At 70.5% G+C, this 56,350-nt stretch carries 49 protein-coding genes and 3 pseudogenes (1 of these 52 cut by a window edge); 27 read left to right on the plus strand and 25 right to left on the minus strand.

Features of this window, described 5'->3' with window-relative positions; genetic code table 11:
• Positions 1-100 precede the first annotated feature (100 nt).
• A pseudogene (locus ACIPK3_RS30135) lies at positions 101-262 on the minus strand (FUSC family protein); the annotation flags it as partial.
• Positions 263-333: 71 nt separating this feature from the next.
• Here ACIPK3_RS30135 and ACIPK3_RS30140 point away from each other — a divergent pair.
• Positions 334-816 carry an Lrp/AsnC family transcriptional regulator gene (locus ACIPK3_RS30140; protein WP_402574759.1) on the plus strand — a complete coding sequence of 161 codons (483 nt, stop codon included), beginning with the start codon at positions 334-336 and terminating at the stop codon, positions 814-816.
• A 304-nt stretch (positions 817-1,120) separates the two neighbouring features.
• Complete coding sequence (locus ACIPK3_RS30145) at positions 1,121-2,638, plus strand: MFS transporter (protein WP_402574760.1); 1,518 nt, start codon at positions 1,121-1,123, stop codon at positions 2,636-2,638.
• Between the two features lie 20 nt (positions 2,639-2,658).
• Here the strand turns inward: ACIPK3_RS30145 and ACIPK3_RS30150 are convergent, their stop codons facing one another.
• Complete coding sequence (locus tag ACIPK3_RS30150; protein ID WP_402574762.1) at positions 2,659-3,426, minus strand: LysR family transcriptional regulator substrate-binding protein; 768 nt, start codon at positions 3,424-3,426, stop codon at positions 2,659-2,661.
• A gap of 58 nt (positions 3,427-3,484) precedes the next feature.
• Here ACIPK3_RS30150 and ACIPK3_RS30155 point away from each other — a divergent pair, with 58 nt between their 5' ends.
• Positions 3,485-3,877 (plus strand): DUF5997 family protein, encoded by a 393-nt coding sequence (locus tag ACIPK3_RS30155; protein WP_402574764.1) that lies wholly within the window; start codon positions 3,485-3,487, stop codon positions 3,875-3,877.
• A 42-nt stretch (positions 3,878-3,919) separates the two neighbouring features.
• Here the strand turns inward: ACIPK3_RS30155 and ACIPK3_RS30160 are convergent, their stop codons facing one another.
• Positions 3,920-4,966 carry a PP2C family protein-serine/threonine phosphatase gene (locus tag ACIPK3_RS30160; protein WP_402574766.1) on the minus strand — a complete coding sequence of 349 codons (1,047 nt, stop codon included), beginning with the start codon at positions 4,964-4,966 and terminating at the stop codon, positions 3,920-3,922.
• A gap of 184 nt (positions 4,967-5,150) precedes the next feature.
• Here ACIPK3_RS30160 and ACIPK3_RS30165 point away from each other — a divergent pair, with 184 nt between their 5' ends.
• Positions 5,151-7,850 carry a SpoIIE family protein phosphatase gene (locus tag ACIPK3_RS30165; protein WP_402574768.1) on the plus strand — a complete coding sequence of 900 codons (2,700 nt, stop codon included), beginning with the start codon at positions 5,151-5,153 and terminating at the stop codon, positions 7,848-7,850.
• Between the two features lie 38 nt (positions 7,851-7,888).
• Here the strand turns inward: ACIPK3_RS30165 and ACIPK3_RS30170 are convergent, their stop codons facing one another.
• From ACIPK3_RS30170 to ACIPK3_RS30180, 3 genes are read right to left on the minus strand one after another with little or no spacing between them, the layout of a single operon-like run.
• The gene (locus ACIPK3_RS30170) at positions 7,889-10,522 is read right to left on the minus strand and encodes a DUF6493 family protein (protein ID WP_402574770.1); all 2,634 of its coding nucleotides are present in this window, start codon (positions 10,520-10,522) and stop codon (positions 7,889-7,891) included.
• Positions 10,519-11,958, minus strand: a complete 1,440-nt coding sequence (locus ACIPK3_RS30175) for an SWIM zinc finger family protein (protein WP_402574772.1) — start codon at positions 11,956-11,958, stop codon at positions 10,519-10,521. The genes ACIPK3_RS30170 and ACIPK3_RS30175 overlap by 4 nt, the downstream gene beginning before the upstream one ends.
• Before the next feature lie 53 nt (positions 11,959-12,011).
• A complete protein-coding gene (locus ACIPK3_RS30180) occupies positions 12,012-13,508 on the minus strand; it encodes an amidase (RefSeq protein ID WP_402574774.1) in 1,497 nt (498 codons plus the stop codon).
• 142 nt (positions 13,509-13,650) lie between these two features.
• Here ACIPK3_RS30180 and ACIPK3_RS30185 point away from each other — a divergent pair, with 142 nt between their 5' ends.
• From ACIPK3_RS30185 to ACIPK3_RS30195, 3 genes are all read left to right on the plus strand, one after another.
• Positions 13,651-14,697, plus strand: a complete 1,047-nt coding sequence (locus ACIPK3_RS30185) for a DUF2804 domain-containing protein (protein ID WP_402574776.1) — start codon at positions 13,651-13,653, stop codon at positions 14,695-14,697.
• A 591-nt stretch (positions 14,698-15,288) separates the two neighbouring features.
• Entirely contained in the window at positions 15,289-17,397 is a 2,109-nt protein-coding gene (locus ACIPK3_RS30190) for a bifunctional polysaccharide deacetylase/glycosyltransferase family 2 protein (RefSeq protein ID WP_402574778.1), read from the plus strand.
• A complete protein-coding gene (locus ACIPK3_RS30195) occupies positions 17,394-18,566 on the plus strand; it encodes an LCP family protein (RefSeq protein WP_402574780.1) in 1,173 nt (390 codons plus the stop codon). The genes ACIPK3_RS30190 and ACIPK3_RS30195 overlap by 4 nt, the downstream gene beginning before the upstream one ends.
• 83 nt (positions 18,567-18,649) lie before the next feature.
• Here the strand turns inward: ACIPK3_RS30195 and ACIPK3_RS30200 are convergent, their stop codons facing one another.
• The 4 genes from ACIPK3_RS30200 to ACIPK3_RS30215 form a co-directional block, all read right to left on the minus strand.
• Positions 18,650-20,152 carry a DEAD/DEAH box helicase gene (locus ACIPK3_RS30200; RefSeq protein ID WP_402574782.1) on the minus strand — a complete coding sequence of 501 codons (1,503 nt, stop codon included), beginning with the start codon at positions 20,150-20,152 and terminating at the stop codon, positions 18,650-18,652.
• 172 nt (positions 20,153-20,324) lie between these two features.
• The gene (locus tag ACIPK3_RS30205; protein WP_210586179.1) at positions 20,325-20,528 is read right to left on the minus strand and encodes a cold-shock protein; all 204 of its coding nucleotides are present in this window, start codon (positions 20,526-20,528) and stop codon (positions 20,325-20,327) included.
• Between the two features lie 252 nt (positions 20,529-20,780).
• Positions 20,781-23,126 (minus strand): ATP-binding protein, encoded by a 2,346-nt coding sequence (locus ACIPK3_RS30210; protein WP_402574785.1) that lies wholly within the window; start codon positions 23,124-23,126, stop codon positions 20,781-20,783.
• A gap of 107 nt (positions 23,127-23,233) precedes the next feature.
• The gene (locus tag ACIPK3_RS30215; protein WP_402574787.1) at positions 23,234-24,025 is read right to left on the minus strand and encodes an alpha/beta fold hydrolase; all 792 of its coding nucleotides are present in this window, start codon (positions 24,023-24,025) and stop codon (positions 23,234-23,236) included.
• A 285-nt stretch (positions 24,026-24,310) separates the two neighbouring features.
• Between ACIPK3_RS30215 and ACIPK3_RS30220 the strand changes: the two genes are divergently transcribed.
• Positions 24,311-24,772, plus strand: a complete 462-nt coding sequence (locus tag ACIPK3_RS30220) for an ATP-binding protein (RefSeq protein WP_402574789.1) — start codon at positions 24,311-24,313, stop codon at positions 24,770-24,772.
• Positions 24,773-24,792: 20 nt separating this feature from the next.
• Here ACIPK3_RS30220 and ACIPK3_RS30225 read toward each other — a convergent pair whose 3' ends face one another.
• A complete protein-coding gene (locus tag ACIPK3_RS30225; protein ID WP_402574791.1) occupies positions 24,793-25,215 on the minus strand; it encodes a YjbQ family protein in 423 nt (140 codons plus the stop codon).
• A gap of 59 nt (positions 25,216-25,274) precedes the next feature.
• Between ACIPK3_RS30225 and ACIPK3_RS30230 the strand changes: the two genes are divergently transcribed.
• Positions 25,275-26,351: an NAD(P)-binding domain-containing protein gene (locus tag ACIPK3_RS30230; protein WP_402574792.1), complete on the plus strand. Its 1,077-nt coding sequence runs from the start codon at positions 25,275-25,277 to the stop codon at positions 26,349-26,351.
• A gap of 321 nt (positions 26,352-26,672) precedes the next feature.
• On the opposite strand, the pseudogene mltG reads toward ACIPK3_RS30230, so the two are convergent.
• Together mltG and ACIPK3_RS30240 are read right to left on the minus strand one after the other, a co-directional pair.
• Positions 26,673-27,521, minus strand: a pseudogene (mltG, locus tag ACIPK3_RS30235) (endolytic transglycosylase MltG); the annotation flags it as partial.
• Between the two features lie 43 nt (positions 27,522-27,564).
• The gene (locus ACIPK3_RS30240) at positions 27,565-29,373 is read right to left on the minus strand and encodes an ABC transporter ATP-binding protein (RefSeq protein WP_402574794.1); all 1,809 of its coding nucleotides are present in this window, start codon (positions 29,371-29,373) and stop codon (positions 27,565-27,567) included.
• A gap of 115 nt (positions 29,374-29,488) precedes the next feature.
• On the opposite strand from ACIPK3_RS30240, the gene ACIPK3_RS30245 reads away from it, so the two are divergent.
• Positions 29,489-29,938 carry a MarR family winged helix-turn-helix transcriptional regulator gene (locus ACIPK3_RS30245; protein WP_402574796.1) on the plus strand — a complete coding sequence of 150 codons (450 nt, stop codon included), beginning with the start codon at positions 29,489-29,491 and terminating at the stop codon, positions 29,936-29,938.
• Between the two features lie 225 nt (positions 29,939-30,163).
• The gene (locus ACIPK3_RS30250) at positions 30,164-30,634 is read left to right on the plus strand and encodes a DUF5709 domain-containing protein (protein WP_402574798.1); all 471 of its coding nucleotides are present in this window, start codon (positions 30,164-30,166) and stop codon (positions 30,632-30,634) included.
• Positions 30,635-30,683: 49 nt separating this feature from the next.
• On the opposite strand, the gene ACIPK3_RS30255 is transcribed toward ACIPK3_RS30250, so the two are convergent.
• Positions 30,684-31,478: a metal-dependent hydrolase gene (locus tag ACIPK3_RS30255; protein WP_402574800.1), complete on the minus strand. Its 795-nt coding sequence runs from the start codon at positions 31,476-31,478 to the stop codon at positions 30,684-30,686.
• Positions 31,479-31,623: 145 nt separating this feature from the next.
• Here ACIPK3_RS30255 and ACIPK3_RS30260 point away from each other — a divergent pair, with 145 nt between their 5' ends.
• Together ACIPK3_RS30260 and ACIPK3_RS30265 are read left to right on the plus strand one after the other, a co-directional pair.
• Positions 31,624-34,137, plus strand: coding sequence for a DUF3516 domain-containing protein (locus ACIPK3_RS30260; RefSeq protein WP_402574802.1), 2,514 nt, complete (start codon positions 31,624-31,626; stop codon positions 34,135-34,137).
• A 19-nt stretch (positions 34,138-34,156) separates the two neighbouring features.
• Positions 34,157-35,026 (plus strand): acyl-CoA thioesterase, encoded by an 870-nt coding sequence (locus tag ACIPK3_RS30265; RefSeq protein WP_402574804.1) that lies wholly within the window; start codon positions 34,157-34,159, stop codon positions 35,024-35,026.
• A 542-nt stretch (positions 35,027-35,568) separates the two neighbouring features.
• On the opposite strand, the gene ACIPK3_RS30270 is transcribed toward ACIPK3_RS30265, so the two are convergent.
• Positions 35,569-36,537, minus strand: a complete 969-nt coding sequence (locus ACIPK3_RS30270) for a Rieske 2Fe-2S domain-containing protein (RefSeq protein WP_402574806.1) — start codon at positions 36,535-36,537, stop codon at positions 35,569-35,571.
• Between the two features lie 613 nt (positions 36,538-37,150).
• Here ACIPK3_RS30270 and ACIPK3_RS30275 point away from each other — a divergent pair.
• Together ACIPK3_RS30275 and ACIPK3_RS30280 are read left to right on the plus strand one after the other, a co-directional pair.
• Positions 37,151-37,609: a cyclic nucleotide-binding domain-containing protein gene (locus tag ACIPK3_RS30275; RefSeq protein ID WP_402574808.1), complete on the plus strand. Its 459-nt coding sequence runs from the start codon at positions 37,151-37,153 to the stop codon at positions 37,607-37,609.
• 40 nt (positions 37,610-37,649) lie between these two features.
• Positions 37,650-38,309: a CBS domain-containing protein gene (locus ACIPK3_RS30280; protein ID WP_402574810.1), complete on the plus strand. Its 660-nt coding sequence runs from the start codon at positions 37,650-37,652 to the stop codon at positions 38,307-38,309.
• A 175-nt stretch (positions 38,310-38,484) separates the two neighbouring features.
• Here ACIPK3_RS30280 and ACIPK3_RS30285 read toward each other — a convergent pair whose 3' ends face one another.
• The gene (locus tag ACIPK3_RS30285; protein ID WP_402574812.1) at positions 38,485-39,087 is read right to left on the minus strand and encodes a hypothetical protein; all 603 of its coding nucleotides are present in this window, start codon (positions 39,085-39,087) and stop codon (positions 38,485-38,487) included.
• 61 nt (positions 39,088-39,148) lie between these two features.
• Entirely contained in the window at positions 39,149-39,850 is a 702-nt protein-coding gene (locus tag ACIPK3_RS30290) for a CBS domain-containing protein (RefSeq protein WP_402574813.1), read from the minus strand.
• Between the two features lie 482 nt (positions 39,851-40,332).
• On the opposite strand from ACIPK3_RS30290, the pseudogene ACIPK3_RS30295 reads away from it, so the two are divergent.
• A pseudogene (locus ACIPK3_RS30295) lies at positions 40,333-40,491 on the plus strand (putative PEP-binding protein); the annotation flags it as partial.
• Between the two features lie 56 nt (positions 40,492-40,547).
• Positions 40,548-40,925: a pyridoxamine 5'-phosphate oxidase family protein gene (locus ACIPK3_RS30300; RefSeq protein WP_402574815.1), complete on the plus strand. Its 378-nt coding sequence runs from the start codon at positions 40,548-40,550 to the stop codon at positions 40,923-40,925.
• 311 nt (positions 40,926-41,236) lie between these two features.
• On the opposite strand, the gene ACIPK3_RS30305 is transcribed toward ACIPK3_RS30300, so the two are convergent.
• Complete coding sequence (locus ACIPK3_RS30305; protein WP_402574817.1) at positions 41,237-41,740, minus strand: DUF2231 domain-containing protein; 504 nt, start codon at positions 41,738-41,740, stop codon at positions 41,237-41,239.
• 606 nt (positions 41,741-42,346) lie between these two features.
• Here ACIPK3_RS30305 and ACIPK3_RS30310 point away from each other — a divergent pair.
• The 4 genes from ACIPK3_RS30310 to ACIPK3_RS30325 all read left to right on the plus strand — a co-directional run bounded on the left by ACIPK3_RS30310 (position 42,347) and on the right by ACIPK3_RS30325 (position 45,599).
• Positions 42,347-43,081: a response regulator transcription factor gene (locus ACIPK3_RS30310; protein ID WP_402574818.1), complete on the plus strand. Its 735-nt coding sequence runs from the start codon at positions 42,347-42,349 to the stop codon at positions 43,079-43,081.
• On the plus strand, positions 43,078-44,502 hold the full coding sequence (locus tag ACIPK3_RS30315; RefSeq protein WP_402574820.1) for a sensor histidine kinase: 1,425 nt from the start codon (positions 43,078-43,080) through the stop codon (positions 44,500-44,502). Before ACIPK3_RS30310 ends, ACIPK3_RS30315 begins: the two co-directional genes overlap by 4 nt.
• A gap of 219 nt (positions 44,503-44,721) precedes the next feature.
• A complete protein-coding gene (locus ACIPK3_RS30320) occupies positions 44,722-45,000 on the plus strand; it encodes an SHOCT domain-containing protein (RefSeq protein WP_402574913.1) in 279 nt (92 codons plus the stop codon).
• On the plus strand, positions 44,997-45,599 hold the full coding sequence (locus ACIPK3_RS30325; RefSeq protein WP_402574822.1) for a sulfocyanin-like copper-binding protein: 603 nt from the start codon (positions 44,997-44,999) through the stop codon (positions 45,597-45,599). Before ACIPK3_RS30320 ends, ACIPK3_RS30325 begins: the two co-directional genes overlap by 4 nt.
• A 40-nt stretch (positions 45,600-45,639) precedes the next feature.
• Here ACIPK3_RS30325 and ACIPK3_RS30330 read toward each other — a convergent pair whose 3' ends face one another.
• The 7 genes from ACIPK3_RS30330 to ACIPK3_RS30360 form a co-directional block, all read right to left on the minus strand.
• Complete coding sequence (locus tag ACIPK3_RS30330; protein WP_402574824.1) at positions 45,640-46,548, minus strand: universal stress protein; 909 nt, start codon at positions 46,546-46,548, stop codon at positions 45,640-45,642.
• Between the two features lie 24 nt (positions 46,549-46,572).
• A complete protein-coding gene (locus ACIPK3_RS30335) occupies positions 46,573-47,475 on the minus strand; it encodes a universal stress protein (protein WP_402574826.1) in 903 nt (300 codons plus the stop codon).
• 437 nt (positions 47,476-47,912) lie between these two features.
• Positions 47,913-49,178, minus strand: a complete 1,266-nt coding sequence (locus tag ACIPK3_RS30340) for an APC family permease (protein WP_402574828.1) — start codon at positions 49,176-49,178, stop codon at positions 47,913-47,915.
• A 96-nt stretch (positions 49,179-49,274) separates the two neighbouring features.
• The gene (locus tag ACIPK3_RS30345) at positions 49,275-49,748 is read right to left on the minus strand and encodes a GNAT family N-acetyltransferase (protein ID WP_402574915.1); all 474 of its coding nucleotides are present in this window, start codon (positions 49,746-49,748) and stop codon (positions 49,275-49,277) included.
• A 20-nt stretch (positions 49,749-49,768) separates the two neighbouring features.
• Positions 49,769-50,191, minus strand: a complete 423-nt coding sequence (locus ACIPK3_RS30350) for an arsenate reductase ArsC (protein WP_402574830.1) — start codon at positions 50,189-50,191, stop codon at positions 49,769-49,771.
• 40 nt (positions 50,192-50,231) lie between these two features.
• Complete coding sequence (locus tag ACIPK3_RS30355) at positions 50,232-50,981, minus strand: aquaporin (RefSeq protein WP_402574832.1); 750 nt, start codon at positions 50,979-50,981, stop codon at positions 50,232-50,234.
• Positions 50,978-51,370, minus strand: coding sequence for an ArsR/SmtB family transcription factor (locus ACIPK3_RS30360; RefSeq protein WP_402574834.1), 393 nt, complete (start codon positions 51,368-51,370; stop codon positions 50,978-50,980). The genes ACIPK3_RS30355 and ACIPK3_RS30360 overlap by 4 nt, the downstream gene beginning before the upstream one ends.
• Before the next feature lie 89 nt (positions 51,371-51,459).
• Here ACIPK3_RS30360 and ACIPK3_RS30365 point away from each other — a divergent pair, with 89 nt between their 5' ends.
• The 6 genes from ACIPK3_RS30365 to ACIPK3_RS30390 all read left to right on the plus strand — a co-directional run.
• On the plus strand, positions 51,460-51,972 hold the full coding sequence (locus ACIPK3_RS30365; RefSeq protein ID WP_402574836.1) for an ArsI/CadI family heavy metal resistance metalloenzyme: 513 nt from the start codon (positions 51,460-51,462) through the stop codon (positions 51,970-51,972).
• A gap of 423 nt (positions 51,973-52,395) precedes the next feature.
• On the plus strand, positions 52,396-52,686 hold the full coding sequence (locus ACIPK3_RS30370) for a DUF1918 domain-containing protein (protein WP_402574838.1): 291 nt from the start codon (positions 52,396-52,398) through the stop codon (positions 52,684-52,686).
• Positions 52,670-53,548, plus strand: coding sequence for a universal stress protein (locus ACIPK3_RS30375; protein ID WP_402574840.1), 879 nt, complete (start codon positions 52,670-52,672; stop codon positions 53,546-53,548). Before ACIPK3_RS30370 ends, ACIPK3_RS30375 begins: the two co-directional genes overlap by 17 nt.
• 30 nt (positions 53,549-53,578) lie before the next feature.
• Complete coding sequence (locus ACIPK3_RS30380; RefSeq protein ID WP_402574842.1) at positions 53,579-54,568, plus strand: Acg family FMN-binding oxidoreductase; 990 nt, start codon at positions 53,579-53,581, stop codon at positions 54,566-54,568.
• A 32-nt stretch (positions 54,569-54,600) separates the two neighbouring features.
• A complete protein-coding gene (locus tag ACIPK3_RS30385) occupies positions 54,601-55,056 on the plus strand; it encodes a CBS domain-containing protein (RefSeq protein ID WP_402574844.1) in 456 nt (151 codons plus the stop codon).
• A gap of 109 nt (positions 55,057-55,165) precedes the next feature.
• On the plus strand, positions 55,166-56,350 hold the start of the coding sequence (locus tag ACIPK3_RS30390; RefSeq protein ID WP_402574846.1) for a cation-translocating P-type ATPase. 1,539 nt of this gene lie beyond the right edge of the window; 1,185 of the gene's 2,724 nt are visible here — the first part of the coding sequence; the start codon lies at positions 55,166-55,168; its stop codon lies beyond the right edge, outside the window.

Here is a 56,350-nt window from a genome sequence, read left to right on the forward strand (position 1 = left end):
CCCGGCAGCATTTCGATGAACAGCATGCCTTCGCACCGCTCCTGTCACCTCCGGCCGAGCAAGCAGCTTGACTTCTTGGCTCCCTGAGATGTCTTGACGGCACGAAGAACATCATCCAGGTGTAAGAGTGGGCGGGCGTGTGGAAGAAGCCGAAGACGGCTACGGCGACCAGCGGGCCGAGGCCGATACCGAGGATCCTGCCGAGCACACGGCGGAAGCCGCAGACCAGCGTCTCGCCGCGCGAGGCGGTGTTCACGAAGATCCGCCCGCAGTGAGCCGGGGCAGGGCGTAGTCGGCGATGATGATCCGAGGCACGAGGAGGCGGCGGACGCCATGTCCGTGGACGAGCTCGACACCCGCATCCTGCGGCTGCTTCTCGAGCAGCCGCGCACCAGCGTGCGCGAGTACGCCCGCGTTCTAGGGGTCGCCCGCGGCACTCTCCAGGCGCGACTCGACCGCCTGGAGCGGGACGGCGTGATCACCGGCACGGGCCCTTCGCTGTCCCCCGCCGCGCTGGGTCATCCGGTGCTGGCCTTCGTGCACATCGAGGTGACCCAGGGCCATCTCGACGACGTGGGCGACGCGCTGGCCGCCGTGCCGGAGATCGTCGAGGCGTTCTCGATCACGGGCGGCGGGGATCTGCTGACCCGGGTCGTGGCGCGGGACAACGCACACCTGGAGGACGTGATCCAGAAGCTGATCAGCCTGCCGGGCGTGGTGCGCACCCGTACGGAGGTGGCCCTGCGCGAGCGCGTCCCGCACCGCCTGCTGCCGCTCGTCGAGTCGATCGGCCGGTCGGCGGCCCGCCGACGCTGACCTCCGGCGCCCCCCTTGAGCCGGAGCTCTTGGGCGCCGCCTCGACCCTCGTCCCGGCGGGGCTCACCCGCTCGGCGCATTCTGGGCGGAAGTCGCCGTTCGGACGCGTCATCCGCCGCTCAACCAGCAGCCGCACCGGCCCTACGGCCCTGGGGCGACCGGCGACGGCATGCGGTGGCGCCGTTACGGCGCGCGCGGTGCGGCGCCTGTTCCTAGCGTGATCGCAGGACATACAGGAAGGCACGCGCATGCCCACCGATCCCATACACGGCGAGCCCGCCGGTTCGCTCCGTGCGGAGGCCTCATGACCACGGTGCAGGTGCGCTCGCCGGGCCCGGTCGCAGACGAACGGCGCTGGAAGGCGCTCGCGGTGTGTCTTACTGCGGGTTTCATGACCCTCCTGGACACCTCGATCGTGAACGTGGCCCTGCCCTCCATGGAGCGGGGGCTGCACGCACCGCAGGCCGACCTGTCCTGGGTGGCGTCCGGATACGCGCTGACCTACGGCCTCTTCCTCGTCCCCTCCGGCCGGCTGGGTGACCTGCGCGGCCGCCGGGAGACGTTCCTGACCGGCGTCGCCCTGTTCACGCTGACCTCGGCGGCCTGCGGACTGGCCCCCACCTCGGGATGGCTGGTGGTGTTCCGGCTGCTCCAGGGCGTGGCGGGAGGCATGATCGCGCCTCAGGGTTCGGGACTGATCCAGCAGATGTTCAGGGGCGCGGAACGCGCGCGGGCCTTCGGCATGTTCGGCAGCGTCGTGGCCATCTCCACGGCGGTCGGCCCGCTGGCCGGAGGACTGCTGATCGAGGCCTCCGGCAGCTGGCGGTGGGTGTTCTTCGTCAACCTGCCGATCGGTGTGGCGGTGTTCGTCACGGCACTCCGCCTGCTGCCCGGGTCCCCGCCGAAGGACTCCCGCGAGGGCTACGACGTACCGGGTGTACTGCTGCTGGGCTTCGGCGCGATGGCGCTGATGCTGCCCCTCGTCCAGGAGCAGGCCTGGCACGGCCGGAGCAAGTGGGCGCTGGTCCCGTTGGCCGTCGTACTGCTGCTGGCGTTCTGGGCGTGGGAGCGGCGCCAGGGACTGCGCGGGCGGGCTCCACTGGTGGACCTGCGGCTGTTCAACCGGCGGTCGTTCACCTGTGGCTCCCTGCTGAGCCTCGTGTACTTCGCCGGGTTCACCTCGCTGTTCTTCGTGTACACGCTCTTCCTGCAGAACACACTCGACTACAGCGCGCTGGAGGCGGGGCTGGCCGCGATGCCGTTCGCGGTCGGATCCGCGGTGGCGGCGCTGGTCGGCGGGCGTCTGGTCGTCCGGTACGGCCGCAAGCTGGTGGTGTGGGGGTTGAGCGCGGTGACGGTCGGTCTGCTCGGTGCCGCGGTCGCGGTGAGGCTGGTGCCGGGCGTGGGCGTGGGGTGGGCGGCGGCACTGCCGCTGCTCCTGGCCGGGGTCGGCTCGGGTCTGACCACGTCCCCCAACACCACCCTCACCCTGGCGCGCGTGCCGGTACGCCGTGCCGGCGCGGCGGGAGGGGTGCTTCAGATGGGGCAGCGGGTCGGGTCGGCCGCGGGTATCGCGGCCGTGGGCTCGGTGTACTTCGCGCACCTGGCGAACCACGGCAGTGCCGCGGGCGCACTCCAGCTGGGTCTGCTGGCGGCTCTTCTGTTCGTCCTGGCGGGTCTGGCCCTGGCCGTCGCCGACCTGCGCGAACCGGCCACGGAACGGTCCCCCGAGCACCGGGAGGACCCTCGGACGGGGCACGTGAATCCCGAGGGGCACGACGGACGAGCCGCCGACGAACCGCGGTCGCCGTCGCGTCCCTGACCGGTGGCTACGACCGGTGGCTACGACCGGCGCCGGGGTTTGCCGCGCTTGGCGCCCTGGGTCCCGCCGGAACGCCCCTTCGCACCGCGCCCGGCGGTCCGGCCCTGCGCCGGCTTCTGCCGGGCGGCGGGCTTGTCGGTCCGGGCGCGCCCCCGTTCCGGCTCGGGCGGGGCGGACGTGCGGCCACGGGTGCTGTTGACCGTGCGGCCGCGGACGATGCCGATGAAGTCCTCGACGAGGTCGGTGGTGGCCTCCTCGGGCCAGGACAGGGCGACGCTGGACTGGGGGGCGTCCACCACCGGGCGGTACTCCAGGTCCCTGCGGTGGTGCAGGCGGGCCAGCGACTGGGGGACGACCAGCAGCCCCACACCGGCCGCGACGAGTTCGACGGCGTCGGCGGTGGTGGCCGGACACTCGAAGGCGGGCTCCCCCGGCGGACTGTCCCAGTCGAAGACGTCGTCGAGGGGGTGGAAGAGGACCTCGTCGGCGAGGTCCTCGACGGTGACCTCCTCGGCCGCGGTGATCAGATGGTCCTTGGGGACCACCACGACCGTGGTCTCCGTGTAGAGGGGGATCGCGCTGAAGTACGTACGGTCGACCGGCAGACGCACGAGTCCCGCGTCGGCCCCTCCGTCGCGCAGCACACCGGAAACGTCGGCGGCCGCCACCTGGAGCAGGTCGAGGGAGACCCCGGGCCGGCGTTCCTGCCAGATCCGCACCCACTTGGCGGGCATCACGCCGGGGACGTACGCGAGCCGGAACGACGGTGTTTCCTCGGAGCCTGTCACCAGGCCAGGGTATCGGCCGTGGTCGGGCGTCCCGCATTCGGCCGATACCCTTGACCTCATGAGTTCGCAGCAGACCGGCCAGACGATGAAGCCCGCCACGGCGGCGAAGAAGCTGGGTGTATATCTCCCCGCCACCCCCGCCGAGTTCCAGGAGGGCGTCGTCTCGCGAGCCGAGCTGAACGAGCTCCAGGCCAATCCCCCCGAGTGGCTGACCGAGCTGCGGCGCACCGGCCCGCATCCGCGTCCCGTGGTGGCGGCGAAGCTGGGTGTCTCCATCTCCGGCCTGGCGCGCGGTGGGGTGACCGAGGCCCTCACCACCGACGAGATCGAGGCGCTCAAGCAGGAGCAGCCCGAGTGGCTGGAGCGTGAGCGGACCACGCAGGCGGAGGTCCGCCGGGAGACGGTGCGGCTCAAGAACCAGCAGCGCGAGCAGGCCGACGAGCAGGGCTGAGTACGAACAGGGCTGCTGAGTAGGGACCCGGTTGCTGGTCCCTCAGTCCGTGTTCGGGTAGCGCACGGCGAGGGCGGCGATGTCGTCCTCCAGCCTTCCGCCGCTGTAGCGCAGGAGATCCCGGTGCAGCCGGTCGAGCAGTTCGCCGGACGGTTCCTGGTCCTGCTGCCGCATCCAGTCCGGCAGCGGGAAGAACCCGCCCGTGCGGTTCCGGGTCTCCGACACACCGTCGGTGTAGAGCAGCAGGCGGTCGCCGGGGCCGAAGGTGACGGTGTCGATGTAGTAGCGGTCCCCGATGAGTGCCGCGAGGTTGAGGGGCGGCGAGGGCGCCGTGGGCTCCAGGACGAGGAGCTCGCCCCCGTGCACGAGCAGTGGCGGGGGATGCCCGCAGTTGAGCAGCCTCACGTGCCGGCCCCCGTAAGGGATCTCGGCGATGAGGGCCGTGGCGAAGCGCTCCGGCAGGTCCTGGCCCGGGATCGCGGCACTGTACCGGGCGATGCTGGTCTCCAGACGGTGGACGATGCCCGTCAGGTCGGGCTCGTCGTAGGCGGCCTCCCTGAAGCAGCTGATCACCGCGGCGGCGGCGCCGACCGCGGAGAGTCCCTTGCCCCGGACGTCACCGATGAGCAGCCGGACCCCGTACGGCGTTCCCGCCGCCTCGTAGAAGTCGCCGCCGATGCGAGCCTGCTCCTGGGCCGCCAGGTAGAGCGACTCGATCTCGATGTCGTCGATACGGCAGGGCAGGGGGCGTAGCAGCACCCGCTGGGCGACATCGGCGACGAGCCGGACCTGGACCAGCACCTCCTCCCGCTGGAGGCGGATGTGGCTCGCGTAGGCGGCCGCCAGCGTGACCGCGATGATCGCGGCCGCCGTGTACGGGGTGCCCAGGTCGCTGTAGACCACCCCGAGGCTCAGCATCACGACCAGGCACACCGCCCCGAGCAGGATCGTGGGGATGACGGGCCACATCGCCGCGGCGAGGGCGGGTGCCGCGGGCAGCAGACGGCTGATGGCGATCTCCCTCGGCGTGGCGAACGCCAGCACACCGACCACGACGGTGAGGATCACCGGGGACAGGCGGGCCAGCATCCACCGCCCGTGGTGAGGTGGACGACGGAATCGCAGTCGGCCGAACATGACCACAAAGTGCATCATATCGGCTAAATATCGACTCAATGCGATCGGCGGGATGGCGGCCGGCGGCGGCCCGCCCATCGGGCACGGGGCGGATTCAGGCAGTGCCACAAGGGTTGACCAGTGCTACAAAGGGCGTATGGCGAATCGTTTCGCCGCTTTTCGACATCTATGGCTCAAGCCGCTGGCCGACCGGAGTCCGCGAAGCGTGGCCGGGCAGGTCTTCCTGCTCCAGGTGGTCGTGGTGGTGCTGCTCGTGACCTGCAGCGTGTTCGCCCTGGCGTTGCAGTCGAAGCGGGACACCACCTCCGAGGCCGTGCGCCGCTCCACGGCCGTGGCGGAGACGTTCGCCCACTCGCCCGGCGTTCTGGCGGCGCTGAAGACGCCCGACCCTTCGAAGGTGCTACAGCCGCTCACCGAGGCCGGACGCAGGGCCGCCGGTGTCGACTTCATCGTGGTCATGGACACCAAGGGCATCCGCTACACCCACCCCATGCCGAGCCGGATCGGCCAGCGGTTCGTCGGCCGGATCGAACCCTCCCTGGCCGGAAAGGTCTACACCGAGAGCGTCCACGGCCCGCTCGGGCACGAGGTGCAGGCCACCGTGCCCGTCGAGGACGACCAGGGCAAGGTGACCGCCCTGGTGTCCGCGGGGATGAAGGTCAAGAACGTGTCCAGCCAGGTGAACCGGCAGCTGCCGATCATCCTGGCCGCCGGGGGCGGAGCCCTCGTCGTCGCGACCGGCGGGACGGCACTGGTGGGACGGCGGCTGCGGCGCCAGACGCACAGCCTCGCCCCGGACGAGCTGTCCCGCATGTACGAACATCACGACACGGTGCTCCACTCGGTGCGAGAAGGAGTGCTGATCGTCGGCGAGGACGGCAGGCTGCTGCTCGCCAACGACGAGGCGCGCCGCCTGCTGGAACTACCGCCCGACGCGGAGGGCCACTCCGTCTCGGAGCTGTCCGGCCTGGCCCCAGAGACGGTGGCCCTGCTGGCCTCCGGGCGTGAGGCCACGGACGAGGTGCACCTGGCCGGGGAACGGGCGCTGGCCATCAACCAGCGCCGTCTGGACCCCGACGAGGGCCGCATGGGAACGGTGATGACCCTGCGGGACTCGACGGAGTTGCAGGCGGTGTCGGGGCGCGCGGAGCTGGCCCGAGAGCGACTGAAGCTGCTGTACGACGCCGGACTGCGGATCGGCAGCACCCTGGACGTGGAGCGGACGGCGGAGGAACTGGCGCAGGTCGCGGTCCCCAGGTTCGCGGACTTCGTGACCGTGGACCTGGCGGGCGCCGTCCTGCGCGGGGAGGAACCGGCGCCCACCGCCACCGGGATGCGTCGCGTCGGCGTGAGCGGGATCCGCGACGACGCCCCGCTGTACCCCAAGGACTGGCTGATCGACTTCCTGCCGTCCACCCCGCAGGCCCGCGGCTACGGCACCGGCCGCTCGGAACTCGTCCCCGACCTGTCCAAGGCCGCGCACTGGCAGGCCCAGGACCCGCCGCGCACCCTCGCGATCATCGAGTACGGCATCCACTCGCTGATCGCCGCACCCGTCCTGGCCCGTGGCCAGGTCCTGGGCATGGCCAACTTCTGGCGCGACCAGCACCATGCCCCGTTCGACGAGGAGGAGCTGTCGCTCGCCGAGGAACTGGTCGCACGGGCCGCGGTCAGCATCGACAACGCCCGCCGGTACACACGCGAGCACGCCCTCGCCGTCACACTCCAGCGCAGCCTGCTGCCCCGGGCCCTGCCCGAGCACACCGCGCTGGACGTCGCCTACCGCTACCTGCCCGCCCACTCCGGCGTCAGCGGCGACTGGTTCGACGTCATCCCGCTGCCCGGCAGCCGGGTCGCCCTCGCCGTCGGCGACGTCGTCGGCCACGGCCTGCACGCCGCCGCCACCATGGGCCGGCTGCGCACCGCCGTACACAACTTCGCCACCCTCGACCTTCCCCCCGACGAACTCCTCGTCCACCTCGACGACCTCGTCGCCCGCATCGACCAGGACGAGACCACCGCCGACTCCAGCCCGGAGATCATCGGCGCCACCTGCCTCTACGCCGTCTACGACCCCACCACCCAGACCTGCACCGTCGCCCGCGCCGGGCACCCCGCTCCCGCGCTCGTCCACCCCGACGGCACCACCACCTACCCGGACATCCCCACCGGTCCGCCCCTCGGCCTCGGCGGCCTGCCCTTCCAGACCACCACCCTCCACCTCACTCCGGGCACCCAGCTCGTCCTCTACACCGACGGCCTCATCGAGGACCGCAACCGCGACCTCGACGACAGCATGGAACTCCTCCGGCAGGCCCTCCACGGCCACCCCCACCGGACCCCCGAGGACACCTGCCAGGCCGTCCTCGACCAGCTCCTGCCCACCCGCCCCAAGGACGACGTCGCCCTCCTCATCGCCCGCACCCACGCCCTGCCCCCCGACCACATCGCGGAATGGGACCTGCCTGCCGACCCCGCCGCCGTGTCCCGCATGCGAAGCGACATCACCCGCCGACTCCACGCATGGGACCTCTCCCACCTCGACTTCTCCACCGAACTGGTCCTCACCGAACTCGCCACCAACGCCATTCGCCACGGCACCCCGCCCATCCACGTCCGCCTCATCCTGGACCGCACCCTGACCTGCGAAGTCACCGACAGCAGCAGCACCTCACCCCACCTGCGCTACGCCGCCACCACCGACGAAGGCGGCCGCGGCCTCTTCCTCGTCTCCCAGATGACCGAACGCTGGGGCACCCGCTACACCCCCCAGGGCAAGGTCATCTGGGCCGAACTCTCCCTGGCGGAGGAGGACGAGGAAGCAGACCGGGACTGAGACCGGGACCGGGACCGGCCTCAGGCGCGAGGTTCGGCTCAGGGAGCAGCGTTCACCGGTACCCCGGTCGCGGTCATGATGCGCCGCGCCTGTTTGATCATCTGTGACGATCCGGAACGTGCCGCCAGCTCCTTGATCTCCGGTATCGCTTCACGGATTCCGCCCCGCTCCGCGCAGTCGGCGGCGATCGTGAGCATCGCGGGGAGCCCGTGCGTCGCCCCGTCCGCCAGCAGGAGAGGGAGAGCGGCCGAGAGCACCGCCCACACCGTGGCGTACGTGCCCGTGCGCTCCGCCTCCCGCAACGCCGCCACGACTCGCTGGAGCTTGAGCCGGCGCAGCCCCGTCAGCTCGGCGATGTCCCGGCCGAGCCGAGCCGCGTCGAGCTGTCCGCGAGCGGCCAGGACGAGCATCGCGTCCACGGCGAACAGCTGCTCCTCCATACGCCGTGCCCCCAGGCCGTACGCCACGAGGAGATGGGTCGCGGGCCCGGCCGGTCCGTTCGACTCGGCGAGGGTGGGCAGCACGGGAGCGCACACGCCGACGGAATCGGACTCGGCCAGGCTCCCGAAGACCACCAGCATCCGCGCCGCGACGACCTCCCGGTGCTCGGGCAGGATGGCCAAGGTGTGCGGGGAACACTCCCAGCCGCTCCCGCACCTGCACGGGCTCCCGATGGGGTCGTAGGCGCCGAGCAGGGAGCGGAACGGCTCGGGGTGGTCCTCGTGCCCGGGCAGGGCACCGGTGCGGACCAGCACTCCGGGACGAGGAGTCCTCAATCTCAGTGGCTCGGTGTCGCGGGAGAGGACGGGATCGGACAGCCCTTCCGAGCCGAGCCAGGCGGCGAGCCGCCGCCCCGCCGGGGACGTGAGCTCCGCGGCGGCCGCTCGTGCCTCGGGCGGCACCTCCCGGTCGAGTCGCAGCAGGGCCTGGCAGAGGTCCGCCCGGCCGGGCTCGATGCCGGAGTTCTCATATGCGGCGAGCCTCGCCACCAGCTCCGACGCGTCGACGGTCCCCGTCGTCCAGGTGGGCGTGGCCAGCAGGAACGGCAAGGGGGCATCGACCAGCCGGGTCCCGATCTCGGCCGCGCGGATGAGGGGAACGGACCGGAGAGCCAGGTGCGGACACTGCTGCCCGAAGTGGTCGCGGGCAACGCTCACGTTCCCCAAGGACATGCCCATGATGGACATGACGACGATCGCGAGCCCCTGTTTCAGGTAGTCGACCTGCCAGTCCAGGGTCCGCTGCGCCACGACCGGTTCCAGGGCGGCACGGAGGGCCTCCGGGTCGGCGTGGGCGTGCACCACGAGCCCGTTCAGCACCCGCTCCCACTGAGCCGGGGTCCCGTCCCTGCGCAGCAGCGCGCCGGTCTCCTCGGCGAGTTCAGCGGCGGTGGGCGGTACCGGCTCGATGCGCTCGGCGTTCGGCACGGGCGGCAGCGTGTCACCCTCGGCGGCCGGGACGTCGGCGTCTTCGCCGGTGACGGCGTCGCCGAATACCTCGGCCGCGCGTTTACGCAGGTCGGGGCTGAGCTGCGCGGCGCCCACCGCGAGCTCGGCCAGGACGGCCCCGCTCGCGTGTTTGCGGTGCCGGACGACCAGGGCGAGCGCCCGCTCCTGGAGGCTGTGCTCCTCGTGGCCGAAGGCTTCGGCGGCCACGGGAAGCAGTTCGTCCGTGCGGGAGCGCTCACGCCTCATCGCCTTGTCGAGCATGCCGAGCTGGGCTCGCACGATCTTCTTCTCGGGCCGGAACAGGGCTGCCCGGGAGATCTCGACCAGGTGCTCGCTCTCCAGACGGCCCGCCTCGTCGAGCCCGGCCAGCACCTCCTGGGCACGCGCCGCCACCAGCGCGTGGCCGTCGGGCAGCATCCGCACCCAGGTGAGCGTGTGCGCCGCCTGCTCGTCCACGGTCAGGTCCAGGGCCGTCAGCAGCGCGAGGAAGCCCTTCACAAGGCCGAGCCGGCCCCCGCGCGGCAACCGCGAAAGACAGCCGTCGATCAGCATCTCGCGGCTGAGCCGTCCCTCCTCGGCGAGCCCGACGAGCGCGTCCGGCCATCCGGGGTCGTCCTCCCGGCTGAACTGGAAGTCCGAGCCGGCCTCCGGCACCTCGAAGAGCCGGGGGACCATCACCGCCAGGAACGGGTCGTCCCGGAGCCTGTCCTTGACCGTGCTGCCGCTGACCAGCATGCTCTGCTCCCAGCCGATGACGAAGCCGTCCGTCGTGGGAGGCTCGCAGCTCGCGGCTTGCACCAGCTGTGCGATCAACCCGTACTCCTCCTCCGCGACGGTGCGGCGTTCCGCCAGCCGGTGGGCCACCTGCGCCAGCCATTCGGGGTCGCGGTCACCCAGCGCCCTGAGGACCAGTGAGGGATCGTCGTTGACCCGCCGCAGCTCGCCGCTCGCGAGCCACTGCGTCGTGGCCGCCGCGCCGGTGCAGCACCCCGCCCCGGCGAGCCGCAGTGCCGCGCGTACGGCCCAGTGCTCGTGGCTCCAGTGGTTCCGCGCGATCGCGCGCCACGACTTGAGCGCCGGCAGGCACGCGCGCCGCTCGGCGTCGGTGAGCGTGCCGACGAGCTCGGGGACCGCCCCCTCTCGGCCCTCGCGCACGGCGTGCAACAGGTCGCGCACGCCCTCGGTGACCCCGTCGGGGATTTCGTAGGGAGTGGTCTCGCTCATCGGTCTGCTCCGGTGGAAGTGACGGTCGTGTTCCGGGCGGCGCCGGTCGTGGGGTGTGCTGTCGTACGGTGTGACTCCGCCCGGCGGACGATGCGGACGGCGAGGGCGTGCTTGCACGGTCCGCGGCCGCCGCGGTATTCCGCCCACCAGCGGCAGGTGCAGCTCAGACGCCCTTCGTCGGACCTGACCCGGTGGACGTGGTCGTCGACGTTGACCGTGGCCAACTCTCCGTCGAGGCGCACCGCGCCCGCCTCCACGAGTGCGTGGGCGGCGCGCAGCCGGGGGTTGTGGCGGTCTGCCAGCCCGGTGTCGTACGGGAGTTCCCGGTGGAAGTAGGCCGTCTCCGCCACGTCGTAGCCGATGCGTCCGGCGGTGCCGAGGCGGGTGAGCGCGGCCCGTACACGCTGTGGGGTGAGCCCGGACTGTGCGGCCAGGTCGGCGATGTCGACGGCGGGGTCCCAGGCGAGCAGCACCGACACCAGCTCGGCGTCCTCGGCCGACTCCTGTGCCGCCAGGGCGTTCAGGACTCCGCCCTCGCCGGAGAAGCCCCGCGACACGTCCGGGGACAGGGTGAGTGTGAGGCGCATCCCGGGGAGCCGCACCTCCCAGGCGCTCGCCGAGAGGTCGCTGCCGGTGGTGACGGCCGGCCCGTGGATCCGCAGGCCTGTCGCATGGCGCAGCACCCGGGCCAGCGCGCCGAGCCGTTCGGGACCCGGCAGGCACACCGCTCCGGGGACGGGCCGGGCGGTCGCGCGCAGCGACCGGCCCGCCGGGACGACCCAGCGCGCTCCCCGTGACGCGCCGCGGGAGGATCCGGGACGCGGCAGCGACCGGAGGAAGTGCACGGCCTCGGCCGCGGAGAGCTCCGCGCGCAGGTCGAACCCGGAGGCGATCACCTGTGTCTCGGCGAAGCCGCGCAGCCAGCGATCGGGGAGCGGCACCTGCTTCTCGGTCACCGGCCCGTCGAAGGTGGTGACGGTCAGTTCGTCGGGCCCGACCTCCACGAACAGCGGGTCGTTCGGACCCACGCGGGTGAGCGCCTCCCGGAGCGGGATGTTCACATCGACATTGGTCGTGCCGTGTCCGATGTCGTCACCGTCGAGGGCGTCGCCCAGCATGTCGAGCCGCGCGTACACCCCGCAGCAGCCGGAGAACGACTCGAACCGCAGCCGGTCCCCGTTCCCGGTGACCACCGGGTCGAGCGATATGGGACGCAGCGGTTGGTAGTAGTGAGCGGCCGCGACGTCCGCGACGCACAGCAGTCCGGCCGCGGCGACCTGAGGCCGGGTCAGGAAGCCGTGGAAGAAGCTCGGATGAGCTGCCCGCCCCGCCGGTGTGACGCCTCCGGAGGTCTGGAGACTGAGCGTGGAGCCCTCCGCGGTCCGGTGCACCGCGGAGGGGCGGAGATAGGCGTACGTCTGTGAGGCCTGCGTCATGCCCCAAACGCTAGACGCCACCTCTGACAACGCCCCAGCCGCCTGTGCTGTCGTCAGACCCCGTACTCCGCCCTCCCCTTCGGACCGGAGCGGCCGCGCTGCCTCGGCGCCTGGAAGCCACCGATCCGCTGCTCCAGCAGTTCGGCCAGCCGCAGCGGGGTGCGGTCCTCGAACATCGGACCGATCAACTGCACTCCCACCGGCAGGCCCTCCGGGGACCGGCCCGCTGGTACGGCGGTGGCGGGCAGGCCGGGCATGGTGGCAAGGCTGGCCCAGACGAGCTGGTCGAAGTACGGGTGCTCGACGCCGTCGATGGCGATCCGGCGTTCCCTCGGATCGGGGTGGTGGTCGTGCGGGAACGCGGGAGTGGGCGTGATCGGACACACCACGGCGTCCCACTCGGCGAAGAACTGCCGCCAGCCGTGGCGGTGGAGCTCGCGACTGCTGTTCGCCTCGATCCAGTCACGGTGGCTGAACACCATGCCGCGCAGCCGCGCCGCATCAAGACTCCGGTCGTCCGCGCCCAGTGCGGCGGCGCGGGTCCGCAACCGCTCGTACGACTCGACGGGAAATCGGGCGACGGAGCCCGAGAACAACAAGTGCGTGTAGAGTACCGCGGCTTCGGTCAGATCGGGCAGCAGCGGACTGCGCCGTTCGACACGGGCGCCACCGTCGACAAGGGCGTCGGCCACGCGGTTCACGGCCGCCCGCACGGCGGACCCGGTCGGAATGAGCGGATGCCTGTCGAGGACCAGGACCCTGAAGTCGCCGAGCCGCTCGTGGCGCGCGGGAGGCAGCGTCAGGTCGTGCGCCACCCCGAGCGTCAGCGGGTCCGGTCCGGCCATCACGTCGAGCAGGAGCGCGAGATCACGTGCAGTGCGCGCCATCGGACCGACGACGGCGAGGTCGCCTTCGGCCGGCAGGGCCGGTGCGGACGGCGGGACCATGCCGCGGGCCGCCACCAGCCCGAGTGTCGGCTTGTGTGCGTAGACACCGCAGAAATGTGCCGGGGTGCGCAACGAACCGGCGATGTCGGAGCCGATGGAAAGCGCACCGAACCCGGACGCCAGGGCCGCCGCCGATCCGCCGGAGGATCCACCGGACGTGCGGTCGTGATCCCACGGGTTGTTGGTGGTGCCGTAGATCTCGTTGAAGCTCTGCACGTCTTGCAGCCCCAAGGGCACATTGGTCTTCCCGAGCACCACCGCGCCTGCGGCCTTGAGCCGTGAGACCTGCACCGCGTCCTCGGCCGGCATGTAGTCACGGTGTGCCGGCATGCCCCAGGTCGTGGGCAGTCCGGCGATGTTGTAGGACTCCTTGACCGTCACCGGTACGCCGAGCAGCGGCCGGTCCTCACCGCGGGCGCGCGCCTGGTCGGCATCGCGCGCGGCGGCGCGTGCACGGTCGAAGTCCGGCACACAGATCGCGTTGATCGCCTTGTCGTCACACTCGACACGGGCGATCGCCTCGTCGGTCAGTTCCGCCGAGGTCACCTCGCCTGCACGCAAGGCGGTCACGAGTTTTTCGGCCGACTGAAAATTCCACTCCATGAATCCGACCGTACCGACCTCCGGAACAGGTCATGAAATACCGTTTCTCGCAACGGTATCAACGCCCCCATACTCGTCATGTCCCCTTCGGCTACGGACAATTCGCCCCACCGGTGAGTGGCGCTTTCGATAGGGTCCGGCCATGGCGACGCATGAACGCGAGATCACCGCTCCCGTCGACCTGTGCCGTGGCGACGGGACGCTCGAACCATCCGCGATCGGCTGGTCGCGCCGACCGCTGCACCGCTGCCGGATTCCCGGCTGGGGCCGGACGAAGCGCTGGGAGTACTGGTGCGTGACCACGCCGACCCACCTCGTGGCCCTCACCGTGAGCGATCTCGACTACCTGGCCCTGAACTCGGTCTACGTCCTGGAATACGGGGCCGTGCAGCGGGAGTTCGAGCGTACCGTGATCGTGCCCGGCGGGTTCGGCGTCCGACTCCCCGACACCGTCGCCGGAGCGGCGGGCTCCCCCGCGCTCGTGGTCGGACCACGGCGGCCGGCCAGGGGGCAGGTGCGGATCGAGATCCACAACGAGGGCGCCGCCACCCGGCTGCGGGCGCGCTGTCTGAGCCCACAGCACCTCCCGGTGGAGGTGGACCTCCTCGTCGCGCTGCCCGCCGGGCACGAGACGCTCTCCGTGGTCGTCCCCTGGGACGAACGCCGCTTCCAGTACACCTCCAAGCACACGGCCCGGCCCGCTTCCGGCACCGTGCGCATCGGCAGTGACGTGCTGGAGTTCGGAGATGACGCCTGGGGCACTCTCGACCACGGACGGGGCCGGTGGCCCCGCTCGGTGGCATGGAACTGGGGCGCGGCGTCCGGGCGCACGGACGGCCGTACCGTCGGCCTGCAGTTCGGCGGGCGCTGGACGCGTGGCACCGGCGCGACGGAGAACGCGGTGTGCGTCGACGGCCGGATCAGCAAGCTCGGCCAGGAGCTGGCCTGGCACTGGTCCCCCGACGACCACCTGGCGCCATGGTCGATCCGCAGCCGTGAATCAGCCCGGGTGGACCTGGTGTTCACACCGTTCCACAACAGGTCCACCCGCACCGACGTGGGTCTCGTCGCCAACCGTACCGACCAGTGCTTCGGCCACTACACCGGTTCGATCCACACCGACGACGGCGAGCGGATCGCGGTGAACCGGCTGCTGGGGTGGGCCGAGGACGTGCGCATGCGATGGTGATCCGCCGCTGTTTCCGGGATGTTGCCGGACCGTGCCCGGAACTCGAAAAGGGGGGAGGGCGTGATCGGGTTCTGTGCAGATTCTCGGGAAGTTCCGTGCGCTGATTCCGCCCGTCGTCCACCTCGACAGGTCAGCCGTTCCCGTGCCCGCCCCGGATTCGGCTTGTCAAGGTCCGTCTTCAGCCGGTGAAGTGCCGCTGCTGACAAAACGATGAACCTAATTAGACTCACCCGTCATGTATCTCACCCCCCACGGTAAGACGCAGACCGAACAGACCAACCGCCCCATATTCATGGAAGGTTCAGGCAGGCGAAGGCAGGTGCTGCGGTACACCGCAGTGGCCCTCAGCAGCGCCTGCGGGGCCTACCTGGTGTTCGCTGCGATCGTCATGGCCGGACTCTGGCAGTCCGTCGGAGACCGTCCCCCCGGCACCGGCGCCCCGATCCCCGTGGCCCCGGCGGGCCACCGGGCCGAACCGGGAGCGACGGAGCGCTCCGCGAACAGCCGACAACCATCCCCTCCACCGACGGACGGTCCGTCCCGGCCACAGAGCGGCAGGACCTCGCCCGATCCGCACGAGGTCACCCGCGGATGACGCCCCGGCACGCATTGCGCCGTCCCCCACGCGGGCACTGGGTGCTGTTGATCCTCATTCTCACCGTAGTCGTGGTCACTCTCCTCTTCGAGGGGTGGACCACACATGAGGTCGACGCCGCGCGTATCAAACGTCCCTGCGCCGAACCCATCCCGCGCAGCGCGGACACCGGACGCCCGGTCCTGAGATTCACCGATGGCGGTGTCGTGACGGCTGCCATGCCCCCGGGCACGGCGGCCCTCACCTTCGACGGCGGACCTGATCCGGTGTGGACACCACGTCTGCTGGACCTGCTGGCCGAGCACAAGGCACACGCCACGTTCTTCGTGTACGGCAAACAGGCCGCGCGGTACCCGGAGCTGGTCCGCCGTATCCGAGCCGAGGGTCACGAGATCGGTTCCTACACCTACACCGGTGGCGATCTCGGAGCGGCTTCCCGTCCCCGCGCCCGTATGGAACTGGGCTTCACCCAGACGGTACTGGCGGGCGTGGCGGGTGAGCACACCTGGTTGCTGCGCCTGCCCCACACCACCACGGCGGACACCCTGTGCGGCGCCGAGTGGCAGGCCGCCCGCCGCGCTGCCGGCGAAGGCTATCTCATCGTCGCCGCGGACCGGACGTCCCGGAAGTCCGCCGAGGGCGTGGTACGCCAGTACAGCCACACCGAACTCGGCTTCCGGGAGGCGCGGTCGCTGCTGCGCAACCCGCGGGTGCGACGGTTCACCACGGTCTCGGCCGGCCTCGGACAGCCCGAGTCCACCAGCCGGGCTTCACTCGCCGAGCGGCTGAAGGGCAGGGGTCTCATGCAGGCCCAGGACCTTGGTCGGGGCTTCTCCCGCGCCATGGCCTGGGCGCTGGTCGTGGCGGGAGTGCTGGGTCTGCTGCGCCTGGCGATGCTCGTCTGGTTCGCGCGGATCCATGTGCGCCGACGCGGCAGACTGCGGCCGGGCAGCCCCCTGTTGCGTGCCGTGACCGGTCCGGTGACCGTCCTGGTTCCCGCGCACAACGAGGAGGCGGGCATCATCGCCACCGTCCACTCGCTGCTCGCCTCCACCTACGCGGACCTCGAGATCGTGGTGATCGACGACGGTTCGACGGACGGCACTGCGGCGGCGGTCGCCGGCATCGACGATCCGCGGGTGACGCTGGTGCGCCAGCCCAACACCGGAAAGCCGGGAGCCCTGAACACCGGACTCGCGCACGCGTCGCACGACATCGTGGTGATGGTCGACGCGGACACCGTGCTGGAACCGGATGCCATCCACCACCTCGTCCAGCCACTGGCCCATGCCGCGATCGGGGCGGTCAGCGGGAACACGAAGGTGGGCAACCGCCGGCATCTGCTGGGCAAGTGGCAGCACCTGGAGTACGTGCTCGGATTCAATCTCGACCGGCGCATGTTCGAGGTGCTGGAATGCATGCCGACCGTGCCCGGCGCCATCGGCGCCTTCCGCCGGGACGCGCTGCTGGGCGTCGGCGGTGTGAGCGACGAGACGCTCGCCGAGGACACCGACCTGACCATGGCCCTGTGGCGCGCCGGTTGGCGGGTCGTCTACGAGGAATCGGCCGTCGCGTGGACCGAGGTCCCGCACACGATGAGGCAGTTGTGGCGGCAGCGCTACCGCTGGTGCTACGGCACCCTCCAGTCGATGTGGAAGCACCGCCGGGCCGTCACCGAGCTCGGCACCGCGGGACGGTTCGGCCGACGCGGGCTCAGCTATCTGGCGCTCTTCCAGGTCGCCCTGCCGCTCTTCGCGCCCGCCGTGGACGTCTTCGCCCTGTACGGCGTGTGCTTCCGTGACCCGTCCGAGGCGATCATCGTCTGGCTGGCGTTCCTCGTCGTCCAGATGGCCACGGCGGGGTACGCGCTCCGGCTGGACGGCGAGAAGCTGCGCGCTCTGTGGTCACTGCCGCTGCAGCTCTTCGTCTACCGGCAGATGTTGTATCTGGTCGTCTTCCACTCGGTGATGACGGCACTGCTCGGCAGCCGTCTCAAGTGGCACCGCATGCACCGTACCGGCAGCGCCGATCCGTACCGGCTCGACGACCTGTCGCCGGTAGACGTCGGCCTGACGCTCGAGAACTCGAAGGGAGAGCTGCGATGACCCACCCGCTCGACCACACAGGGGGCACTCCGGCGCCCTGGAACCGCCGGGTCGGCCCGCCCGGCCCCGGCCGGTCCGCCGAGGCGGCGCCCGTACGGCCCGTACGGCCCGTACGGAGGGAGGCGTACGGCTGGCGTGGCACCGCGCCACGGCCCTCGCTCCGATCCCGCGCCCGGCCCCGTCGCGGGCGCCGGGCGGTGCGCGCCTTTCTCGCGTTGGCCACCACCCTGCTGCTCACGGCGGGCGGTACGTACGCCTGGGCGGAGAGCGAGCTGCACCGGGACGTGGATCTCGCCGCGTACTCCCACGGCCGGGCGTCGGGAGAGGGCACGAACTACCTGATCGTCGGCTCCGACAGCCGGGACGGACTCTCGGACTCCGATGTCCGTGACCTGCACGCCGGGGGCGGCGGGGGGCGGCGCACGGACTCGATCATCGTGCTGCACACCGGGGCCCGGGGTGCCGTGATGCTCAGCCTGCCGCGTGACTCGTGGGTGACGATCCCGGGATTCCACGACCCGGCGACCGGGAAGCGGGTTCCGCCGACCAAGGACAAGCTGAACGCGGCATTCGCTTACGGTGGACCGGAGTTGCTGGCGCACACCATCGAGCACAACACCGGGATCCGCATCCACCACTACGCGGAGATCGGATTCGCCGGCTTCGTGAAGGTCGTGGACGCGATCGGCGGCGTGCGGTTCTGTCTGGACCGGGACATCAAGGACGAGAAGTCGGGCGCGGATCTGCGCAGCGGCTGCCGGACGCTGAACGGCAGGCAATCGCTCGCGTTCGTCCGCGAACGCCATCAGGAGGCCGAAGGCGATCTGGGGCGCTCGCGCAACCAGCAGCGGTTCCTCTCGGCGCTGGCGGACAAGGCGGGCAGATCCAAGACCTTCCTGGACCCGACGCAGATGTACCCGGCGCTGACCGCCGGACTCGACGCACTCGTCGTGGACCGGAACATGGACCTGCAGCGGCTCATGGGCATGTTCCGTTCCCTGCGGGGCCCCAACGGCACGGCGAAACAGGTGACCGTGCCGGTGGACGCGGTGGGTCTCCCCACCGCGAAGGGCAACGTCATCCGTTGGGACGCGGACCGCGCCGCAGTGCTGTTCCGGCAGATACGCGATGACCGACCGGTGACAGTGCCGGGAGGCCGGGGGCACTGATCCCCACGGTGGTGTGGCCGGGCTTCCTGCCCGGCCGCACCGTCACCGTTGCTCACACAGCGTGCGAGGGCACCGTCGCGGATCTACTGGCCCCGACGGACCCGGGCGGCCTTGCGGGCTTCCGCGATCTGGCGGGCCTCGGCAGACCGGCGGGACTCGCCGGCGCCGCCGCCCCGCCCCGGGCGGGTGCCCATACCGCGGAAGGGGGCGCCACCGCGCTTCGGGCGCTCCGTGACCGGCCCGCTGCCGCCGATGGGGACACCGGAGGGGGCCTGGGCGCCGGTGATACGGCTCAGCTCGGCCTCACCGGAGCGGACCTGTGTGATCTGCGGCCTGATGCCGGCGTCGGACATGACGCGGGCCATCTCCCGGCGCTGGTTGGGGAGGACCAGCGTGACGACACTGCCGGACTCGCCGGCGCGGGCCGTACGGCCGCCACGGTGCAGGTAGTCCTTGTGGTCGCCGGGCGGGTCCACGTTGACGACGAGATCGAGGTCGTCGATATGGATGCCCCGGGCCGCGACGTTGGTGGCCACCAGCGTCGTGACGTCGCCGGTCTTGAACTGTGCCAGGGTGCGGGTGCGCTGGGGCTGCGACTTGCCCCCGTGCAGCGCCGCGGCCTTCACCCCGCTGCTCAGCAGGTGCTTGGTGAACTGGTCGACTGCGTGCTTGGTGTCCAGGAACATGATCACGCGCCCGTCGCGGGCAGCGATCTCGGTGGCGGTGGCGTACTTGTCCGCGCCGTGCACCTGCAGCACGTGATGCTCCATCGTGGTGACCGCGCCCGCCGACGGGTCGACCGAATGGACCACCGGGTCATGGAGGTAACGACGGACCAGAAGGTCGATGTTGCGGTCCAGCGTGGCCGAGAACAGCATGCGCTGTCCGTCGGGATGTACCTGGTCCAGCAGTTCGGTGACCTGCGGCATGAAGCCCATGTCCGCCATCTGGTCGGCTTCGTCCAGGACGGTGATCTTCACCCGGTCCAGGCGGCAGTCCTTGCGCTCGATGAGATCCGAGAGGCGGCCGGGAGTCGCGACGACCACCTCGGCCCCGGCACGCAGTGCGCCGGCCTGCCTGCCGATCGACATGCCGCCGACCACGGTGGCCAGCCGCAGCTTCAGCAGTTGGGCGTACGGCGTGAGCGCATCGGTGACCTGCTGGGCCAGCTCGCGTGTGGGGACGAGGACCAGAGCCAACGGCTTCCGCGACTCGGCGCGCTGCCCGGCCGTGCGCACGAGGAGCGCCAGACCGAAGGCGAGCGTCTTGCCCGATCCGGTGCGCCCGCGGCCCATGACGTCCCGCCCCGCGAGGGAGTTCGGCAACGTGGCGGCCTGGATCGGGAAGGGCTCGTTCAGGCCGAGGCTGGTGAGCTTCTTCACCAACTCGACGGGCATGTCCATCTCAGCGAAGGTCGCCGCCGCGGGGAGGGCCGGGGTGACGGTGACCGGCAGCGCGAACTCCCCCTGCGGCGTGGAGGGACGTCCCCCAGTGGTGCGCGGGCCGGCGCCGGAGCGCCTCTGAGTCTGTGGACGGAAACGGTCCTGTGGACGGAAACGGTCGTTCGAGCGAGCTGAACGGCTCATGGAGAACCTTCCTCGGCGGGGCACGCATCGAGGAATTCCCGACAGCAATAAGCCGGACGAATTGCAAGAACGAGCCAAATGTGGGACTAAAAGAATTCCAGCCGGAATACAGAAAACATTAAGCTGGGGCCCCGCCACAAGGCGGAGCCCCAGCCACTCATGCGCTTCGGTGTCAGGCGGGAGTGATGTTCTCCGCCTGCGGGCCCTTCTGGCCCTGCGTGACGTCGAAGTTCACCTTCTGGCCTTCCTGGAGCTCACGGAAGCCCTGGGTGGCGATGTTCGAGTAGTGGGCGAAGACGTCCGGGCCGCCGCCGTCCTGCTCGATGAAGCCGAAGCCCTTTTCCGCGTTGAACCACTTGACGGTGCCAGTAGCCATGTCACATCTCCTTGGGGGCAGTGCCCGCGGATCCACACCGTGTGAACCCGTGCGTTGCCACGATGAACCCCGTCCGGATAAGCACCGGAGATACAAAAATGCCCGACGGCATACGGCCGCCAAGGCACTTGAAGTTTCGGGAACCACAACTGCAACTACCGCAATTCTAGCACGGCACGCGCACCCGCACGAATTCAGCCCTGCCGTAAAGCTTCGGCCCGGCGCGCCTCCGGGGTCGCGGTCGTCGTCAGCCTACGCCCGCCGGTCACGAACGTGCTGTCTGTTCACGTACCAGGCGGCGACCTGCGCGCGTGAGGTGAACCCGAGCTTGGTGAAGATACGTTGCACGTGCCCCTCGGCCGTACGAGGGGCGATCACCAGGCGCGCCGCGATCTCCCGGCTGGTCAGCCCCTCGGAGACCAGCTTGGCGATCTCACTCTCCCTGGGTGTCAAAGGGGCTTCTTCGTCTCCCGCCCGTGCTTGACCGGCGGCCGGAGTCGCCGCGCCGAGAGCGTGGTCGATCGCCGCCTGCTCGGAAAGAGCGCGACCGCGTTGGAACGCCGTGTCGTAGCGCTCGTCTCCCAGGGCCGCTCGAACCATGGTGGTGTGCTGATGGTGAACCACTCCCACCAGGTGAAAGAAGTCCGGCGAAGTCCCGACCGCCTGCCACATGGCGGTGGCGGCGCCGAAGAGCGTCGCTGCCCGGACGTGGCGCGCCTGGCGTCCGCTCACCCAGGCAAGGATCTCGAACGCGAACGCCATCAGGAACTTCGCGCTCACCCGGCGCCGCAGGTCCAGGGCCTGTCGTACCGCTGCTTCCGCGTGTGTCAGATCGTGGTCGAATTCGACGAAGGCAACGGCCAGCAGCGTCCAGGAGCGCCAGATCGCCTCTCCCCGCTGCGCGGCGGTGGCGAGTGACTCCTCCAGGAGGGCCAGGCCCCGCTCGCGCTCTCCTCCGTGCCCGAGAATCAGCCCGTGGATGGACGTGGCGAGAATCAGGCCACTCAGCTCGTGCCCCGACCTGAAGCCCGACATGGCCTCGCCGGTGAGCAGCGCTGCCTTCTCCATGTCGTCCGAGGACGCGGCCCGCATCCCCTCCACGAGGGTCACATACGCGCTTTCGTTCGTGAGGCCGAGCCTCCCGGCCAGCTCTGCGGCCTCTTCCAGTCGCGCCTGTGCCGCGTCCAGGTCGCCTTGCAGCAGCGCGACCCAGGCACATCGACGCAACGCGGAAGCCCGCTCCGGCGAAGGCTCGGAACCTGCCGCCAACGCCTGGTCGAGCCACTGACGCGTCACGCTGTTGAAGCCCTGGACACCCAAGTAGGTCCCCAGCCGGTCCGCGAGGCGAAGTGCGGCGACACCGTCATCGCGCTGAGTGAGGCAGAACGCGAACGCCTCCCGCAGGTTCGCGTGCTCGCGCCGCAGCCGCAGGATCCAGGCCTCCTGGTCCGGCCCCATCCAGTCGGCCTGGAACTCCTCCACCATGCGGGCGTACCAGTCGCGATGGCGGCGATGTACAGCGGCGTGCTCACCGGCCTGCACGAGCCGCGCCTGGCCGTACTCCCGTATCGATTCCAGCATCCGGTAGCGCACATGACCGTCATGCTCGTCACGGACCAGGATGGACTTGTCGATCAGGGAGAGGACGATGCCCGCTATCCCATCCCGCCCCATCTCCTCGGTCGCACCCACATACTCGATCCCGGCCAGATCGAAGCTGCCGGCGAATGCCGATGCCCTTGCCCACAGTTGCTGCTCCGACTGCGAACAGAGGTCGTAACTCCAGTCGATCAGCGCTTGCAGCGTGCGTTGCCGGGGAGGAGCGCTTCTCGGGCTGACGCTGAGCAGGCGGTAGCGTTCGGCCAGCCGCTCCTCGATCTGACCGAGCGACAGTGCACGCAGCCACACGGCGGCCAGTTCGATCGCCAGCGGGATCCCGTCCAGCGCACGGCACAGCCGCGCGACGGCAGGGCAGTCCTGGCTCCGAAGTTCGAACCCGGGCAGAACGGCGCAGGCGCGATCGATGAACAGCCTCACCGAGTCGTACTGCGCAAGCGTGCCCGGGGACGGCGCGTCTTCGACGTCGGGCACCGGCAGTGGAGGAACCACCAGGGTCGTCTCGCCGTACACGCCGAGCGACTGTCGACTCGTCGCGAGGATCCGCACCCTCGGACAAGCCCTCATGAGAGCGTCGACGAAGAGAGCGCAGTCGTCGATCAGGTGCTCGCAGTTGTCGAGGGTGAGGAGCACTTCGCGGGATCCGACGTGGTCGATGATCACGTCGATCGTCGTGCGCGAGGGCTGGTCATGCAGGCCGAGCTGGGCCGCCACCGTATGCGTGAGCAACGAGGAATCACGCAATTCGGCCAGTTCGACGAAACGCGCACCGTCGCTGAAATTCCGTCGCGCGCTCGTGACCACATGTGCGGCAAGTCGAGTCTTGCCCACCCCTCCGGGCCCGGTGAGCGTCACAAGCCTGGAAGTTGCCAGCAACCGCCTCGCGTCGGTGATCTGCTGCCGCCGCCCGACGAAACTGGTGAGGTCGGCCGGCAGGCTCTCGGCACTCTCCAGGGCACTGGGCCGAGCGATGGTGCTCATACTTTCGAAGATTAATCGACCCTGGAACGGCACAAAAGGCTACCGAGAAGTAGCTGACCGGTGGGGGATCACGCCGTGGTCGGCGCACTCCCCCGCCGGCTCGATCGTCAGGCGTTGTGTGCGTCGAGGAAGCCGCTGATGAGCCGCAGCCATTCCTCGGGGCGTTCCACCATCGGCAGGTGGCCGGTGGCGAGCTCCACGAGGCGGGCGCCGGGGATCGACTCGGCAAGCTGGTGATGCAGACGGGTGGCGGTGAACCAGTCCTGCGTGGTGGAGATGACCAGGGTGGGTGCCTGGATGTCCGCGAGGTCGTCGCGGACGTCGAACCGGGCGGCGAGTTCGGCGTGCTCGGGGGTGCCCTCGGCGATGTTGGCGGCGGTGAACGCCACGGCCTGCTCGAGCTGCTCCGGCGACATGGACTCCAGCGCGTCGACGCCGCTGGCCATCATGACCAGGAACCGGCCGAGCAGGTCGGGGTCCGTCTCGGCCAGCTTGCGCCAGGTCGGCAGGGCGAGAGCGAGCCGGTTGTCGTGGTGGGGGAAGGTGGCGGTCAGCACGAGGGCGGAGACGCGCTCGGGGTGGCGGACCGCCGCACGTATGGCGACCGGGCCGCCGAGGGAGTAGCCGGACACCGCGAAGGTCTCCAGACCCTCGGCGACGGCGGCGGCGACGAGTTGGTCGGCCAGGTCGTCCAGCGAGAGCGGAGTGGCGGAGCGGGCGGTGTCGCCACTGCCGGGGTAGTCGACGCCGACGACCTTGTGATGGGCGGCCAGGCCCTGAAGGATCGGGCCGTAGGTCTGGTCGACGCTGCTGCCGGCACCGTGGGCGAGGGCGAGCCCGGAACCGGAGCCCAGGACGGTGCGGGCGAAGGTGGCTTCGGGCAGGGTACGTGCGGACATGCGGGGTTCCATTCTTCGGTACATGTCGGAGCTTTGAGGTGTGGCGCGGCCGCGAGCACGGTCGCGGCACCGCAGGGGGCGCCATCACTCTCCCGTTGCCCATGGGTCCGAAGTCAGGAGAGAAATACGTGTGTCACTACCTGCTTCCCCGCATACCTGTGTCGGACGCCCCGCAGGTAGCCAACAGGTAGCCGCCTGCGTAGTTCGCCCCTTTCCGGGCCCGGAAGGAGATCGCAGTCTGGGAGATGTTCTGACACAGAGCCGTTCACTTTCCGGGTGAGGACCATGGAAACCACGCGAGAGCTCTCACACGCAGCCTGTACGCCGGCTCCCCTCCCTGCCGATCACCGTTCGCGTCGGCTCGCTCACCGAGCGGACGCGGCCGCACACGCTCGTCGCGTCGTGCGATCGGCTCTCGATGACTGGCAGGTGAGCGACGACGACGCCCATTCCGTGCTGCTCGTGGCGTCCGAGCTGGTGACGAACGCTCTGCAGCACGCGGAGCCACCCGTCGTCCTGCACGTGTCCCGCGAGAGGGCGGGTCCTCAGGTGCGAGTGGGCGTCACGGACGGCGGCCCGAGGAAGCAGCCTCGTACGTCGCCCCGCTCTCCCGGGGAACACGGACGCGGCCTGCTCATAGTCGGGGCACTGGCCATCGAGCACGGCACCAACAGCCACGCGGGGCGAACCACTCGCTGGGCCAGTCTGCCCGCGGCGTACGGGCGCGCGCAGGGTGACGAGAGGTGACCTCGCCTGACTGCTCGCGCTCAGGCGAGGAAGCTCAGTCGAACCTTACGGTTGACGTTGCTGATGTTGGTGTCGACCAGGCACACCGACTGCCAGGTCCCCAGTTCCAGGCGTCCACCCAGCACCGGCAGCGTCGCCTGCGGTGGGACGAAGGCGGGGAGGACGTGGTCGCGGCCGTGGCCGGGGCTGCCGTGGCGGTGCCGCCAGCGGTCGTCGGGCGGGAGGAGGGTGTGCAGAGCGGCCAGGAGGTCGTCGTCACTGCCGGAGCCCGTCTCGATGACGGCGACACCGGCGGTGGCGTGCGGGACGAAGACATTCAGCAGGCCGTCACGGCCGCCCGCCGTCTCCCGCAGGAAGGCCTCGCAGTCGCCGGTGAGATCGACGACCCTCTCCTGGGAACCGGTGGCGATGTTCAGCACTCGGGTGGTGAAGGCATCTGGCATGCCACCATCCTTGCTCACTCGCCGGGAAGATCCACGAACGCCGCACTGTTCGTAGAATCGTGAACAACACACGTGAGGTCGAGGTGGTCGTCACAGGCGCCGGGCAGGCCGGTCTGTCCACCGCCTATCACCTGCGGCGCACCGGCTTCGAACCGGGGCGCGGCTTCGTGGTGCTCGACCACTCCCCCGGACCCGGCGGCGCCTGGCAGTTCCGCTGGCCCACGCTGACGTACGGCAAGGTCCACGGAATGCACTCGCTGCCCGGCATGGAGCTGACGGGCGCCGACCCGGCGCGGCCGTCGGCCGAGGTCGTCGCCGAGTATTTCGACACCTACGAGCGCACCTTCGACCTGCGGGTGCGACGCCCCGTCGACGTCACGGCCGTACGGAGTACGGAGAGTGGACGACTGCTGGTGGAGACCTCGGACGGGGAATGGTCGGCACGGGCGATGGTGAACGCCACCGGCACCTGGGACCGGCCGTTCTGGCCCCGGTATCCCGGCCAGGAGACCTTCCACGGGCGGCAGCTGCACACCGCTCAGTACAGCGGGCCCGAGGAGTTCGCCGGGCTCCGGGTCGTCGTGGTGGGCGGAGGTGCGTCCGGTACCCAGCACCTGCTGGAGATCGCCCCGTACGCGGCGGCCACCACCTGGGTCACCCGACGGCCGCCGGTCTTCCGGGAGGGGCCGTTCGACGAGGGTGTGGGCCGAGCTGCGGTCGCGCTGGTGGAGGAGCGGGTGCGACAGGGGCTGCCGCCGAGGAGTGTGGTCTCGGTGACGGGGCTACCGCTCAACGACGCCATCCGGCAGGGGCTGCGGGACGGGGTCCTGGACCGGCTGCCGATGTTCGACCGCATCACTCCGAGCGGGGTCGAGTGGACGGACGGGAGGCACGTTGAAGCCGACGTCATCCTCTGGTCGACCGGCTTCCGGGCCGCCCTCGAGCATCTGGCCCCGCTGAAGCTGCGCGAACCGGGCGGCGGCATCCAGGTCGAGGGGACCCGCGCGGTCGCCGACCCACGGATCCACCTCGTCGGTTACGGCCCGTCTGCGAGCACCATCGGCGCCAACCGGGCGGGCCGCGCGGCCGTACGGGACATCAGGCGGCTGCTGGCCGAGGAACCGGTCGGCGTGTGACGTCCGGCAGGCTCCTGTCCCGCGGGCACCTTCCGGCCGGTCAGCCCGAGGTCTGCCTGGTCATCCCTGGGGCTGGGGAGCCGGAGCCCGGTGCGGGAACCGCGCCTGACTCGCGGCCTGTCGCGGAGTCCACTTGGGCTGCGGACTCCGGGCGGGCTGAGAGCTCTGGCTCTCCCTAGGAGCTTCGTCCTGCTGAGGAGCTTGGTCCTGCTGGGGAGCTTGGTCCTGCAGGGGAGCTTGGCTCTCTTGAGGAGCCTGACCTTCCTGAGGAACCTCACCCTGCTGAGGAGCCTGACCCTGCTGAGGCGCTTGGCCCTCCTGAGGCGCTTGGCTCTGCTGCGCCGCCCGGCTGCGCTGCTCCGCGTTGAACTCGGCCACGTTGCGCTCGTGCTGCGCGTAGTCGGCGGTGAAGCGCGTGTCGCCCGGCTTGACGGTGACGAAGTAGAGCCAGTCGCCCGGTGTCGGGTTGTACACGGCGTGCATCGCCTGCTCGCCCGGGTTGTCGATCGGCGTGGGCGGCAAGCCCATGCGCTGGTAGGAGTTGTAGGGGCTCGCGACCTTGGTGTCGTTCGTGGTCGTCGTGAGCGTGTTGCGGCCCAGCGCGTAGTTGAGGGTGGAGTCCATCTGCAACGGCATTCCATGTTCCAGCCGGTTGAAGACGACGCGGGCCACCTTCCCCATGTCCTCCTTGGAGGCGGCCTCGGCCTGGACGATGCTCGCGATGGTGACTGCCTGGTAAAGGCTCGTCGCGGCGCGCGGCGCACCGGCCGCGGCCGGTGCGCCCTTGAACCGCTTGTTCGCCGTGTCGACCATGTACTGGAGCAGTGACTGCGGAGTCGCCCCCTCGGAGACCGGATAGGTCGCCGGGAAGAGATAGCCCTCCGGGTTGCCCCGGGCGTCGTGCGGCAGCTTCAGGCCGGCCTTGCCCATGGACTTCTGTGTACTGCCGGCGGGCAGGGCGAGGACCTTGTCAATGGCGTCGTAGACCTGGCTCGCCCGCCAGCCCTCGGGGATCACCAAGGTCCTGGCCTTGGCGTTCCCGAGGATGTCCAGGTGCAGCAGCGGCACCGCCACGGCGGTGCCGGCCACGATGGCGCCGGTCACGGCGAGGGCGATTTTGCCCCGGCGCGTCAGTCGAATCGTGCTCCGTGGCGGAGTGTTCATCTGCATGCGGGCACGTTAACCCGCATACGTCAGCAAATCCGGCATATCGTCATCTTGTCGGCGCCAGTTGCGCGTCCCGGTGGACCAGGGCCGCGTACCGTCCGTCGAGCTCCAGCAGTTCGTCGTGCGTGCCCTGTTCGGCCACGCGCCCGGAGTCGAGAACCACGATCTGGTCGGCGGCGCGGACGGTGGACAGCCTGTGCGCGATGGTGAGCGTCGTCCGGTTGGCCGAAAGCGCGTCGATCGCCTCCTGCACCGCGTGTTCGGTGCGGGTGTCCAGGGCGCTGGTCGCCTCGTCGAGAATGAGGACCGGCGGGTCGCGCAGGATGGTGCGGGCGATGGCGAGACGCTGCTTCTCACCTCCGGAGAAGCGGTGGCCGCGCTCGCCCACGACCGTGTCATAGCCGTCGGGCAGCGAGGCGATGTGGTCGTGGATCTGGGCGGCCTTCGCCGCAGCGTGCACTTCGTCGTCGGTGGCGTCCGGCTTGGCGAAGCGAAGGTTGTCGGCGACCGAGGCATGGAAGAGGTACGTCTCCTGCGAGACGACGCCCACGGCTCGGGCGAGGGTGTCGAAGTCGAGGTCGCGGACATCCACGCCGTCCAGGGTGACGCGGCCGCCCGAGACGTCGTACAGCCGGGGCACGAGATAGCCGAGCGTGGACTTGCCGGCGCCGGTGGGTCCGACGACGGCCAGACTGCTTCCGGCCGGTACGGCGATGTCGATGCCGTCGATGACCGGGCCCCCCTTGCCGTCGTAACGGAACTCGACGTTCTCGAAGCGGACCTCGCCCCGGACGTGGTCGAGGTGGACGGGCCGCTCCCGCTCGGTGATGTCGATGGGCAGGTCGAGATACTCGAAGATGCGCTGGAAGAGCGCGAGCGAGGCCTGTATCTGGACGCCGGTGGACAGCAGGCTGACAGCGGGGCGGAAAAGCCCCTGCTGGAGTGAGACGAAGGCGACGATGGTGCCGAGCGACACCTGCGGGCCGCCCGTCCGGAGGGCGACGCCCGCGGTCCAGTAGATGACGGCGGGCATGGCGGCCATGACGATGGTGATGACGGCCATCCGCCAGCGTCCTGCCATGTTCGACCGCACTTCGAGGTCGACCAGACGCTCGGACTCCTCGGCGAAGGACTCGGTCAGCGAGTCGGAGCGGCCCATCGTGCGGCCGAGCAGGATGCCGCTGACGGAGAGCGACTCGGTGACCGTGGCGGCCATGGCGGCCATCTGCTTCTGGCGCTGGGTGGTGATCTTCTTGCGCTCGTTGCCGACGCGACGGCTGATCCAGACGAAGACCGGGAGCAGGAGGAGCGAGACGACCGTCAACCGCCAGTCGAGGGCGATCATCGCGACGATCGTGGCGACCACGCTGGTCACGTTGGAGACCAGGGAGGTGGCGGTCGAGGTGACGGTGGCCTGCATGCCACCGATGTCGTTGGCTATCCGGGACTGCACCTCGCCGGTGCGGGTGCGGGTGAAGAAGGCGAGGGACATGCGCTGCAGACGGCCGTAGACGGCGGTGCGCAGGTCGTGCATGACGCGCTGGCCGACGGTCGTGGAGATCAGCGTCTGCAGCACACCGAAGACGCTGGTCAGGACCGCGCTGAGGATCATGCCCAGGGCGAGCAGACCCAGCAGGCCGGTGCGCCCCTGCGGGATCGCCACGTCGAGGATCTCCCTGAGGAGGAACGGCGTGGCGACCGAGACCAGCGACGCTGCGCCGACCAGCAGTCCGACGACGGCGAGCCGGCCGCGGTAGGGCCGGAAGAGTTTCAGGATGCGACGCACCTGCCGGGGCTGTTCCTGTTCCTTCGCCTCGGCGGACGGCGTCCGGGAGTTTTCACGTTCGGGATGCATGGGCTCCTACGGAGGTGAACGGGCGTCGGCGCGAAACCGGCCGACGACGACGAGACGGAGCATAGCTCATTGTTACCTACGCTCACAATGAACTTGGTCCTGATATTGTTCCCGCATGACCAACCCGGATCCCGAAGGCCTGCTCGCCGAGCAACTGCTGCGGCTCACCCGCCGGGTGCACCGCATCCAGAAGCGCCATCTGCAGGAGCGCGATCTGGGAGTCACCCCAGCACAGTCCCGCCTGCTGCGCACGCTGGCGCAGTACGCCTCACCGCCGCGCATGGCCGATCTCGCCGAACGCCTGGAGGTGGTGCCGCGCGCGGTGACGACCCTGGTGGACGGCCTGGAGACGAGTGGAAAGGTGCGCCGCGTCCCCGACCCGGCCAACCGCAGGGTGACCCGGATCGAACTGACCGAGGACGGGCACAGAACCCTCACCGAACTTCGTGCCGCACGCCGCTCGGCGGCGGCGGAGATCCTCGCGCCGCTGTCGGAAGAACAGCGCGACGCGCTCGGCGGACTGCTGGACACACTCGTCGACGGCGAGACCGCCAGGCCCTGCTGACCGGCGACCCGGCACAACCCCGGGCGATTTCGCGGTGGCGCGCTCGCAGGCCAGGGCCTGTGGCGTTGCGCGGTGCCGAACGGGGGTGGAAGGCTGGATAGTGGCACAGGTTCGGGGGGCGCCCGGGAACCGTCCGGTGCACCGGGCGCACACCGTGCCGCGTGTGCCGGCGGCCCTCCGCTCCTCGCGGCGGGAACGGGCCGTCCCCGTAGCCTGGAGGTACCCGTGGACAGCGCCGACGGATGGGGAGATGACGTCTACCAGCCCGATGGATCCGAGATCCAGGAGGACTCCGGGCTGCTGGACGCGGAGGACACGCTGGTCGACGACGGAGTCGGCGATCCCCTCGACCGGGGCTGGTCTCCTCCTGACCGGCCATGGGCGGTGGAGCACAGCGGTGTGACGGCTGCGGAAGGCCGACTGGGCGAGACCCTGGACCAGCGTCTCGCCGAGGAACTGCCCGATCTGTCGGCGTCCGACGACGACGGCATCGGCGATGTACAGGGCACCGACGGTGAGCTCCTGGACAACGAGGTCGGCGGCCTGCGTTCCGGTCGTCTCGTGGCACCCGACGAGGGCGCGCACGAGGACGACGAGAGCGCCCTGGTCGCCACCGACGTCGGCATCGACGGTGCGGCCGCCTCCGCAGAGGAGGCGGCGATGCACATCGTGGACGAGGACTCACTGCCGGGCTGACCCCGAGGCCGGCTTCGCCTTCGCTGCCGGCAATGGCGTCAGGAGCGGCTCAGATCATGTTGAGGGCGGCGGCGCAGCCCACTCCCCCGAGCAGCATGAACGCCGGCATCAGCACCTTGAGCTCGACCCAGCTGCCCGCCCGGAACCGCAGCGCCTTGGGCGGCCCGATCGGGTACCAGCGCTTGCGGCCGATCGGGATCGGCCACAGGATCGGGCAGCCGGACACCGTCAGGGCGTCCCCGATGTCGTGGACCAGCGCACCCAGCACCACCGGCAGCCCCAGCCACAGGTACTCCTGGCCCGGCGCGCCGAACAGCCAGCTCGAGCCCATGCCCGGCTTGTCCAGGATGCCCGCGAGGATCCAGGCGCTGGTCGCGGCCAGCAGCCAGACCAGGACGTCACTGCTGGAACCACGGGCCGCCCGCCACAGCAGCCCTTCTATCGCCAGAACCAGATGGGCGAACAGGATCGCCAGCACCGCCCAGCGGCCCCCGGCGATCGCCGCCGCAGAGCAGCCGGCACCGATCAGAACCGCCCACAGCCAGGTGTGCGTCAATGTGCGGTGGCCGCCGGAGCGGCGGGGGTCGCCCTGCTTCCTCGTCCCCTTGTAGACGGCGTAGGACAGCTTGTCGACGATCTCGCAGATCCAGCGCGACAGCGGTCCGAAGGCGCGCGAGATGGTGGCCGCCTTGTGGTCGAGATCGGGGGCGAGCGCCGCGCCGGCACAGATCAGGGATCCGACCAGGAGCACCGGCCAGGGCATCGCGTGACCGGCCGCGGCGGCCGCCGCTCCGACGCCGAGCCAGGCGGCGGCTCCCGACAGTGAGTGTGCTGGTCCCATCATGGCCGTTCCCCGCCCCATTCCTCGTGTGCCGCTGTCCAGTTGACCCGGTGTGATGACGCCTCGTCGGCGCCACAGCGTAGCTGCCATGATCTTCGCACCCGCAGCCGATTCCCCCATCGGCCAGTCGGCCAGGCAAGATGGTGGCGTGACCCTCATCGATCAGCTGCCGCCGACCGCCGACCCCGACGCCCTCTACGAAGCCTTCGAGTCGTGGGCGCAGGAGCGCGGTCTCACGCTCTACCCCCACCAGGAGGAGGCGCTGATCGAGGTGGTCTCGGGGGCGAACGTGATCGTGTCGACGCCCACCGGCTCCGGCAAGAGCATGATCGCTGCGGGTGCCCACTTCGCCGCGCTGGCCCGGGACGAGGTCACCTTCTACACGGCGCCGATCAAGGCTCTCGTGTCGGAGAAGTTCTTCGAGCTGTGCAAGATGTTCGGCACCGAGAACGTCGGCATGCTGACCGGCGACGCGTCCGTCAACGCGGACGCTCCTGTCATCTGCTGCACCGCCGAGGTGCTCGCGTCCATCGCTCTGCGCGACGGCAAGGACGCGGACGTGGGCCAGGTCGTCATGGACGAGTTCCACTTCTACGCCGAGGGCGACCGCGGCTGGGCCTGGCAGATCCCCCTGCTCGAACTGCCGCAGGCCCAGTTCATCCTGATGTCGGCCACGCTCGGCGACGTCTCCTTCTTCGAGAAGGACCTCACCCGCCGCACCGGCCGCCCCACCTCGGTGGTGCGCTCGGCGACCCGCCCGGTACCGCTGTCCTACGAGTACAAGCTGACCCCGCTCACGGAGACGCTCACCGAATTGCTGGAGACCAGGCAGGCGCCGGTGTACATCGTCCACTTCACCCAGGCGCAGGCCGTGGAGCGGGCGCAGGCGCTGATGAGCATCAACATGTGCTCGCGCGATGAGAAGGACAAGATCGCCGAGCTCATCGGCAACTTCCGCTTCACCACCAAGTTCGGCCAGAACCTCTCGCGTTACGTCCGCCACGGGATCGGCGTGCACCACGCCGGCATGCTGCCCAAGTACCGGCGTCTGGTGGAGAAACTCGCCCAGGCCGGTCTACTGAAGGTCATCTGCGGCACCGACACCCTCGGCGTGGGCGTCAACGTGCCCATCCGGACGGTGCTGTTCACGGCTCTGACCAAGTACGACGGCAACCGCGTACGTACCCTGCGCGCCCGTGAGTTCCACCAGATCGCGGGCCGTGCCGGACGGGCCGGGTTCGACACGGCCGGGCTGGTCGTCGGGCAGGCGCCCGAGCACGTCATCGAGAACGAGAAGGCGCTCGCGAAGGCCGGTGACGATCCGAAGAAGCGCCGGAAGGTCGTCCGCAAGAAGGCTCCCGAGGGCTTCGTCGGCTGGACGGACAGCACCTTCGAGAAGCTGATCGCCTCCGAACCGGAGCCGCTCATGTCCCGGTTCCGGGTGACGCACACCATGCTGCTGTCGGTGATCGCCCGGCCCGGCAACGCCTTCGAGGCCATGCGGCGGCTCCTGGAGGACAACCACGAGCCGCGCAGGCAGCAGCTCAGGCACATCAGGCGGGCGATCGCCATCTACCGGTCGCTGCTCGACGGCGGCATCGTCGAGAAGCTGGACGAGCCGGACGCGGAGGGTCGCATCGTTCGCCTGACGGTCGATCTCCAGCAGGACTTCGCGCTCAACCAGCCCCTGTCCACGTTCGCGCTCGCCTCGTTCGAACTGCTCGACCCGGAATCGCCGTCGTACGCCCTGGACATGGTGTCCGTAGTGGAGTCCACGCTCGACGACCCCCGGCAGATCCTGGTCGCCCAGCAGAACAAGGCGCGCGGTGAGGCGGTGGCCCTGATGAAGGCCGACGGCGTCGAGTACGAGGAGCGCATGGAGCGCCTCCAGGACGTCACGTACCCGAAGCCGCTGGAAGAGCTGCTCTTCCACGCGTACGACACCTACCGCAAGAGCCACCCGTGGGTCGGCGACCATCCGCTGTCGCCGAAGTCGGTCATCCGCGACATGTACGAACGGGCGCTTACCTTCACGGAGTTGGTGTCCTTCTACGAACTGGCCAGGATCGAGGGCATCGTGCTGCGCTATCTGGCCGGCGCCTACAAGACCCTGGACCACACCGTCCCGGACGACATCAAGTCGGAGGACCTCCAGGACCTGATCGAATGGCTCGGCGAGATGGTGCGCCAGGTCGACTCCAGCCTGCTGGACGAGTGGGAGCAACTGGCCAACCCGGAAGTGATGACCGCCGAGGAGGCTCAGGAGAAGGCCGACGAGGTGAAGCCGGTGACCACCAACGCGCGCGCCTTCCGCGTACTGGTCCGCAACGCGATGTTCCGCCGCGTGGAGCTCGCCGCTCTCGACCAGGTCGAAGAACTCGGAGAGATGGACGCCGAGTCCGGCTGGGACGCGCAGGCCTGGGGCGACGCGATGGACAAGTACTGGGACGAGTACGACGACCTGGGCACCGGCCCCGACGCCCGCGGCCCCAAACTGCTCGTGATCCAGGAAGAACCGCAGAACCGGCTGTGGCGGGTCCGGCAGATCTTCGACGACCCGAACGACGACCACGACTGGGGCATCAGCGCGGAGGTGGACCTCGTGGCCTCCGACGCGGAGAGCCGCGCGGTCGTCCGTGTGACCGACGTCGGCCAGCTGTGAGCGCAGGAGAATCCCATCCATGACTAACCCCGCCGAAAGACTCGTGGACCTGCTCGACCTGGAGCGGATCGAGGTCGACATCTTCCGTGGCCGCAGCCCCGAGGAGTCCCTCCAACGGGTCTTCGGCGGCCAGGTGGCCGGCCAGGCTCTGGTCGCTGCCGGGCGCACCACGGACGGCGACCGCCCGGTGCACTCGCTGCACGCGTACTTCCTGCGCCCCGGCCGGCCGGGGGTGCCGATCGTGTACCAGGTGGAGCGGGTCCGGGACGGGCGGTCTTTCACGACCCGCCGGGTCACCGCGGTGCAGCAGGGCCGCACGATCTTCAATCTGACCGCCTCCTTCCACAAGCCCGAGGAAGGACCCTTCGAGCACCAGCTGCCGCCGGCCCGGGACATTCCGGATCCCGAGTCGCTACCGACGGTCGCGGAGGAGATCCGGGAGCATCTGGGCGCCCTGCCCGAGCAGTTGGAGCGGATGGCGCGCCGCCAGCCCTTCGACATCCGTTATGTCGACCGGCTGCGGTGGAACACCGAGGAGATCAAGGGCGCCGAACCGCGCAGCGCGGTGTGGATGCGCGCGGTCGGCCCGCTGGGTGACGACCCCCTGGTGCACACGTGCGCGCTCACCTACGCCAGCGACATGACCCTGCTGGACGCGGTCCGCATCCCCATCGAACCCCTGTGGGGTCTGCGGAGCTTCGACATGGCCTCACTGGACCACGCCATGTGGTTCCACCGCCCGTTCCGTGCGGACGAGTGGTTCCTGTACGACCAGGAGTCGCCGATCGCGACGGGCGGCCGCGGCCTCGCCAGGGGCCGCATCTACAACCTCGAAGGACAACTGATCGTGTCCGTGGTACAGGAAGGGCTGTTCCGCGAGCTGGGCTGACCTGCGACTTCACCGATGGTGGGCCGCGCCGCGTTGCCTCGTGCGACGCTCCCCGGGCGGTCGTTACGATGTTCCTACCGAGAACGCAGAGGGCTCGTGGCCCCACGACGCAAAGGCGTTCGCCCATGCCTGCCACCGGGCCGGAATTCAGCAGTCCGTGGGAGCGGTCGGCGCCTTCGCGGACATCGCCGCCGCGGAGTCGTTCTTCCACACCTTCAGGCGGGAGTTCCTGCCCGTCCGGTGCAGTTGGCCAGCCGCACGAGCCGCCTGACTCGCAGTCTTCTGCTGCCCCTGCTCCTGCGCTCACGGGCGCCGAATCCCCGTCGGCCCTCGGCCACAAACGCAGAACGCCATCAGTTGCCGTCTCGTCCTCCGGCTCGTGTGTGCCTGGACCGGGCCGCGCCGGGGGTGCCTGGTCTGCCGAGGAGTCGATGTGCGTGGGTGTCGTATGAGCCCGCGCTGCGCGTGCGCGTGCCGGCGCCCCGTGCTACCAACTCCGGGCAGATGTGATCGTCACGGCTGAGGCTGTCGATGGTCCTGTCCTACCGCTCGTTGTGGGCGTCGTCGGTCCTGGAAGGCAGGGCCTCGTCCAAGGTCATGAGACGAGCCTCCACACGGGTGCCGGTGGTCCGGGTCTCGAACGCCGGCTGGGGGGCAGTGGCCGGACCTGTCGTGTTCCATCCGTCGGCGAGGCGGAAGGTGCTGCCGTGCCAGGGACATCGGATACAGCCGTCGACGAGCTCGCCCTCGGACAGCGGTCCGCCCATGTGGCTGCAGTGGTCGGCCAGTACGCGAATCGTCCCGGACGCCTCACGCAGGACCACCACCGGCTCGTCGCTCAGGTGGCTGCGCACGGGTGCGCCCACCGGGAAGTCGGCCAGGTCCCCGAGCGTGTGCCAGTCGGCTCCGACCAGGTCGGGAACGTGTTCGGCGTGGTTGGCTCCCGATGCCTGCCGGAAGGCCATGTGACCGCCTACGGCGCCGCCGACTCCCACCGTCGCCAGACCGGCAAGCCCCCAAGCCCGCCCGCGACCGTACCTGCCGCGGACACGCGCAGCGAAGGAGGTGGCATAGAGCGCGACACCTGCCGCGTTGGCTGCCGCGTGCACCAAGCCGACACGCATCTGCGGGCGGCGCAGTTCGGCCCAGTCCGTCCAGCCGGCCGCCGCCGCCGGCAAGGCCGTCAGCAGCCCCACCCCCACCAGGATCCGTGCCGCCCGCCGCTGACCTGGCACGAAGTCCAAGACCGCAGCAGACATCCAGCTGCCCAGAGGCAACTGCACCATCAACGGATGTACGGGATGGCCCAGCCACCGCCCATGCAGAACGTCCCGCGCACGGCCCATTGGCACCGCCCGGACACCCTCGCGCACCGCGTCGACCAGCCGGTCCGCGCGCTCGGAACGCTCGACGCGGTCCATCACCTTCAGCACCCGCCCCGGCCCCGCGGCGGACGGCAAGACCGCACGGAAGGCACACGTCACCCGGTCCAGCGCCCCAGAGGTATCCATGCACCCCGTATAACCCACCAGAGCCTTCGGGAAACGGCCACTGTGCAGCGCCACCAGCCACGAGGCACCTCAAGGCCGGGCCCGTCGCAGGCACCGGTTGATTCGACGGCGCAGGAGATGAGGTGTCGGCGGCCTCAACGGCGTCCGCCTCCCGGTGACCGGGCAGCCGGTCGAACTCCCAGGCAACCTCGACGCCCTCGCCGAAACCGCGTGCACCCATGGCTCCGCGAGTACGGTGCCCGAGCGGGAAAGGCCCCTCCCAGCGTCCGCTGCCGCAGGCGAGACAGCGCCGCCCGGCCATCCTCCTCGCCACGCCGGGACGGGCCCCCGACCTCGATGACGGCGATGCTCGTGGAGACACGCACATGATCCGAGTGCGTCCAGCGTGCTGACCGGCGGGCGGGCGCTTGGACCGAAGAGGCCCGACAATGGGCCAGAGCGGCCCATTCGGGCATGCGGCACCGACTCGGTTCGGGTGGATGGGCGCCGCCCGGGGGCGATGCACCGCGCGGTAGGGGCCGAGGGACCCACGGCGCAGTCCGAGCGGCCCGTGGTGCCGGGGGCCGAGGTCGCGCACGCTGGGATCGACACCCCCATGAAGGGAGCCGCTGCGATGACCTCCGCAACCACCATGAGCACGGCACTTGAGCCCGTGCACCGCGAACAGCTGATGCGCCTCGCCCGCGAGGTCTCCTTCGAGGCCGGGACCCGACTGTTCGAGGAGGGCCGGCACGCTGACCGCTTCTGGATCGTACGCACCGGAACCGTAGCCCTCGATCTGCATGTTCCCGGCCGCCGACCGGCCGTCGTCGAGTCACTCGGTCACGGCGAACTCGTCGGCTGGTCCTGGCACTTCCCGCCGCGCCTCTGGCACTTGGGCGCCGAGGCGATGACCCCGGTGCGGGCCTGGGAGTTCGATGCGGAGGCGGTGCACGCGATGTGCGACGCGGACCCCGCGTTCGGTCGGGCAGTGGCGGTGTGGGTGGGCCGCGTGGTCGCCCAGCGGTTGCACGCCACCCGGGTGCGGCTGCTCGACCTGTACGCCCCCTACGGCAGCGGTGACCGGTCGTGACCGCGCGCACGCCCCATCCGGCCGAAGGGCCTTGGTAGGCATGGACAGCGGCCCGCACCAGGTGAGCGACGTGATGACGCATGCCGTCGTCGCGGTGGGCCGCAGTGCCCCGTTCAAGGACATTGTCGAGCGCATGGAGCGTTGGAAGGTCAGCGCGCTTCCTGTGCTTGAGGGCGACGGGCGGGTGATCGGGGTGGTCTCCGAGGCCGACCTGTTGCCCAAGGAGGAGTTCCGGGACAGCGACCCGGACCGGTTCGCCCAACTGCGCCGACTCTCCGACCTGGCCAAGGCCGGGGCGATGTCCGCCGAGGCGTTGATGAGTACCCCGGCCGTCACCGTGCATGGCGACGCCACGCTCGCCGAGGCGGCAAGGATCATGGCCTTGCGGCATGTCAAGCGGCTGCCCGTGGTGAATGCCGAGGGCGTCCTCGAAGGCGTGGTCAGTCGCGGGGACCTGCTGAAGGTGTTCCTGCGTCCCGACAACGACCTCGCGGACGAGATCCGACGCGACATCGTCGACGTTCTCTTCCCGGCCCCCGTCGAGCCCGTCCACATCGTCGTCAGCGACGGCGTCGCGACCCTGACGGGACGCGTCGCGGACGGCGCGCGGATTCCACTGGCCGCGCGCCTGGTCCGTGGCGTGGAAGGGGTCGTGGACCTGGACTGCCGACTCACCGCCGCCGACTCCGAGGCCGGGTGACGCCCTCGGCGCAGCCGACCGGGGTTCGCTCCTGCGTCCGACCGCCCAGCTCGCTCGACCGCGGGGCTGAGTCCTCGCTGCGTCATTGTCGTCGTACTGCGCCTTTGGCCGTGGGCCGTGCCGCCGCGGGCCGTGCCTGCGTCTTCCGTGCCCGTTCACGGCCGGGGGTTGCCGATCAACCTCTGCCTCCGCTCCGCTTCCGCCACTCCGGCCCGACCTGCTGCCACTCCTCGTCCCAGTCGGCCAGGCACCGTCGGAAGAGCCGAGCACGGACCAGCCAGCCACCGGCCCAGACCGTCGCGCCGGCCAGCGGTGCCACGAGGGCGCCGGTCAGAACCACCTGCAGCGTCGCCCCTGCCCCGCTGGGAGGCTCGGAGACGATCCGGCCGGCACGGTCCGTCCACACGGTGAGCCTGCTGCCCACAGGAGACCCCGGGAAGACCTTCGCCCGGCCGGTGTGCACCGTGTCGCCCGCGTCCGTCCAGCGCACGGCGGCCCACACCCGGCCGTCGTCGTACCCGCCGCTGCCGCCGGCCGGAATCGTCGCCGCGTCGTCGGTGAGTACAGCGGACACGGCGTGTACCTGCGCACGCCGGGCGGCGAACGCCGAGTCCGTCGCCCGCGCCGCCATTCCGCCCGCGAACACCCCTCCGAGGAGGACGAGGACCCAGGTGACGAGCACGATCCAGGCCTCGACGACGTCACTGTGCCGCTTGAGAGGGTTGTGGCCCCAGCGCCACATCATCCGTGCCACGGTCGTGGCAGGTGTCCGTGTCATCGGCCCGCGCCTCCTTCGTCATACGGTCGGCCTCCGTCAGGCGTCATACGGTCGGCCTCCGTCAGGCGGGAGCCGGCCGTTGCGGGTCCGGCAGGTCCGGGTCGAGGTCCGGATGGCGAGGCGGACCGCTGACCGCGCAATTCACGTCCACTACGCCCGCGACGGCTCGCGCGAGTCGGGCGGCAATCGGAATCAGAGCGGTTTCGCGGACCCGGCCGGTGAGCGTCACGACACCGTCGCGCACCTCGATCCGGATCTCTTCGGCCTGTGAGCCGAAGAGCCGTGCGACGACCTCGCACCGGACGTCCTCTGCGATCTCCGAGTCGTCCCGCAGAAAGACCTTCAGCAGGTCGGGCCTGCTGACGATGCCCTGCAGAGTGCCGTCAGAGCCGACCACCGGCAGTCGCTTCACCCCACTTCGAGCCATGACGCGCGCGGCGCGGACGATGGTGGCGTCGGGCGGCACGGTGACCGCCGGAGCGGTCATCAGCTCACCGGCGGTCACCCCGTCCGCCTTGCGGGCTTCGGCGAAGTGCCGCACCTGCCCGTATCGGCCCACGTCGCGCTCGCTGTACTCCTCCTTGGGCAACAGATCGGCCTCGGAGACGACGCCGAGGACACGTCCAGCACCGTCCAGCACTGGGAGGGCACTGACCCTCCACTCCTGCATGGTCCGCACAATGTCCTTGAAGGCCGCCCCCGTGCGCAGGGCGACGACCCTACGGGTCATCACATCGCTCACGACGATCGGAGTGCCGTTCATGGCGTCCTCCACGGGGCTGGCTGCCGTTCTACGACACCTCCAGGCTGCCCCGACGAACGGCGGCAGGACCATGGGCCGAGTGGCCCGTCCCCTGGGGCCCTTGGGCTGGGGATCGAAGTGCCCCACCAAGCAGGCGGGAATTGTCAGACACGCCCTATAGAGCGATGGGGAGCGACAATCGCGCCACTCAGGGCCGATCGGCCCACGTCGTGGGACGGAGGGCACCTGCCCCGGCACGCGCCTCTGTTCCAGGCTGGGAGGACCGAGACCCGGAGCCGAGGAGCGGCGTCATGGTCCGTTATGTGTACGACTTGCAGGACGGTGGCCGTGACCTGACCGGCCTCCTCGGCGGCAAGGGCGCGAATCTGGCCGAGATGACGCGGACGGGTCTGCCTGTACCGCCGGAGGGATGTCGGCGCAGGTCTCCCGGTGCCTCGCGGCGCTGGAGACGGACGCCGGGCGGCTGTTCGGGCCGCGAAACCGGCATCGGCGGCGAACACGGTGGTGATCCGGAGTCGATCCACTTCTTCCATGAGGTCGGCCTGGACTACGTCTCCTGCTCGCCGTTCCGGGTTCCCGTGGCACGTCTTGAGGCAGGCCGGGCGGCGCTGGCGGACACGGACACGAGTGACAGCAGGTGATCGACGCACCGTCGCTTCAACGCGATGGGCTCGACCGGCAGCGGAAGGAACACGTGATGGCAACCCGTGGGATGCGAGCACTTCAGCGCATCAACCTCGACCACGTCGAGGCCCTGCGGTTTCTGGGCAGCGTGTCCCTGGGCAGGATCGTCTACACCCGGCAGGCCCTGCCCACTGTCCGCCCGGTCAACCACGTCCTGGACAACGGGGACATCCTCATCCGCACCCACGAGGCCGCTGCGCTGACGTCCCACGCGCAGCAAGCCGACGGCACGGGCGCCGTCGTAGCGTACGAGGCCGATGCCATAGACCCGGACTCCCACCTCGGCTGGAGGGAATCTACAGACCAGGCTGTGCGGATCCGCCCCGAACTGGTCACCGGTGTCCTCCTCACCCGGACGGAGAACACGGCGAATCAGCCGGCCGACAGCTGACATGCAGTTGCTGCACCACAGAGGCAGCAGCCGCTCACACGGTGCTCCGGCGGCTTGGGCAGCGGTCTCTGGGCCTCAGGACCGCCCGGCCGAGGTCCGCCTCGCCACGCCGCGTGTGCCGGCGCTCCTATCAGCGCTGCCGGGCGCACTTCACCACCGACCTGTGCACCGCGCCTGTGCCCCGCGTAGGAGGCGGCCATCGCCTCATCGGCGACCTGACCGCCGGCCCTGGCAGAGGTCTACGCCGAGCACGGCCCGGCCCTTCCACCTGCCGTGCTCGAACCGTAGCGGGCAGAAGGGCCGGATGTCGGTCAGCCCCGATTGGGGTGCGCCGTAGCGGAGTAGGCGTCGTGCCAAGCCGCCTTGGCCCCGGAGTCGCCGATTCGGTAGACCTGAACGCCGGTACCCACGCCGATGATGAGCGACAGCACCGCGGCGGCGATGCGGAGCGGCGTGCCCACCGTGCTGCTGGACCCCTCCACCTCGGGGGTGCGGCGGTAGAACCACCAGACCGCCGCGGACACCAGGAAGAGTCCGATGACCCAGGGAAGCAGTTCGTCGCCGAGTTCGGCGTGCCTACGGACCAGGGGATCGCGGTCCACGTGCCGTTCCAGCCACTCGCCGGCGGCGGTCGTCAGCGGCACGCTGATCAGGGACACCAGGGCGAGGGCCGGCAGGGCGAGGCCGAACCGGCGCATGACGGAGGGGAAGGCGGCACACAGGATCAGGGCGAACGCAGTAACGGGTACCAGGACCACGACGACGTGCACGAGCAGGACGTGTGCGGGGATGCCGTTGATCAGGTCGAGTCCCACAACGGGCTCCTTCGGAGGGTGGTGTTCGATGCTGGACAGAGACGAGTCGGGCTCCTGCGGCGGCTCGGTGGTGCAGCCGAGGCCGCGACAGGGAGGCGCCCGCTCCCTGCGTGCGGGAATGACGCGGTGTCGCACCTCATGACCCATAGCGGCTGAATCCCGGAGTTCGGCCACTCCCGGCCGTCGGGCAGACCCCGGGTGCTGAGTAGCCGTCCAGTGCTTCCACCCAGCCCCGTGCCCCGTTGCCTCGGATGTCGGAAAGCGCGGGCGGCGGTGACGCATCCCGCGGCTCGCATGCGTCGTAGTCATGAACGTCGAGGCCATGGGGCTCCTCCGGATGTGGCGCTCGCTCCGGCGATGGGCGGCCAGCCTCACAGCCCAACCTCTGTATACCTTCTGAAACGGCTTGGCTGATCGCTCTCAGAAGATCGTTTTCATTTGTATCGACCGATATCTACCGATGGTTGCCTGCGGGGTCGGGGTGCGGGAAGAGGCGGCGGCCGTGGTTGGGTCTGCGAGTCCGATGGTCTCAGCTCCGATTCAGAGGAAAATCAGAGGCGCACCCCACCCCCGCCGTGGCCTGCGCCGGGGGATGCTGAAGGAACCATGAACGAGCCGCGTACGACACCGCTTCTGCAGCGCCCCGACGGAGACTCCGTACGGATACTCGTCGTCGACGACGAACCCGACGTCACCGATGTCCTGGCCGGGGTCGTCACCGGCGAGGGCTGGCAAGTGCGCACCGCGGGTGACGGTGCGACCGCGCTGGCGACGGCCCGTGCCTTCCGGCCCGACGCGGTGGTTCTGGACTGGATGCTGCCCGACCTGGACGGGCTCCAGGTCCTACGGGCCCTCAGGCGGGAGATGCCCGAGGTCTGCGTCCTGTTCCTGACCGCCCGCGATGCGGTCGAGGACCGCATCGCGGGGATCACCGCGGGTGGCGACGACTACGTCACCAAGCCCTACAGCCTCGAGGAAGTCCTGGCCCGGCTGCGCGGGCTGCTCCGGCGGGCCGGAATGACCGCCGGACCGGGCGTGAACCGGCTCACCGTCGGGGACCTCACGATGGACGAGGAAGCTCGGGAGGTCCGCCGCGGCGGGGCCACCGTCGAGCTGTCCCGCACCGAGTTCGAACTCCTTCGCTTCCTCATGCGCAACCCGCGCCGAGTCCTGTCCAAGGACCAGATCCTCGACCGGGTCTGGGCCTACGACTTCGGCGGACGCGCCCACATCGTCGAGCTCTACATCAGCTACCTGCGCAAGAAGATCGACGCCGGGCGCACTCCGATGATCCACACCGTGCGCGGAGTCGGCTACGTCCTCAAGCCGGAAGCCCCGTGAAACGCCCACCGCCCCGCACTCTGCACGGCCAGCTCACCGTCGGACTCGTCGCCCTGCTCGCCCTCGCCTGTCTCGCTGTCGGGATCACCACAGCCCTTGCTCTGCGAGGCTTCCTGATGGGGCGCCTGGACGAGCAGCTCTCCGCGTCCGGCGGCCGGTTCGCGGCCAGCCTGGAACACGAGGCCGAGCCAGACGCCGACAACCGCCCCGACACCCGGGGCCAGGCCGAGGCGACCTTCGGCGCCCGCCTCCTGGACGACACCGTCACCCACGCCGCCGTCGTCGACGACGCCACCGACCGCCCCCTCCGGCTCACCCCCGGGGACCGCCGCACGCTGGCGGGAATCCCCGTGGACGGAGATGGGCACAGCATCCGCCTCTCCGGCCTGGGGAAGTACCGCGTCACAGCTGTCCGAGGCGACGACCAGGACACCCTGGTCACGGGCCTGCCCCTGCACCCCGTGGAGGAGACCGTCCACCGCCTCGAAGCGGTCGAAGCAGTGCTGTTCGGTGCCGCCCTCGTGGCGACCGGCATCGCGGGAGCCGTGTGGGTTCGAATCTCCCTGCGCCCTCTCCAGAAGGTCACCGTCCATGCGGCGGAGGTCGCCGGGCTGCCGCTCGCCAGCGGCGAGGTCGCCATGCCCGGCCCCCTCTCCGACACCGACCCCCGCACCGAGGTGGGCCAGGTCGGCACCGCCCTCAACCACATGCTCGGCCACGTCGAAGACGCCCTGACCCGCCGGCAGGCCAGCGAGGAACGCCTGCGGCACTTCGCCGCCGACGCCAGCCACGAACTGCGCACCCCCGTCGCCAACATCCGCGGCCACGCCGAACTCGCCCTGCGCCACCAAGGCCCCGTCCCCGCCGAAGTCCGCCACGCCCTGGAACGCATCGACAGTGAGTCCCTGCGCATGACCCGCCTAGTCGATGACCTGTTGCTTCTCGCGCGCCTTGACGCCGGACGGCCTCTCGATCACGAACCGGTCGACCTGACCCTGCTGATCCTGAACGCGACGGACGACGCCCGCGCCGCCGCCCCCGGCCACCACTGGCTCCTCGACCTCCCCGAAGAACCGGTCACCGTCACCGGCGACGCCCATCGCCTCCAACAGGCGATCGGCAACCTCCTCGCCAATGCCCGAACCCACACACCGGCCGGCACCGACGTCACTGTCACTCTCACCGCCGAACAGACCACCGTCCTTGTCGACGTGAGCGACAACGGCCCCGGCATCCCCGACGAGCTCCAACCCGAAGTCTTCGGTCGCTTTGTCCGCGCCGACCACGCCCGCTCCCGCAGCACGGGAAGCACCGGGCTGGGCCTTGCCATCGTTCACGCAGTCATCACCGCCCACGGCGGAACCGCCACCGTCACCAGCCGCCCCGGACACACCAGCGTCCGCCTCGCACTCCCCGGCTGAGCTGTTCGCCCGGCCGGCACACCTGTCGGGCCGGCCCGGCCGGCAGCTACCACCACCTATGAAACGACTTCTGGGCCGGTCGGTGGCGGGTGCGGCCCGAACGGCCCCTTAACCGGCCCTCTGCCCTGCGGGAGGGTGGTGAGCAGGCCAGTCGTAACGGCCTCCGCTGGCGCATTCTGGAAGTGGGGGCTTTGCGCCCACCAAGAGTAGGTGATCGAGATGATGTGGTATGACGGCAGCTGGGGCTGGGGCGGCTGGTTCTTCATGGCCATCTTCATGGTGCTGTTCTGGGCGCTGGTGATTGCCGGGATCGTCGCGCTGGTCCGCCACCTCGCCAGCGGTCATCACGGCCACCGGTGCGGCCCGCCTCCCCCTTCCGGGGAGCCCGGGTGGGGAAGCGAGCGAGCGGAGGACCTGCTCGCCGAGAGGTTCGCTCGTGGGGAGATCGACGAAGACGAATACAAGCGGCGTCTGGCGCTGCTTCGGGAGCACCGGTGAGCGCGTGGCGCCCACGCGGAATCTGGCTGTTTGCTGGGGCAGCCGCCGCACTGGTGCTGGGTATCGCGACCACACTGTTGTTCGCCGCCACCGGTGCCTTCCGCAGCAGTGCGCCGACGGCCTGGCGAGGGCCAGGCGCGCAGTGCGGTGCACCTGCCCTGAAAGGCCACGTGGTGGATGTGACCGTGGGGGACGTGGGGCCGGGCATGATGGGCCGCCCCAACTGGCATACCCCGGCTACCGGCTGGCAGGGCATGGGCATGATGCGTATCAGCGCCGCACCGAGCACGGTCCCGGCCGGCGTGGTGTCGCTGCGGGTCACCAACGTGGGTACCCTCTCCCACGAGGTGGTCGTGCTGCCCCTGCCAACGGGTCAGGCCGCGGGTGGACGCCCCACCGGTTCTGACGGGAAGGTCACTGAGACGGGCAGCCTGGGTGAGGCGTCGCGCAGCTGCGGTGCGGGCGCCGGGAACGGCATCACGCCCGGCGCGTCGGCATGGACCACGATGACGCTGCAGCCAGGCCGGTATGAGCTGGTCTGCAACTTGCCCGGCCACTACACAGCCGGCATGTACACGGAGCTGGACGTCACACGGTGACCGCAGGAGGTGCTGTGACCGCTGCCTGTGCGGGGCGGGCTCAGCCGCACTCCGGTACCACGGCCACCGGGCAGGCGGCGTGGTGCAGCACCCCATGGGCGACGCGGCCGAGGTGGAACCCGAAGTGACCCTGGCGGCGCCGGGTCCCGACGACCAACAAGTCGGCTTCACGCGACACCGCCAGCAGGGCGTCACGGGCGAAGCCCTCGATCGTACGGCGGTACACCTCCAGGTCTGCCGGGGTGTCCCGCAGCGCCTCCTCCACCGTTTCCGCGGCTTGCCGCTCTTGCAGGTGGGCCGGTTCTCCGGTCAGCAGCGGATGCGGGCGGGGCTCGTGCAGCGGTCGCCGCCAAGCCCGCACAGCCTCCAGCGGTACCCCGTGCAGCAGGGCCTCCTCGACCGCGAACCGTACGCCGGCCGAGTGCGTCGGCTTCTCGCTCACCCCCAGGACGATGCGACCGCGTGCCCCCGAGCGGGCCTGGTTGTCATGACTTCCGCGCAGCACGATCACCGGGCAGTGCGCGTGGCCGGCCACCATGACGCTGACGGAGCCGAGAAGTGCCTCGGTCGCACCGCTGCGGCCCCGGCAGCCCAGGACCACGGCAAGGGCGCTGCGGCTCTCCCGGATCAGACCGTATCCGGCTTCCTCGGGCAGTACGTCGGTGGTGACCTTCACGCCTGGCTGCCGGTGACGGGCGCGCCACTCGGCGGTCTCGACGATGTCTTGGCTCATCACCTCCTCCGACGACGTGCCCAGGTCGTCGGACACGGACGCGCCCTCGTAACGCTCCCAGAGCGAGGCGTACACGAGATGAAGCGACGCCCCGCGCACGGCCGCTTCGTCGGCAGCCCAGTCGACGGCTCGTAGGCTCGGCTCGGAGCCGTCGACACCGACGACGATCGGGAGGTCCACAGGCTCGCCGAAGGCCCGTGCGGCTGGTTCCTTCATGGGGTCTCCTCCTTGGGCGGCGGCTCAGCCGTGCGCGACGACCGCGACGGGGGCGCTGATGTGGTGAAGGACCGAGTGCGTGACATGGCCGATGTGAGCGCCGAGGAATCCAGCGCGGATGCGCCGGCCGACGACCACCAGAGAAGCGTCACGGGAAGCGTTGACGAGGACAGCGGCGGCACTGCCGCAGCGGCTCGCGTTGATCACCTCGACGTCCGGGAACTTCTGCCGCCAGGGATGCAGCACCTTGCTCAGGAGAGTGGCCTGTCCGCGCTCGAGCGTCTCGTAGAGTTCGGCGTCACCGGGGAGGCGGTAGTACGTGGGCGGTTCGGGCCAGGCGTGGACGGCCCGTAGAGCGGCTTTCCGGCGGGCGGCCGAGTCGAAGGCGAATTCCAGCACTGTGTCGTCCGGATGATCGATGTCGAGGCCCAGTACGACTGGACGGAACGGCGCCGCGGCGGACGGCACGCCCGCTGGGTCCATCCTGTGCTCGTCAGCGGCCTGCTCCTGCGCCCGAACGAGCACCACGGGACGCTCGGCACGGGCCACGACACCCAGACTCACCGAGCCGACCATGAAACCGCCGAGCCCGCCGAGACCCCGCGAGCCCAGCACCAGCAGCTCCGCGAGGCCTGCCGCCTCGCACAGTACGTCGGCCACGGTCCCCGTCAGTTGCTCGGTGGTCACCTCAATGCCCGGGTGCCGAAGCCGGATGCCGACTGCGGACTCGTGCGACAACTGCTGAGCCCAGTGCTGGTAACCGGCAAGCTCCAGCAACGGGGTACGGGCCACGTATTTGGGCGTCGGCTCCTCGACATGCACGATCTTCAGGGGCAGGCCACGCAGCAGCGCTTCGCGAGCCGCCCACTCGGCTGCGGCCCGGCTCTCGGGCGAGTCGTCGAGGCCGACAGTGACGGTTCGGGACACGTTCTCCACCTCCCGGTGCGAGGGCTCTGCCATCAGCGTGGCGCCGCGGACGCCGACCGCATCAGGGGCCACAGGGCCCGTTCGGGGACCGACCGGCCCTCGGCAATGCGGTAGCCGAACGGGGCGTCCAGGGATCGGCGGGCCCCGGCCGGCTCCCCGGCACACCCTCGAAGCAGCCGGACACCCCCGTCGAGGTCCCTGTGGAGTCACCAGTACGGCACCCCGCGCATCCGGCCTCGGGGATCATTGGAGCAGCCGTTGGCGCCAAGCCCGGGGCGGAGGGGCCGGGCCGCCGGAGGAACTGCTGACGTCCGAGCACCGGTGGTTGACGACCGGACCCACCGGTCTACCTTGCCACCGAGGCCGGGGGTGGAAGGGCTGGCGGAGCCAGCTCGTGAGGTGCTGTCCCCGGACCAGCTACAGCCCCTGAAGCCACCTCAACCGCGGGCGAGCATCCGGCGCGCACCGTAGGCGGCGGCGCCGAGCGCGATCACCACCGCGCCCCACAGCACCGAGGTGGCTGGGAGGGAGAAGGCCAGGACGAGGCAGCCGGCCGTGCCGAGGACGGGCACGATGCGGGGCGGGCGGCCCTCGGCGGGGGTGAGAGTCCAGGCGGAGGCGTTGGCGACGGCGTAGTAGGCGAGCACGCCGAAGGAGGAGAAGCCGATCGCGCCGCGCACATCCGCGGTGGCCGCGAGCACGGCGACGACGGCGCCGACGGCGAGTTCGGCGCGGTGCGGGACCTGGAAACGCGGATGCACCGCGGCCATGGCGTGGGGTAGGTGGTGGTCGCGGGCCATCGCCAGGGTGGTGCGCGAAACGCCGAGGATCAGCGCGAGCAGCGAGCCGAGCGCCGCCACTGCCGCGCCGACGCGCACCACCGGGGCCAGGCCCGGCTCACCGGCCGCACGGACGGCGTCGGCCAGCGGCGCAGTGGTGCGGGCCAGGGGGTCGGAGCCGAGCACGGCCAGGGCGGCGAGTGCGACCACGGCGTAGACGACCAGGGTGATGCCGAGTGCCATCGAGATGGCCCGGGGGATGGTGCGGGCCGGGTCGCGGACCTCCTCGCCGAGGGTGGCGACGCGCGCGTATCCGGCGAAGGCGAAGAACAGCAGCCCGGCCGCCTGGAGCACACCGTGGAAGTCGGCGTCGGCACCGACGGCCCAGTGGCCGGTATCGGCGGCCGAGCTGATGAGGCAGGCGGTGACCACGGCGGCGAGCACCGCGAGGACCACGGCGACGATCGCGCGGGTCAGCCAGGCGGCTTTCTGCACGCCGACGTAGTTGACCGCGGTCAGCGCGACCACGGCGGCGACCGCTACGGCGTGGGCCTGGGCGGGCCAGACATAGGAGCCGACGGTCAGCGCCATCGCCGCACAGGAGGCGGTCTTGCCGACCACGAAGCCCCAGCCGGCCAGATAGCCCCAGAACTCGCCCAGGCGCTCGCGGCCGTAGACGTAGGTGCCGCCGGACTGCGGGTAGCGGGCCGCGAGCCGGGCCGAGGAGGTGGCGTTGCAGTACGCGACCACGGCCGCCAGGGCCAGCCCGAGGAGCAGCCCCGAACCGCCGGCGGATGCGGCCGGGGCGAGGGCGACGAAGATGCCCGCGCCGATCATCGACCCGAGCCCGATCACCACGGCGTCGAACAGGCCCAGGTGTCGCTTCAGTTCCCCGGGACCGGCAAGTGGAGCCGACGTGTTCATGCTCTGACCTCTCAATGACGAGCGTCGCCGGCTCGGCCGGACAGTGGTACTGAGGCTGCAGCGGCTGGGATGTACCTCGCTGCAGCGGATCGCAGGTCAGGAGACGACGGGACTGCGTCGCTCGATGAGTACGACGTCGCGCCAGAGCCCGCCGTGTCTGCCGAGGCGCTCGCGGGTGCCGACCACGCGGAAGCCCGCCTTGGCGTGGAGAGCGAGGCTGGCGGTGTTCTCCGGGAAGACGCCGGACTGCACCGTCCAGATCCCGGCGGCGTCGGTGGAGGCCAGCAGTGCCTCCAGCAGCGCCAGACCCACGCCCTTGCCCCGGGCGTCGGGGTGGACGTAGACGGAGTGCTCGACCACCCCGGCGTACGCGCACCGGTCGGAGACCGGTCCGACCGCGGCCCAGCCCACCACCCGGCCGCCGCCGTCGAGGGCGATCAGGCGGTGCTCGGTGAGCCGGGAGGCGTCGAAGGCCTCCCAGGTCGGCACGGCTCGCTCGAAGGTGGCGTCACCGCCGTCGATTCCGGCCTGGTAGATCGCCAGCACCTGGTCGGCGTGTTCCGGGAGCATCCCGGCGACGGTCGCCCCGCTCACGCGACCGGCTCGATGCCGAGCTCGGCGAGCAGGCGACGGATGCGCTGCTCGATCTGGTCGCGGATCGGGCGCACGGCCTCGACGCCCTGTCCGGCCGGGTCCTCCAGCTTCCAGTCCAGGTACCGCTTGCCGGGAAAATAGGGACAGGCGTCACCGCAGCCCATGGTGATCACCACGTCGGACGCCTGCACCGCCTCGACGGTCAGCACTTTCGGCACCTCGGCGGAGATGTCGATGCCGACCTCGGCGAGCGCCTCGACCACGGCCGGGTTCACGGTCTGGGCCGGGGCGGAGCCGGCCGAGCGGACCTCGACCCGGTCGCCGCCGAGGCGGGTGAGGAAGGCGGCGGCCATCTGGGAGCGGCCTGCGTTGTGCACGCAGACGAACAGCACGGACGGGGCGACGGCGGGAGTGCTCACGGGCTTCTTTCCTTCTGGCAGGAACGGGGCGGGACAGGGCTCAGCGGCTGACGGCGGCCGGGTGTTGCTCACCGTGCGGGACCACGACGTCCTCGGCATCGGCCGCGGCGGGGCGACCGAACAGCAGGGCGACCAGGGCGACGCCCACCACCAGGCCGACGAGCTGGGCGGCGACGAACGGCAGCACCGAGGCCGGGGCGATGCCGGCGTAGGTGTCCGTGAACGCACGGCCGCTCGTCACGGCCGGGTTGGCAAACGAAGTGCTGGAGGTGAACCAGTACGCGGCACCGATGTAGGAGGCGACCGCGACCGGGGCGAAGTGCGCCCGGCCGGCGCGGGCCAGGCCGAGGATCAGCAGCACCAGGCCGGCGGTGGCGACGACCTCGCCCAGCCATAGGTGCGGAGCCCAGCGGTCGTGGGTGGACCAGTGCACCAGCGGCTCGGCGAACATCGCGTCCGCCAGCACCGCCCCACCGATCGCACCGAGGATCTGTGCGGGCACGTACGCGGCGACCTCGCGCGGACTCGGCCCCTCTTTGCCGTGGCGGCCGGTCCACCACGCGGCCAAGGTGACCACGGGGTTGAAGTGGGCGCCGGAGACCGGGCCGAACAGGGTGATCAGCACGCCGAGACCGAAGACGGTGGCCAGCGAGTTGGCCAGCAGCTGCACGCCGACATCGCTGGAGAGCTTGGTGGCCTGGATGCCGGAGCCGACCACGACGGCGACCAGCGCACCGGTCCCGACGAATTCGGCCGCGGCCCGGCGCCCGAGCTGAGCTGTCTGCGTCAACTCACACCCCCGGACGCCGCAGGTGCCGCGCCGACCGGGGCCCGGAGCAGGGAGGACAGCTTGGCCAGCGCGGCGGGCAGCACCCAGTAGTAGACCCAGGTCCCGCGCCGTTCGGAGCCGACCAGCCCGGCCTCGCGCAGCACCTTCAGATGGTGGGAGATCGTCGGCTGGGACACGTCGAACGGGCCGGTCAGGTCGCAGACGCAGGCCTCGCCGCCCTCGTGCGAGGCGATCAGGGACAGCAGCCGCAGCCGCACAGGGTCCGACAGAGCCTTGAACATCTTCGCCAGGTCGGCGGCGGCTTGCTCGCCGAGCGGCTCGCGGACCATCGGCGAGCAGCACGACGCCGCATCGTCCGGGCCGAGCACCGGAAGTTCCAGATTCGACATACGCCTATGTTGACAGCCATCTATTCGGAGAGGCAAGCTCACTGTATCGACATGCGTCGATACAAGACTCCGAATCAAGGAGAGCCGCCATGTCCCGTGTTCAGCTCGCCCTGCGCGTCGCCGACCTCGAGGGCTCCATCGCCTTCTATGCGAGGCTGTTCGGCGCCGAGCCGGCCAAGCGCCGCCCCGGTTACGCGAACTTCGCCGTTGCCGAGCCCCCGCTGAAGCTCGTCCTGATCGAGGGCGAGGCGGGCGAGGCCACCCGCCTGGACCACCTCGGCGTCGAGGTCGAGACCACCGAGCAGGTCGCCGCCGCCACCGCCCGGCTGAAGGAAGCGGGCCTGGCCACCTTCGAGGAGAAGGACACCTCCTGCTGCTACGCGCTGCAGGACAAGGTGTGGGTGACCGGCCCGGGCAAGGAGCCCTGGGAGGTCTACGTCGCCAAGGCCGACGCCAACACCCTCGGCAAGAGCGCCGAGGGCGCTCCGGATGCCCGCCGCGGCACCACAGCAGCCTGCTGCACGCCGGACGCGGAAGGCCTCGACACGACCCAGCGCCCGGCCGTGGCGAAGGCCGCCGCCGACTGCGCGTGCGGCAGCTGAGTGCCGACGTCGACGGTGCAGGTGGACGTGCACGACGTGTCGTGAGGCCCACCGGGCGAGGCCGCGACACTGCCCTCGCCCCGGTGGCCGCACGGCTGGTGTGAGCCGTCGAAGAAGTGGTGAACCTGAGGTTCTACCTGGCGCACGACAGCGGGGCGCAGTAGCCCCCGAAGGACACAGCGGGTACCTGGACGGCTCCCTGGACCGCACCTGGGAGGAGGTGCTGCTGACCCTGCCGCGCAGCCAGCTCGGTATGGTCCCGGACGCCCCTCGGCCACGGCCACTGACCGGTCCCCGTGCAAGCGGAGGGTCGGCAGGGCCGCCACGGGGACCAATGGCCCCTGGCAGGCCGACAGTGCCCAAGGCTTCCATGGAATCGGTGGCGACATCCCTCCGTGCCACCGCAGGGAGGAGGCGAGGACGATGTCCGTTCCCGAACGGTTGAGGAAGAGCGACCGGGCCATGGCGACCACCGGCCCCGACGCGACAGGTACCTCGGCGCGCGCCCGCGTCGGCGACGAGATCGTCGTACGGGGGGCCACGACCGGAGCCATCGCACGAGACGGCGAGATCGTCGGCCTCCACCACCCGGACGGCGGCCCGCCCTACGACGTGCGCTGGGCCGACAGCGGGAGGGTGACCCTGTACTTCCCGGGTCCCGACGCCTGCATCCGCCATCTGGTGACCGGAGGCGACCATGACCCGGCCCGTTGATCGCAGGCCGATCGTGGTGGGTCTCGATCCTGAACCCGGCCATCGGATGGCGCTGGCCTGGGCGGCCGACGAGGCCGCCCGACGGCGGTTGCCGTTGCGCCTGCTCCATGTCGAGGGCGTCCCCACCAGGGGCTACCGCGGACGGGAGGTCCCACCGTCGTGGGAGCAGTGGAACGAGGCGCTGCACAAAGCCGGCCGGCAGGTGCTGGAGGAGGCCGCCGACTTCGTCGCGGCTCGGCACCCACAGGCCGAGGTGGACGTGCTGCTCGCGGAGGGCGACCCGGTGTGGGTGCTGCGCGAGCAGAGTCGCGACGCCGCCGCCGTCGTACTGGGATCGCGGCACCTGGGCCGCCGGGAGGCGGCGTTCGGGTCGCACTCGGTAGCCCTGCCGGTCATGGCCCATACACACTGTCCCCTGGTGGTCATCCCCGAGCCGGAACACATCACCCAGGAGCCGGCGTACTTCGTCGTCGGCGTCGACGGCAGCGAACACTCGGCCACCGCGGTCGACTGGGCGTTCGAGGAGGCAGCCCTGCGCGGCGCCGAACTACGGGCCCTGCTCGTCTGGGAGCCCGGACCGATCAGGATCTTCGACGAGTACGAGCCGCAGCAGGAGTGCCGGCGCCTGCTCTCCGAGATCGTGGCGGGCAGCCACGCCCGCTTCCCCGAGGTCGACCTGCGTCACGAGGTGGTCCTCGGTCATCCCGTCAAAGTTCTCACCGATGCCTCGGCGCATGCGCTGGGTCTCGTGGTGGGGACCCGGGGCCGTGGAGGATTCGCCGGCCTGTTGCTGGGCTCGGTCAGCCAAGGCGTGTTGCACCACGCCGCCTGCCCTGTCATCGCCGTCCCGACACCGGGCTGAAACCGAGGTCCGGCACGAAGGGAAGCCACCATGACCGCTGAACCTCTCGGTTTGAACGACGTCACCGCCCTCGTGACGGACGCCATCGCAGCGCCCTCGCTGCACAATGCGCAGCCCTGGACCTTCCGCTATCTGCGGGACATCGGTGTTCTGCGCCTGTACGCGGACCTGGAACGCGCTCTGCCGCGTACCGACCCGGAGCATCGAGGCCTGCACATCGGTTGCGGCGCCGCGCTGCTGAATCTGCGCGTGGCCGCCGCGGCAGCGGGACTGGCGCCACTCGTCCGCCTGTTGCCCGACCCGGCCCGTCCGGACTTCCTCGCCGAAGTGCATCTGTGCGGCACCGGGCCACCCGACGGGGCACTCGCCCAGCTGGGCTCTGCTGTCCGGCGCCGCCATTCCAGCCGGCTGCCCTTCCGCGACGAGGCGATCCCCGCCGCCGTGAGGCGGAGGCTCTGCGACGCGGCCGGCGCCGAAGGCGCACAGCTGCTGTTCCCTGGCGCCTGGCACGTGCAGACCATCCTGGACTTGGTTCGGGACGCCGAGGGCAGGGAGGCCGTGGACCCGGAAGTACGCGGGGAAACGGCGCAGTGGACGCGCACGGAGCCGTCGGCTGCCGCCGCGGCGGCCGACGGCATCCCCGGCGAGGCGTTCGGTCCTCGGCAACGCGGTGCCTCGGCGCCCGTGCGCGACTTCACCGTCGGCCGTTCGATGACCGGGCGCGGCTGGGCCCCCTTCGAGAAGCATCCGAACATCGCCCTGCTGGGCACAGGCCATGACGAGCCAGTGGACTGGTTGTGCGCCGGTCAGGCGCTGGAGCGGGTGTTGCTCCGGGCCACCGCGGACGGGCTCGCCGCCTCGGTCACTTCCCAGCCTTTGGAATGGCCGGAGATTCGGTGGACGGCCCGCGACCCGTTCTCATCCATGGCACACGTCCAGATGGTGATCCGGCTGGGCTACGGCCCCGAAGGCCCGGCGAGTCCACGGCGGCCGGTGGCCGATGTACTCGACGTCCTCTGACGCGGACCCATAGGGCAGTGAGGAGGGGACACGTGAAGGTCTCCGAGGTGATGACCGCTCCCCCGGTGTGCGTCGCACCGGACGCGTCCCTGGCCGAGGTGACCCGCCGGATGGCCGAATGCGCCGTCGGTTCGGTCCTCGTGGTCCAGGACGGGACGCTGCTCGGCATCGTCACCGACCGCGACCTCGCCGTACGTGGCATGGGCGGCGGCCTGGATCTGGAGGCCAGGGTGGACGCGGTCATGTCGCCAGGTGTCGTCCAGGTGGAAGCGACGGATGACCTGGAGGTGGCCTATCGGACGTTTCGCCGTACGGGGGTCCGCAGACTTCCGGTTCTCGACGCGTGCCGGGTGGTGGGCGTGCTGACGATCGACGACCTGTTCCTCGACGTCTTGCGGCGACTGGCCGACCTGATGGGACCGGTCGCCTGGAGCGTCTTGCAGGAGCCGCCCGGCCCTTCGCAGACCGGAGCCCCGCATGAGCCTTGAACCGGCTCGGCAGGCGACGGCCACTCTCCGCGAGGGCGGACCACCGACCGGCGTCACGACGACGCCACCACCGGATCGGCGAAACACCTTGGCCTCGTCCGTTCCCGCGGTGCCGACTTCCGACGTCCTTGCCGTCCTGGGAAGTTCTCCGCGCGGTCTCACGTCGGCCGAGGCAGCCACACGTCGGGACCGTTACGGCCTCAACGAGCTGCCCGGCGTAGGCCGAGGCCAGGTCTGGCGGAGGCTGGTCGCGCAGTTCACCGACCTCTTCGCGGTGGTCCTGCTCGTCTCCTCGGCGATCACGTTTCTCGCGTACTGGCTGGGGCAACCCCGGGATCCGGCCACCCTCCAACTGGCCCTGGCGATCACCGGCGTGGTGCTGTTGAACGCGGGCATCGGTTTCGCGCAGGAATATTCCGCCGAACGCTCGGCCGAGTCCCTGCAGGCGATGGTGCCGCACACCTGTCGCGTGCTGCGCGACGGCGAGCGGCGCGAGCTGTCCGCGAGGGAACTGGTGCCGGGCGATGTGGTGATCCTTGAGGCCGGGGACGCGGTGCCTGCAGACTGCCGGCTGGTCGAGGTGCAGGAAGCCGCCGTCAACAACGCAGCGCTCACCGGCGAGAGCGATCCGGTCGCGCGGGTTGCGGCACCAGTACCCGCCGCTTCGCTGCTGCAGGCTCGCAACTGCGTGTTCATGGGCACCGACCTGGTCTCGGGCACCGCGAAGGCCGTCGTGTTCGCTACGGGTACGGCCACCGAGTTCGGACGGATCTTCCGGCTCACCGCCGCTGCCCCGAGGCAGCAGACCCCCCTGCAACGGCAGGTCGCCGTCATGGCTCGCCGGGTCGCAGGCGTGGCGCTCGCGACCGGCGCCGTTCTCTTCGCTGTGCGTCTGCCCAGCGGGCAGCCGTTCGTCTACACGTTCGTCTTCTCACTCGGCGTGATGGTCGCTCTGGTGCCGGAGGGTTTGCCGGCCACGCTTTCCGTCTCGCTGGCGATCGGTGTACGCCGTATGGCTCGCCGACACGCGCTCGTCAAGCAACTGCTGGCCGTGGAGGCGCTGGGTTCGACGAGCGTGATCTGCACCGACAAGACGGGGACCCTCACACAGGCAGAGATGACCGTGGTCCAGGTGTGGGCGGACGGTGCGTCGCACGCCGTGTCCGGGGTGGGGTACGCGCCGGTCGGCGAGATCACCGACGCGGGTCCCGTACGGGAGCTGCTTCGAGCGGCTGCTCTGTGCAGCAACGCCCGACTGGTGCCACCGACCGGACGGGACTCCTGGCGCGTGCTG

It is taken from the genome of Streptomyces sp. NPDC086787, assembly GCF_044745865.1.
Classification (GTDB): Bacteria; Actinomycetota; Actinomycetes; order Streptomycetales; family Streptomycetaceae; genus Streptomyces.

What these genes read in the sequence shown, in the direction of transcription:
- ACIPK3_RS30180 (WP_402574774.1), bottom strand. Translation starts at nt 13,508, where the DNA reads ATGGAGTGGAATTTTCAGTCGGCCGAAAAACTCGTGACCGCCTTGCGT.
- ACIPK3_RS30160 (WP_402574766.1), bottom strand. Translation starts at nt 4,966, where the DNA reads ATGCTGGCCCGCCTGTCCCCGGTGATCCTCACCGTCGTGGTCGGTGTG.
- ACIPK3_RS30270 (WP_402574806.1), bottom strand. Translation starts at nt 36,537, where the DNA reads ATGGATACCTCTGGGGCGCTGGACCGGGTGACGTGTGCCTTCCGTGCG.
- ACIPK3_RS30140 (WP_402574759.1), top strand. Translation starts at nt 334, where the DNA reads ATGTCCGTGGACGAGCTCGACACCCGCATCCTGCGGCTGCTTCTCGAG.
- ACIPK3_RS30190 (WP_402574778.1), top strand. Translation starts at nt 15,289, where the DNA reads ATGACGCCCCGGCACGCATTGCGCCGTCCCCCACGCGGGCACTGGGTG.
- ACIPK3_RS30360 (WP_402574834.1), bottom strand. Translation starts at nt 51,370, where the DNA reads ATGTCGAATCTGGAACTTCCGGTGCTCGGCCCGGACGATGCGGCGTCG.
- ACIPK3_RS30310 (WP_402574818.1), top strand. Translation starts at nt 42,347, where the DNA reads ATGAACGAGCCGCGTACGACACCGCTTCTGCAGCGCCCCGACGGAGAC.
- ACIPK3_RS30240 (WP_402574794.1), bottom strand. Translation starts at nt 29,373, where the DNA reads ATGCATCCCGAACGTGAAAACTCCCGGACGCCGTCCGCCGAGGCGAAG.
- ACIPK3_RS30375 (WP_402574840.1), top strand. Translation starts at nt 52,670, where the DNA reads ATGACCCGGCCCGTTGATCGCAGGCCGATCGTGGTGGGTCTCGATCCT.
- ACIPK3_RS30220 (WP_402574789.1), top strand. Translation starts at nt 24,311, where the DNA reads ATGGAAACCACGCGAGAGCTCTCACACGCAGCCTGTACGCCGGCTCCC.
- ACIPK3_RS30165 (WP_402574768.1), top strand. Translation starts at nt 5,151, where the DNA reads ATGGCGAATCGTTTCGCCGCTTTTCGACATCTATGGCTCAAGCCGCTG.
- ACIPK3_RS30340 (WP_402574828.1), bottom strand. Translation starts at nt 49,178, where the DNA reads ATGAACACGTCGGCTCCACTTGCCGGTCCCGGGGAACTGAAGCGACAC.
- ACIPK3_RS30145 (WP_402574760.1), top strand. Translation starts at nt 1,121, where the DNA reads ATGACCACGGTGCAGGTGCGCTCGCCGGGCCCGGTCGCAGACGAACGG.
- ACIPK3_RS30330 (WP_402574824.1), bottom strand. Translation starts at nt 46,548, where the DNA reads ATGAAGGAACCAGCCGCACGGGCCTTCGGCGAGCCTGTGGACCTCCCG.
- ACIPK3_RS30300 (WP_402574815.1), top strand. Translation starts at nt 40,548, where the DNA reads ATGGCAACCCGTGGGATGCGAGCACTTCAGCGCATCAACCTCGACCAC.
- ACIPK3_RS30345 (WP_402574915.1), bottom strand. Translation starts at nt 49,748, where the DNA reads ATGCTCCCGGAACACGCCGACCAGGTGCTGGCGATCTACCAGGCCGGA.
- ACIPK3_RS30175 (WP_402574772.1), bottom strand. Translation starts at nt 11,958, where the DNA reads ATGACGCAGGCCTCACAGACGTACGCCTATCTCCGCCCCTCCGCGGTG.
- ACIPK3_RS30380 (WP_402574842.1), top strand. Translation starts at nt 53,579, where the DNA reads ATGACCGCTGAACCTCTCGGTTTGAACGACGTCACCGCCCTCGTGACG.
- ACIPK3_RS30170 (WP_402574770.1), bottom strand. Translation starts at nt 10,522, where the DNA reads ATGAGCGAGACCACTCCCTACGAAATCCCCGACGGGGTCACCGAGGGC.
- ACIPK3_RS30225 (WP_402574791.1), bottom strand. Translation starts at nt 25,215, where the DNA reads ATGCCAGATGCCTTCACCACCCGAGTGCTGAACATCGCCACCGGTTCC.
- ACIPK3_RS30265 (WP_402574804.1), top strand. Translation starts at nt 34,157, where the DNA reads ATGACTAACCCCGCCGAAAGACTCGTGGACCTGCTCGACCTGGAGCGG.
- ACIPK3_RS30200 (WP_402574782.1), bottom strand. Translation starts at nt 20,152, where the DNA reads ATGAGCCGTTCAGCTCGCTCGAACGACCGTTTCCGTCCACAGGACCGT.
- ACIPK3_RS30185 (WP_402574776.1), top strand. Translation starts at nt 13,651, where the DNA reads ATGGCGACGCATGAACGCGAGATCACCGCTCCCGTCGACCTGTGCCGT.
- ACIPK3_RS30285 (WP_402574812.1), bottom strand. Translation starts at nt 39,087, where the DNA reads ATGACACGGACACCTGCCACGACCGTGGCACGGATGATGTGGCGCTGG.
- ACIPK3_RS30275 (WP_402574808.1), top strand. Translation starts at nt 37,151, where the DNA reads ATGACCTCCGCAACCACCATGAGCACGGCACTTGAGCCCGTGCACCGC.
- ACIPK3_RS30320 (WP_402574913.1), top strand. Translation starts at nt 44,722, where the DNA reads ATGATGTGGTATGACGGCAGCTGGGGCTGGGGCGGCTGGTTCTTCATG.
- ACIPK3_RS30195 (WP_402574780.1), top strand. Translation starts at nt 17,394, where the DNA reads ATGACCCACCCGCTCGACCACACAGGGGGCACTCCGGCGCCCTGGAAC.
- ACIPK3_RS30155 (WP_402574764.1), top strand. Translation starts at nt 3,485, where the DNA reads ATGAGTTCGCAGCAGACCGGCCAGACGATGAAGCCCGCCACGGCGGCG.
- ACIPK3_RS30280 (WP_402574810.1), top strand. Translation starts at nt 37,650, where the DNA reads ATGGACAGCGGCCCGCACCAGGTGAGCGACGTGATGACGCATGCCGTC.
- ACIPK3_RS30210 (WP_402574785.1), bottom strand. Translation starts at nt 23,126, where the DNA reads ATGAGCACCATCGCTCGGCCCAGTGCCCTGGAGAGTGCCGAGAGCCTG.
- ACIPK3_RS30370 (WP_402574838.1), top strand. Translation starts at nt 52,396, where the DNA reads ATGTCCGTTCCCGAACGGTTGAGGAAGAGCGACCGGGCCATGGCGACC.
- ACIPK3_RS30290 (WP_402574813.1), bottom strand. Translation starts at nt 39,850, where the DNA reads ATGAACGGCACTCCGATCGTCGTGAGCGATGTGATGACCCGTAGGGTC.
- ACIPK3_RS30215 (WP_402574787.1), bottom strand. Translation starts at nt 24,025, where the DNA reads ATGTCCGCACGTACCCTGCCCGAAGCCACCTTCGCCCGCACCGTCCTG.
- ACIPK3_RS30205 (WP_210586179.1), bottom strand. Translation starts at nt 20,528, where the DNA reads ATGGCTACTGGCACCGTCAAGTGGTTCAACGCGGAAAAGGGCTTCGGC.
- ACIPK3_RS30245 (WP_402574796.1), top strand. Translation starts at nt 29,489, where the DNA reads ATGACCAACCCGGATCCCGAAGGCCTGCTCGCCGAGCAACTGCTGCGG.
- ACIPK3_RS30365 (WP_402574836.1), top strand. Translation starts at nt 51,460, where the DNA reads ATGTCCCGTGTTCAGCTCGCCCTGCGCGTCGCCGACCTCGAGGGCTCC.
- ACIPK3_RS30255 (WP_402574800.1), bottom strand. Translation starts at nt 31,478, where the DNA reads ATGATGGGACCAGCACACTCACTGTCGGGAGCCGCCGCCTGGCTCGGC.